The following is a 57671-nucleotide window of genomic DNA, read 5'->3' as shown; positions in this document are numbered from 1 at the left end:
ACTTAATCGCTAAATCAACAACTCTACGATCAATATCTTTGATTAAACCAAAAGATATTATCCGACCTTCATCATCGGAAAACACACGACCAAAATTGCTCAATACGCTAAACCGAGTAACATTTCCAACGAGGTACTCAGTAATAGTTAATTCATCGCGAGTCGTTACATAATTCAGAGTTGACTTATTTAATTCCATTACATCGCTAACTCTCGGTCTACCAATAAATATTCTTACATTTTCATCACTATTTATAGACTTGTGCATTAATTGCATCGGAGCCTCAAGAGCGTCTGAAATTTCATCAATATGTACGTCATGATTTTTTGCGAAAGATCGAACATAAGGTGTTGTTGGCTCCCACTCTCCACCTACAGCTCCAGTCCAAACCCACGTTAAGTAATCCCAAAATGCGTTCGCAATTACAGACGAACCCACACGATTAATTACTCTATCATCAAACTGAATAGCAATTTGCTCTTCAAAACATCCTTTAATGGACGATTGAATAACTGTTTTGGAACCAGTAGCAGTCTTATTTTTCTTTCTAATTTCACCATTGTTCGCAAATGAGTGAGTTACCATATTTACACTTCTAGCTAAACCATAAATAGTATTCGCTGCATCATATATATCCAACACACCTTCATCGGCTAATCCACCTTCAACTCGAAGTGTAAGTTTTATATCCTTATTTGACACTTATATTCCTATCCCTGATTTTTAATTATTTTTGGTTGAGCTATATTTAATATTTATATAAATTTTCTACTTCAAATCAGTTTCATGTTTTTTAACAAGATTAGGAATTACCCTTTCACTTGATCCGGCCATTAAACTAAAAGCTAATAATGTGGCAAGTGAACTCCCTGATGTTTTTAATGCATAAAAGGCGACTCCCCCCTTAGTGAGCAATACGATTAAAGCACCAGCGAATAGTCCCGTTATAATTCTAGCCAAACCTTCAGTAACATGAATTGTTATCCCTGCTCTAGCATCTAAAGAAATTTTAGTGGAGCGACTTGCAATGGATAAAAATGCACCCAGTCCGCCTACCATTGCACATATTGCAACCGTGAAAGCTATGATGCCAAAAAATTGTCGCAAATCAATTCTGAATATCCAAAAAATAATTAAAATTATCAGCGAAATTAATGCTGGAATCCCAGAGCCAAGAAAGTACCACAGCCAAGATGTCTCCAAATTTCTAAGTGAAATTTCTTTTTCAATAAGTTTGAACATCTCATTGGAAAGCTCCTTATGGCCCTCAAGAGCACGCACTAAACCCTCCGCTATTTGCTGGCGGATAGGCTTAAGAATTTTTTCTTCTGTTATAAAATGTGAACAAGACTCGAGTTTAGATAACTTATTTAAAGCAGTACTAATATCTTTGTCATCGGAAATTCGTCCATACCATTGAGTACACAGAGCCTCATCTAAATATACGTTATAATTTTCATGAGTAACGATTAGTACGCGTACTTTTTTACCGAGAAATGGATCTAGATCGCCCTCTTTAAGAGAGGGGAGCCCCTCTTTCTCCGGCAATTTATCGTTTTTGAATTGTGCAATCTTATTATCCATATTCACATCCCCTCTATCTAAAATAAGCATCAATTACCCTCCCCAAATAAAAAATCCGCTGTGCAAGTTACGCACAGCGGCTTTAATATTGTGGGCCTTAGGTGAGTCGAGCATGGCATCAACGGATTATGCTTACCAAGTTTTTCTTTTGCCAACTCTTTCGGATTTGTGATCTGGACTGTCTCTTGTTTTTACGATCTATCCGTACAATCTCTATACGTTCTCTCGAAACGGTCCGCTCGGGATTGCCACGCGGCCAAATCAACAGAGGTTTCCCGGAATTTGAGCAGTTCTACCAAGGGGCAGAGTGAACTTACCCCAGGCAGCCCAATAAATTTTCTCTGTCCTCATACGAGTCATAGGAGAAAATTTGTTAAGTCCGCTGCTCTAAGCAAGCATGCGCTAGAGCTTGGAAACAATGATTCTATGGCCTTTGCCACCTCTGAAATCAGGTGATTCGTAGCTTTTACTAATCTTACTACCTTTGCCACATTTCTAAGCAACTGATTTTATTTAATTTATTAAAATCAACAAAACGTTTATGAGGCTGCGCATGCAACATAGTTGATGCCCCGATCATTGGCCTAGCGTAGCCTGGAATTCATTGCAAACTAAAGGACAAAAAATCCTTTCGTCTAACGGAGTAGCACGTTTTATGGACCTCTTAAACCTTGGTTAGCGCTGGTCGATCCAAGAAAATTTGAGTGGACCAGCCGAATTCCATCATCAACCTTAAAAAATCGAATAATTCCGTAGCTTAACTTATCAAAAAATTGATCCGATTAATCACGGGAAACCAATTAATCCTCTATTCCAAAATAATAGAAAATTTTAGTCTTATCACTTACTTTCGTAATGCATATCAACTTGGATACCAAGTAGTTTTCCAGCGTGAGAGTCATCACGGAGCTCCAAGACAGTGTTGTCAACAATAAGCCGTTGAAATTCGTCACTTGTAAATTCCTCTGACATGCCGCTAATGAAATCAGGGTTTAGAGTAGCTATGTATTGAGCGCCTAAGTTACCGACTACTTTGTCAGCCAGGGTAAACACTTTGGCACGCTGACGCACATCCATGTTGGCAAAGAGTCGCCCATCATGAAAAATAAAATCAATCTTATGATTTTGCCTTAACGCCAATAAGGTCAAGTCATAGCAAAATATTCTTACCTCATTGATACCATCAGAGCTATCATTTTCGACCTTAATGTCAAAATCAAATCGTTTCTGATTGTTGCCCTCATTGTTATGAAATGAGATGCCCGCAGGAGAATTTGGATAAAATTCAGAAACAAAAGACTTAAAAACTGAAAAATTTCTCTCTCTAAAGCTCTTTGTATCCTCTAGGTAGCTGTTAGTTTTTTTAACCTCTTCACCTAGCTCAACATCTAAATCTGCTGCACGATTGCTGTATTCAAAATCAATAGCTTTGTAGTCTCTGACTTTCTGTGCTTGCGCACTCCGGTCAGAGATTTCTGAAACCAAAGCCGTGTATTGATCAAGAGCTTGCGAATGACTTAAGGTTCGCAACTCGCTGTCTAAGTCCGTTTGTTTTTTTCGTAATGCTAGTTCTGCCTTGCGGATTGAATCAATAAGACGCAGCTTTTCACTACTTAAACGTGCAATCCGATTTTCAAGCATGCGTTTATGAAAATCCGTGACCTCATCTAACCGTTTTAAGGTAGTTTCCTTAAAATTGTTCAAGAGATCGCCATACAAATCATTCACACGTGTCAATGATAGGTCGGGCTGTTCTTTCATGCTTGCAGAAATATTATCGACAGCAGAGCGCCACAAGAAAATTAGATTTTTGTCTTGTTCTATTGATGCGGCAAGAATATCCGCATTCTTTTGTAGATCGTAAAAGTTATCTGCTACAACAAAGTCATCTTTCTTTTTACCAAGTTCTTGGACTTTTTGTTCAATGTAGGAAAGCAAAATATCTGCGTCTCGCCCACCTGAATAAAATTCTTTTAGGAGAGGGTCATCTCTGAAATTTTGACGCAAGTTTTTAAGCTTTGTTATTTCGCTCCGTATAGCAGCTTTTTTTGAAATTAATTCAACATCAATGCCCAACAAAAAGGCGTTCCTAACAAGCATTTCGTATTCCGAAAAATCGCTTGTATCTCTTGGATCAACATACTGTTTAAGACCACGCCGTAAAAACTTTGGCATGAGAGATCTATACGTAAGACCAGGTATGCCGTCAGGAATAGAAAATAGTCGAGCCTCAAACCAAGAATTTAAAGTAGCAAGTTTGATCTGGACATGGTCAAGATGGACAACGCTTTGCGTGCTCGTGTTTCGTGAGACAACATGCCGTTCATTGTCTATAGTAAATTCGAGCGAAAATTCCCATTGAGGTATTTTTTTCTCAAACTCATTGTTTTTATTTGAACCTAGACAGAAATGCAGCAATTCAACAATCAAAGACTTACCAACACCGTTGTAGGTAGAGCCTTGATTAGTTTTTGACCCAATGATGAGCGTTAAACCAGTCTCATTGAAATTGACGGTGTTGAACGTTTCATGGTTAGAGTAAAGTTTTATTAAACGCATTTTTCCAATGCTCCATCACTTTTTAACTTGACCGCCCCAACGGCAAACAGAAAATCAACAGCAAACACAACACTCTCAAAGGAATGCTGAGACGGATACTCTTTGCCCATTACAGCCTTGGCAAAGAGCCGCCACAGTTCATCAATCGTCTTAGGTGTTGCAAGGAGCTCAAGTAAAAAGCTACCTAATCCGTAAAACGACTCTGACAGCTTGATATGTTTATCTGGCATTAGCATTCCGGTGGCTCCTCGAAAATATCACAAGCTTCGAAAAAATAGGCCATAACAACAAGTGCTGCATCATGCAATTCTTTTTCAACACGCCTGTCGACAACGCCATGTGATTTTGGCGTTACCTGAGTAAGAATATGGGCCAACAATTGATCTTGCGCCGATGCTTGACTCGATGTATCTGAAAAGCTTATCGCTTTACCAGCCTCGTAGATAGCTTTCAACTTGTCGCGGACAGTTTGCCTACAGAACGAACCATTCATCTCAAAGAATTGCTCTACTGTAGCTCTCCTATAGTCGGCATCGCGGAGCCAGTTTGCAGTAATACTTAGACTGTTGAAAGCAATCTTTTTTTCAAAGTCGGGGTCGGTGAAAGATTGATCTAAAGATCGAATTATTGGATTTTTGATGATGTGGCCGACAACCTCAGACACCAAGTCAATCTTTAAGACCCTGATTTCAGCAGGATTAGGAATGAAACCAACAACGGAAACTATTTGGTCATCGTCAAGCCCAAACAACACTTGCTCAAGGTCTTTGGTCAAGAAAGGCTTACATACTTGCAAGTCGTGTGCTGTCTTTAATGTAGCCAATGCTGCATAAGTTGTTGGGTAAGCGCCAGGAGTAACGCGGTTGCCGTCATTGATTACAAAATAAAATTCTTGGATGCCTGTCGGATAGACTTGAGAGCCACCCCATTTCAGCGCCAATCCGTCAAAGTCCTCTTTCAGCTTTCTGATAGCCTCGGACTCTGTATATGTCTCAGGAGAATAGACTTGGTAGTACCTACCGTAAGTAGGCATATGACCATCATTTTTCCAATCGCCCTCGTTGCCTTGTGGTTTGACCGGTGAAAAGTCAGGGTCGGCCAAACTCATTATTCTTGAGAATTCATTCTGGAACCCCATGCCGATCAAACCGGACATGCGTGATCTAAACAAAATCCTTGCCAATGCCTTTTCCGTAGTATTCACTAGCACCTCTTGAGTTTGATCATGACCAGAACAAGCTTAGGTAATTATGTACAGAAAAGCCGCAGCCTGTTTCCAAGCTGCGGCTTTGTTGTTTGGTGGGCCTCCCCAGAGTCGAACTGGGCACCAACGGATTATGCTTACCAACTATGGCTTTCGCCACCCCTTTCAGGTTTGTGGTCTGGACTGTCTCTTGTCTTTACGACCTACCCGTACAGTCTCTACACGTTCTCTCTAATGAGAGCTTCGCTCGGGATTGCCACGCTGCCAAAGCAACAGAGGTTTCCCCGAATTTGAGCAGTTCTACCAAGGGACAGAGTGAACTTACCCCAAGGCAACCCAATCAATTTTCTCCGTCCTCTTACGAGTCGTAGGAGAGAATTTGTTAAGTCCGCTGCTCTAACCAAGCATGAGCTAGAGGCCCTGAAACTATTTTTACTGCTTTTGCCCAATGTTGAAAAAGAACAATTTGTAGCCTATGTGTAGCCTTAACCGATTTTACCACTTTTGTTACGCTCTAAGTCTTTGATTTTATTCAAAAAATTAGAATTCACTAAACCCTTATGAGTCCGCTGCTCTAACCAAGCATGAGCTAGGGGGCCGATTTCCTACTTAAACTATTATTGCTGCCGGTATTCGCTGGCACTATTGTTTTATAAGCGGATCAGCATTGTAGAAGAATTTAGCTCTTGATAGCAACTATTGTTGAAGATTGCTACGCAAGAATATCAATGCAAGAACCGCTTAATGTTTTTAGTTGCCTTCGAGGAAGCTCTTCAGCTTGTCGGAACGCGAAGGATGACGCAGTTTGCGTAATGCCTTGGCTTCTATTTGACGGATACGCTCACGTGTAACGTCAAATTGTTTGCCGACTTCTTCTAGCGTGTGATCTGTCGACATTTCAATGCCGAAACGCATGCGCAGCACTTTGGCTTCGCGTGGTGTCAGTGAATCGAGAATGTCTTTGACCACGCCGCGCATTGATGCATGCAATGCAGCGTCGGCTGGTGCCAGCGTATTGTTATCTTCGATGAAATCGCCCAGATGTGAATCATCGTCATCGCCGATCGGTGTTTCCATCGAAATCGGCTCTTTGGCGATCTTCATGATCTTGCGGATCTTGTCCTCTGGCATTTCCATCTTGATCGCTAATGTTGCCGGATCTGGCTCAGCGCCGGTTTCCTGCAAAATTTGACGAGAAATACGGTTCATTTTGTTGATCGTTTCGATCATGTGAACCGGAATTCGGATGGTACGTGCCTGGTCGGCGATCGAGCGAGTGATCGCTTGACGGATCCACCAGGTTGCATATGTCGAGAATTTATAACCGCGACGGTATTCAAATTTGTCGACGGCCTTCATCAGTCCGATGTTGCCTTCCTGGATCAGATCCAGAAACTGCAAACCACGGTTGGTATATTTCTTTGCAATCGAAATCACGAGGCGCAAGTTAGCCTCAGTCATTTCGCGCTTAGCCATACGCGCTTTTTTCTCGCCAGCGCCCATCTTTTTGTTGATGCCGCGCAGATCCGGCAGTGGCAACACGACGCGCGCTTGCAGGTCTATCAGGCGTTGTTGTAATTCTTTGACTGCTGGGACGTTGCGGCTCAATACAACGCTGTATGGATGATTGCCGTTGACTTCACCATCAACCCAGTCCAGATTGGTTTCGTTGCCTGGAAATACTTTGATGAAGTGTAGGCGCGGCATGTCGCATTTGTTGACTGCGACGTCCAGAATTTGACGCTCAATCTTGCGAACTTCATCCACCTGACCACGCAACGTATCGCACAGTTTTTCTACAACTTTGGCCGTAAAACGAATCCCAAGAAGCTCGTGCGAGATGATCTCTTGCGCTTTGGTGTATGGTTTTGAGTTGTAGCCATCTTTTTCGAAGGCTTTACGCATTTTGTCGAATTGGGTCGAGATGGTTTCGAACTTGGCCAGCGCATCGCGCTTTAACTGCTCAAGTTGTTCTGCCGAGAATCCTGCAGCACCGGAGTTGCTGTTGGCTTCTTCCTCTTCCGCTTCTTCTTCGTCTTCTTCTTCGTCTTCTTCTTCGTTTTCGTCGTCAGCAGTTACGGCGGCGGCGGTAGTGACCGCTTCGTCTGTTGCGTTCAGGTCAACAAGTCCGTCAACGATTTCATCGATCTTTATTTCGTCTTTTGAAATTCTGTCAGCAGCAAGAATGATTTCCGCGATCGTGGTTGGGCACGCCGAAATTGCCTGAATCATATCTTTCAGGCCGTCTTCGATACGTTTGGCGATTTCGATTTCGCCTTCGCGCGTCAGCAATTCAACCGAACCCATTTCCCGCATGTACATGCGGACCGGGTCGGTAGTACGACCGAAGTCTGAGTCCACGGTTGAAAGTGCTGCTTCTGCTGCTGCTTCTGCTTCATCATCGCTGGTAACGGTTGCGACGTTATCGGACAAAAGCAGGGTTTCGGCGTCTGGAGCGTGCTCCGAAACCGCAATACCCATGTCGCTGAACGTGCCAATGATGCCTTCAATCGCTTCCGGATCAATGATGTTTTCAGGCAAATGATCGTTGATTTCTGAATAAGTCAGGAAGCCACGTTCCTTACCCATTTTAATCAGCGTCTTGAGCTTTTGACGACGTGCTTCGAGTTCTTCTTCAGAGGCTTCAGTGTCTGAGGAGAAAGCGTCTTTCAGGAGCGCTTTTTCTTTGGCTTTCCGATCCTTCGCTTTGGCCTTGTCGACAGCTTTAAGTTCGGCGCGCTCGACCGCATTCAGCGCGGCGATTTCGTCGTTCTCTGGCTGAAATTCTTTCGGCTTGCGACCACGACGACCCGGCACTTTAACCGAAGGTAAAATGTAGCTGGACGTGTCAATCGCGGCAAGAGTCGCGGCATCGGTAGTCTGACTGACGCCCGATCCGATCATTACGCTCATGTCCTTCGGGACAACTACTACGACTACTTCAGCGGCAGCAATGTTTTTAGGCGACTTGACGACTTTGAGTAAGGGTTTCTTGTTTGGCACAGGGGCTTTCGATTTCACAGATACTGGCTTCGCAACAGTACTTGATGCACTTTTTTTCGTGGGCGTTGCAGCCGCCTTGGAAACTGCCTTTGGAGCAGCTTTGACGGCTACTTTAGGCGCTAGTTTTTTGGTATCAGGGCCAGCAACTTTCTGACCCGGCGATTTTCCTGCCGTTTTACTAAGCGACTTGATAGCGGTCGTTTCGGTGGGTTTTACAATTGAAGAATGCGCGGCTGATTTTTTTGCCGTCGGCTTCACTATCTTGGTTGAAATTGTCTGGGTTTTCGCGGGTTTCTTCATTGCGTTCGCCATGGAATCATTTACCAAACTGGTTACACTAATTTGCGCGATGCTTTGTGATACTTTGCTTAGGCCTAGTCAATCTTTTAACTTACACGCATTATTGACTTTACATAAATCGCCAATTATTAACTATTGCGTATTTGCGCACCAATCTTCAACTTTATTATTAACACTTCAAAACATTCCATCTCTATAATTCTTTGTCTGCGCTTATTGCATGATGTATTGCACGTTAAGACAGTGAATCCAAAGCCTTCTATTATAACATATGGAGGGACACTTCTCCAATTCAAGAGCATCGCTATATGATCTATAATTTGATGACTTATCGCGGTTAACGTTCCATTCGCCTGTTTGCGGATGTTGTTTTTAAAGCTGTATGTTAACGCTGTGCCAGTTCGGCTTCGGCTTTGCGACGCAAATGCTCTTTCTTTAAAGTTAACTCTTGATAACGTTTCCGCTCGTCATCTGTTCCTTGCCACGTTGCTGCTAATTGATTAAGTTCTTCTGTAATAGTCTTCATTTTGGTCTGATGAATGGCGTCGGTTAATTCCATCCGGGCTGTTTCAATTTCAGATTCCGCTTGAGCTGCTATTTCGGCAATCAGGGATTCGAATTCCGCACCGCCTTCACGTAAATGTTCGGCAAGCGAGGCAAAATTTGCTTGTGCGCCCATTGTGCGGCTGGCTTCAATCAGTTGCGCTAACATTTCTGCACGGTCTGGCGCAAAGTTTGCCACTGCTTCCAATGCCGATTCGTCTAACTCAGATGTCAATGACGGATGCGCCACCATCAATCGAATTATCTGTCTTTCAATTCCTACCGGTGCAGGGCGATTGCCGCGCGGTGGTGCCTGGCGCGCACGGGCAATCGGTTTTACCAATTCGAATAACGATTCGATTTCGGCTGCGGTTGACTGCGTTAACTGTGCTAACCCACGAACAATCTGCAATCTGAGGGAAGAGGGCGGCATAATTTGCAGCAGCGGCTTGGCATCAAACTGCGCACGCGCACGCCCCTCAGAAGTAGTCAAGTCCGCTTCAGCGGTGACTTCATTGAGTAAGAATTGCGACAAAGGCATGGCGTCATGGATTTGTCGCTCAAACGCTTCAGCACCTAATTCACGTACGTAGCTGTCTGGATCATGTTCTTTTGGTAAAAATAAGAACTTAATAATCTTGTTGTCGCTGGCGTGCGGCAAGCAGGCGTCGAGCGCCCGCCGTGCGGCACGGCGTCCGGCACCATCTCCATCAAAACTGAAAATAACCTGATCGGTCTGCCTTAATAGCTTGTGGACATGTGTAGGCGTGCAAGCAGTTCCTAGGGTGGCCACTGCTTGCGGAAAACCTAATTGCGCCAACGCAACTACGTCCATATAACCTTCCGTCACTAATACATAACCAGCATCGCGAATGGCTTGTCGTGCCTCAAATAAGCCGTATAACTCATTACCCTTCTGAAATAGGGGTGTTTCCGGCGAATTCAAGTATTTCGGCTCTCCGTTACCCATGACGCGACCACCAAAGCCGATGACCTGACCTTTGGTGTTGCGAATTGGAAACATGATGCGATCACGAAAGCGATCATAACGTTTGCGGTTATTGCCTTCTTCGTCGGTTCGGTCGATAACCAATCCGGATTCGACGAGGGCGGTGACTTCGTAATCAGGGAAAACGGTGCGCAAGCTATCCCAGTTGTCTATTGAGTAACCCAATCCAAACTTGGCAGCAATTTCGCCGGTTAATCCACGGCCTTTTAAATAGGCAACGGCGTTTGGAGCCGTGCGCAAATTTTGTCGATAGAAGTCGCAGGCAATCGTCATGGCTTCAGATAAGGCCAGACTTTGGGCCTGATAAGCCGCACGTTGCGCCGGTGGAATCTTGTCGTCGCTTTCTGGCACGACCATGCCGACATTTTGGGCTAAATCCTTTACTGCTTCGACAAATCCAAGGCCGGAATACTCGATCAGAAACCCAATCGCCGTGCCATGTGCGCCACAGCCAAAGCAGTGATAAAACTGTTTGGTAGGGCTAACAGTAAAGCTCGGGGATTTTTCGTTGTGAAAAGGACACAAACCCATGAAGTTTGCGCCACCTTTCTTGAGCTGCACATAGCGACCCACCACGTCGACAATATCAACGCGGGTAAGTAGATCCTGAATAAAGGATTGTGGAATCACTGCGGCTAATCTTTTCCGAGTTGGTCGAGTTTTGGTCGAGTGCTAGTGTGGATCAAAATTAAGCTTTGGGAGATAACGCGACCTTCACGAGCGCGGACACTGCGGTAAGGTCAGCGCGACCGGCTAATTTTGGCTTTAAGATGGCCATCACTTTACCCATGTCTTGCGGTCCGGCAGCACCGCTGGCGCTAACGGCTGCGGCAACTTCGGCGTGAATTTCTGCGTCGGATAATCCTGCTGGCATATAGGCGACAAGGATAATGAGCTCCGCTTTTTCTATATCAGCTAAATCCTGACGATTTCCCGCTTCAAACTGGGTTATCGAGTCCTTGCGCTGCTTGATCATTTTTTCAATGATGGCGAGAACTTGTGTGTCGGTAACGGTAATCCGTTCATCGACTTCTTTTTGCTTTATGGCGGCAGTGATCAGGCGAATAGTGTTAAGTTTCGCTGCTTCTTTGGCGCGCATTGCGCCCTTCATGTCTTCGGTAATTTGTTCTTTAAGACCCATGTGATTCTCCAAGGTGAAATCAATAGACTTTTTCTGAACCTGCTGCGCTTGGCAGTGGTGACAATCCTCATTTACCCAGGCAACTAAACTATCGTTAGGCAGGATTCCGTGCGCATCGTTTTCACGAGGCTTTCTACGGTCCGGCAAGAAGTCTAATTAACAAGTCTAAAACAAGCCTAGTTAAATTAGGCTAAATAAGTAAGTCTGATAAATGGGAAAACCCGCTGCGGAACAACACCGGAGCGGGTTTGTAATTCTTGTCTTGCCACCGCAATAAACGCGGTGAAGAATCAGTACAGCTTTTTCGGCAATTGCTGGCTGCGGATGCGTTTGTAATGACGCTTCACTGCAGCTGCTAGCTTACGCTTACGTTCAGCTGTCGGCTTCTCGTAAAACTCGCGCGCGCGCAACTCGGTCAATAGACCTGTTTTTTCGATGGTGCGCTTGAAGCGACGCATTGCGACTTCGAACGGCTCGTTTTCTTTAAGACGAATTGTGGTCATGTAAATTCAAACCATGGTTAAATTGGGAAGAGGGCGATTATAGCAGGGGAAATCAATAAAGGGAAGCGCTCTGATATTCCCTAATCGAAGGTAAGTGCAAATGCGCCACAATTAGTGGCAATTCAGAACTAACTTTCGCTATTCTATATTTTTTTCGCCATATAGACATTGAAATTGGAGGGCAGTCCGAAATTAAAAAGACATTCCTGCCGCCGTTGCCGAAGCCCATGCCCATTGAAAGTTATAACCACCGAGCCAGCCCGTGACGTCTACCGCCTCGCCAATAAAGTGGAGTCCGGGTACTTTATTGACCATCATGCTTTGTTGCGACAATTCGCGCGTGTCTACGCCGCCAAGCGTGACTTCAGCTTTACGGTAGCCCTCCGAGCCGTTGGGAGTGATCTCCCAGCGATTGATGGCGTCGCTCAGTGTGCGCAGCATACGGTCTGGAGTGTCGGCAATCCGCGCTGTCGGATCAATACCATTGGCCTCTAAAAGCCCTACGGCCAGACGATTCGGTAGCCATTGGGAAAGTAAATTACTAAAATTCTTCTTGATAGACGTTTTGCCAGCGATCAAGGTCTCGGCAATATCAATTTCAGGTAACAAATTCAGGTTGAGTGGTTGCCCCGGTTGCCAAAAACTTGAAATTTGTAAAATGGCAGGCCCGGATAAGCCGCGATGCGTGAAAAGCAGGTCTTCTTTAAAGAAACCACGGGATTTTTTGTCGCCGGCTTCGACTTCAACTGGCAACGCTATTCCTGCGAGTGGCAAAAACGGTTGCCAACCAGCAGCATCAAATGTCAGTGGAACAAGGCCGGGACGCGGCGGAATCATTTTTAGGCCGAACTGTTGCGCGATACGATATGCAAAATCAGTCGCGCCAATCTTGGGAATTGATAACCCTCCAGTGGCGATGACGACATTCGCTGCGAGTATTTCTCCGATACCGGTATCGAGCCGAAATAAATCACCTTCTTTACCAATACTGGCAACACTGCAAGGCATGCGCCAACTAACGTTGCCGAGTTCACATTCGGCTTTCAGCATGGCAATAATTTGCTCTGCCGAGTCGTCGCAAAATAGTTGTCCCTTATGCTTTTCGTGATAGCCAATACGATAGCGTTTTACCAGGTTAATGAAATCCTGCGGGCTATATCGGGATAATGCACTTTTGCAAAAGTGTGGATTTTGTGAAAGGTAATGCTGTGGTGCGGCAGCGGCGTTGGTGAAGTTGCAGCGACCACCACCAGAAATGCGGATTTTTTCCGCCAACTTTGGAGCGTGGTCAATCAGGACTACTTTTTTCCCTCGCTGACCTGCTACAGCGGCACACATCATGCCTGCAGCACCGGCGCCAATTACGGCGACATCGAATTGTTTTGCCATTACTTTTTGGTATTTTTGTTGTGTGTATGTTGCGTATTTTCAATATTTTTTGATTATTGAAAGTACGGTGGAGGCGTTAGACCCATCCATAATTCTGAGGACAGTCGCATCATGTCATTTAATGAGCCGCGTTGGGCAAACGTTTTGCGCAACCAGCCAGCATCGCTAAGGCGCTCATTGGCCATATTGGCTAAACGTTTGAGTGATGATCGCTCGGCTTCGTTTTGAGTGTAACGGTCAAGATCTTTTAAATGTGTCAGCAAATGGGCGTGAATAGATTGTTTGGTAGATGTGGCTAATGTCTCTCCATGGATCGCGTAGGAACCATTTAGCCCGTAGCGACTGGCTTCAAAGCGGTTGAATTCATAGAGAAGATAAAAGTCGTTACGTATCACAAAAGGTCGCTCGGTCAATATCCAGCGCGCTAGTAGTTGTGCATAGCAACCCAGATGGGCGGCATGTTCGATGGTGAGTGGCGTGTCGCAAACGCGAATTTCAACCGTGCCGTATTCTGGTTTTGGTCGGATATCCCAGTAAAAATCTTTCATACTGCCGATGATGCCCATTTGGAGCAACTCGTTGTAATACCGTTCAAATTCTGTCCACCGATGCATGACTGGCGCGGTACCCGATAGTGGAAACGCACGGACTACATTGCTACGCGACGATTCGAATTGCGTGTCTGCGCCTTGATAGTATGGGGAGGCGGCAGAGAGGGCAATAAAATGGGGGACAAATCGCGAGAAGGCATGGGTTAAATAGAGGGCGTCGTCGCCATTCGGTACACCGATGTGAATATGTTGACCGAATACAGTGAAAGATTTGGCGAGATAACCATATTTTTCATACAAGTGATTAAATCGTTCACTTGGCGTAATACGTTGTTCGTTCCAGTGTTGAAATGGATGAGCGCCACCGCCGGAGACATCGATATTGAGGTACTGTGCGCCTTTGTTGAGGGCCGCGCGCAGTACTTTTAGTTCTTCTATCAAAGAGTCTACGCTGGTGTGGATGTCGGAATTGAGCTCGATCATGCCCTGGGTTACTTCCAGTTTGATTTGCTTTTGCAAATCGCGTGGCTCAATCCAGGTCAGCAAATCTACCGCGTCGCTAGCGAGATTGTAATTACGTCGATTGACAAGTTGCAACTCCAGCTCGATTCCCATCGTATATGGGGTCGAGGAGGTAAATGGTAATATTTCCGGGTTTGCCGGAGCGTTTAGATCGTCGGATTCAACCATGTTTTTTCTCCGTTGTCCTTATACCGGCCAACAATTGTGTAACCTGAATTGGGTAGTTGGATAGGTCTGAGTGTGCATTTTTTAGATAAAACGCAGGGTCAATTGCCGAATTCAGGTTTAACCTTCGCGTCCACTTTCGCCAGATTTGATCAGGGCAAATTGTGTCGCTATGGGACCAAATAGTTCCAGCACGATCAGGCAACCTGCTAGCAGCGGAAGGACGTCCGCAGTCGTATGCGGATAAAGATAAGAAATAGTTTGCATCAAGCCAAGGCCCGCCTCTGTCATTGGTAACGTTGCGAGTGTTATCAATCCTGCTTGTTTCCATTTCATTCTGGCGAAATGCGCAAAAGTGAATACGCCGCAAGCCATTGCGAGGAAGCGGGCGCCAATTAATACCATCACCGATGTGCCGACCATCGATAGATCGGTCAGGCGAATCGATGCGCCGATAGAGACAAATAACATGACGATAAATAACTCGTTGGCGATGCCAAATTCCAACTCCATCAAATCGTATTGATGATCGAGGTTTTTTGACATAATCGCGAAGACGAGCATCGTCAGCAATACAGGTAGTTGTAAGGCATGTGCGGCACCGATCGCCAGCGAGATAACGGCAATGACGAGTACGAACTGACGACTTGGTTGGCGACCTAGTAAGCGTGCCAGCGGAATCATCAGCCGGTAGGTGGCATACGCCAGCAGCAACGATCCAACGAGTGAATAAGCGGTGTGCGCTGCTAAGGTTAAGAAGGGCGTGCCTTCATGCGCGATGATTGGCAGTAGGGCGTAGGCAATGAGAATGGCGACAAAATTATTCAGTGCGGTCATTGCTGCCAGGCGCCGTGTCACCTGACCTTCTGCTTTAAGGTCTCTTAAGACGACGATAATAACGGCCGGTGCGGTGGCGATGGCGAGGACGCCACCCAGCATTGCGACGACTTTTGACGTGCCGACCCAGATTAGCGCGCTGCTGACGAAGCCAAAGCAGAGTGCTGAACTTAATAAGACTGTGGCAGTTAGCCATTTTTCGCGCCGCAGCCAGCCAATGTCTACGTAACGGCCAAGTTGATAGACGACCAGTGCAACTGCAATATCGGCAAAAATATTTGCTAATTTTAGTACATCGCCAGAAAGCAGATTAAGACCACCAACGCCAAGAATAAATCCGACGACCAGATAGCCCGTAATTCGTGGAACCCAAGGGGTTTTTGTTGCTATATAGCCGCCCAGCAATCCGAATAACAGCAAGCTGCCAAATAGCAGTAGTGCATTCCACTGTATCGGGTCTGCTAAGGCAAGGGACGGAAGAGCCCAATCCATAGATACTCCCGGAGGTTAGTTTTGCTGATCTTATGCCAATCGCAATCTTTAAAGTTAGCGATAAAGTGTGGCGCAAGAAGCTGATTATGGAGAACAAACGATTAACTGCATTGCTGCAGAATTAACGCAGAATTTAATCTAGATTGAAAGAATCTGAACTATGCGAAATACCTGAGGAAAACCAAGTCTTAGCAGCGGGGTGATGGTTTTTTGATTACATCTATTATAATAAGTACGTCGCATTGGCTTGCTCCTGAAATCATGGAAGGACATTTCTGGACTTTACCCTCGTGAATAAAATATTCGTGCGTTAAATCATTAACGATTTGTCAGTTTTTATCTGAGTTGGTTCCATATTTGCACTATTTTGGTACGCTTGTAGTGCGACTTAAGGCAAAAATGGTAGTGAAGTTTGCCTGAGTTTAAGTATTTTGCAAACCTCTTTGCAATGCGAGACCTGTTCCAGGATCGGTTTTGGTATTGCAATTCGACCATCTAACGCGTCGTTTATCCAGAGCGCTGTCACACTTGCATCGCGTTCTACGGGTAGGGCAGGGATTTCTTCAGCAACGTTTTGTTTTTCTACCAACGTGCTTTGTCTGCCAAGGTGAAACCATTCTATTTGCTGTGCTCTTTTTGCATTGGCGACCGTTTCGCCCTCGGTACCACGCATGAGAAAAACATCGCCTCGTTCTGCTGCTGCGGTAGTTTTAAAATAGGTACTCAGCATGGCCAGATATTCTGGGTGCGTGTAAGAAGTCAGGCGCAAGGCCGGCGCGCTGAATGGTTGCATAATTTTTACTAACGTGTGTGTCGAGTTGCGTACACCCAAAACACGGCGCATTTCTAGCAAACGCGACATTTTTGGTGCTAGGGCGGCGATTGGCATAAAAGCGGGTTGAAGCCGTGCAAAACGTTGCGTTGCTTCATCGATGCTGGTGGCGTGCGTTTGTCCAAGTGCGGTAAAAATTTCTGCTGTGGTGATTCTTCCCGGGTCGGTGAGTACGCCATGCACCAGGACGGGAATACCTTCGCGGGCTAGCAATAACGCCAGTAAGGGCGTGAGATTGGCCATATGACGGGCGCCGTTGTAACTGGGAATGACCACCGGCGCGTAAATTGATGATCCGGTTACACCTTCAGTTTCGGGAGCGGTCGGTAACGTCGGAAAGGAAGCTTCAGCGGCGTCGAGAAAACCGGCAATTTCATCTACTGATTCGCCCTTGATGCGCATTGCCAGCAAAATACCGCCCATTTCCAGATCAGAGACACGACCATCCAACATGGCAGTATAGAGATCGTAGGCATCCGAGCGAGAAAGGCTGCGCGCACCGTCTTTTCCACGTCCGATTTCCTTGATGAAGCGGGCTGCTTTGAATGGCTCTTGTAATGTTGTGTTTTGCATATGGCAATGTGACAATGTCAGTAAAGAAGGGTTGAATAATGCGCAAATAATGTGTAAAGCGACTGACGGTATTGCAAAGTAATTAACTATTAAAACGAATGAATTTGTCGACTAATTTTGATGACAAGGCGCTATCGGTTGCATCACAGTCAGGTAAAATCAGGCTTCTAATTGATCAATCTCGTCGATGTTGTCGATCAAGCGTTTGAATACGTTGTGTGTACAAATGCTTATTTGTAGACATCATAGCGTCATTCGTGAGGTCGTTTATATGTCTTCGCATGGTCTTTGTGCCATGACTGTGTGCTATCAGTCACTCTTTTTTTGGATCAAACATGGCAATTGACCCCCGCGATCTAGAGGCTCTGCGCTCACCGTTGTTAAGATTTGCGCAACTTCAGTTACGCAACACCAGTTTGGCAGAAGACGCTGTCTCGGAAACCATCGTCGCGGTGATGGAACATCCTGATCGATTTCAGCAGCAATCTTCCCTCAAAACCTATGTTATCGGTATTCTGAAACACAAATTGATTGATCAGTTGCGACGTGGCAAGCGCGAGATCCAACTTACTGATGATCCTTATGATGATCGCAGTGATGCAGATATGGTGGATGCATTGTTCAACAGCCGAGATCACGCAATTGAAGCAATGCCCGATTGGGGAAATCCAGATCAGACACTGGAGCGCAAGGAATTTTTTGATATTTTGCAGTTGTGTATAGACAAGTTGCCAGCCAAAACAGGGCGTATTTTTATGATGCGCGAATGGTTGGAGTTGGACACCGACGCGATCTGCAAGGAACTGGATATTACTACTGCCAACGCGTGGGTGCTGTTGTACCGGGCACGTACGCGCTTGCGTGAATGTCTGCAAATTAATTGGTTTGGTATTCATCCCGCGTAGCGATCGGATAATAGTGTAGTGCCATAAAGTATGGTGTTGTAGTGTGATGTGTTATTTGTTGTTATTAGTACATGTATTTAATCGACAGATATTGCAATTAGATGTAATTTTCGCGGCGTTTCCACGACTACAATTTATGCGTTCTTGTCTTCATGTGTACTTGATGCGTTTTTTTACTGACCTTTATTCCAATAAATAAAATATGCCCCGTCAACGTCTATTTCCTACTTGCCGCGAAACGCAAAGCCTTTTGTCAGAAGCGCAGGATCGAACGCTTTCACCCATCCATCGCGTTCGCGTCAGGGTGCATTTGTGGACTTGTACTGCGTGTACCCGTTTCTCCCGCCATATTCATTTCTTGCGTGATGCAATGCAACGCTTGGGGAAAGATTAAGGACGCACAGCGTTTAAAAAGGTGTTTTGATGCTGCTGCAACACAAAATTTCTCCATAGTTAAGCCCATATGCAGAGAGTTATCTAGCCAGCGTGCGCATTCCATTACAATGCGAGATTGTAAAAATTACCTATTACCATGATTGTTCTCGGCGTTGAATCATCCTGTGATGAAACCGGCATTGCGTTATACGACACACAGCGCGGTTTGCTTTCTCACGCACTTTATTCACAAGTGGCGATGCACGAACAATACGGTGGCGTTGTACCAGAATTGGCGTCCCGGGATCATATTCGCCGCGCAATCCCGTTATTACAACAAGTATTGACTGAGGGAAACACGCATCTTGACGATATAGATGCCATCGCTTATACACAAGGGCCCGGATTAGCTGGTGCTTTGTTGGTCGGTGCGTCAGTTGCCTGCGGTCTCGGTCTGGCTTTAGATAAGCCAATGCTGGGCGTGCATCATCTGGAAGGGCATCTTTTGTCCCCGTTGCTGGCGAGTATTCCACCGAAATTTCCGTTTGTGGCGTTATTGGTGTCGGGTGGACATACGCAATTGATGCGTGTGGATGGCGTAGGGCAATACACTTTGCTTGGTGAAACGTTAGATGACGCTGCGGGCGAAGCTTTTGATAAATCGGCCAAATTGCTGGGTCTTGGTTATCCCGGTGGACCAGCAATATCGCGTCTGGCAGAGTTTGGAGACCCAACAGCGTATCAATTGCCGAGACCAATGTTGCATTCAAAAAATCTGAATTTCAGTTTTTCTGGCTTGAAAACAGCGGTACTGACCTTGGTGAAGAAGCAAACGATCAATATTTGCGAGCAGGATAAAGCTAACATCGCGCGCGCTTTTGTGGATGCTTTGGTGGAAGTTCTGGTGGTCAAATGCATTGCTGCCTTAAAACAGACAGGGCTTAACCGCTTGGTAATCGCCGGGGGCGTCGGCGCTAACCTGCAATTGCGCGACGCGTTAAATGCGGCTGCGGTGAAGCGGCGTTTCAAGGTGTTTTATCCTGAACTTGAGTTCTGTACCGATAATGGCGCAATGATTGCTTTTGCCGGTGCAATGCGTTTGCAAATCAGTCCGGATGCTGCGCAGCGCGATTATGCATTTAATGTGCGACCGCGCTGGCCGTTAGATCAGATAGGGATATGAACAGAAATGAAGAAAATTGGCGGCTAGGCGTATAATGCTGGACTAAATGCTGGACTGTAATGCAAAAGTGTGCTGATCGTACGACAGTTACACACCCCTATCGATTCAACTTGAAACTAGTCGGACGTTGCTGTTAGCGCCTTTGACATGATGTAAAAGTTGACACGAAATCACGAATTCTTTGAAAGCAATAGTGCCTTTAGGCGAATGAAAATTCGTTAATGCCACGTCTATATACATGAATGATATAGCGTGAAAGGCCGCCAATTACTATGCCTGACACTCAGTCTGAAAAGCAACAAGAAATTATCATAGCGTCCGATGCGGAAGCATTAGAGGCATCCATTAAATTTACAGATTTTGGGTTGTCTCCAGACATCTTGCGGGCGCTGAGCGATCAAGGATATGTCAACCCGACGCCTATTCAGGCCCAAGCCATTCCGATCGTTTTACAAGGTCGGGATGTGATGGGCGCGGCCCAAACCGGCACCGGTAAAACGGCAGGATTTGCGCTCCCGATTATTCAGTTGTTGCTGGCGCACGCCAACACCAGCGCCTCACCAGCACGGCATCCGGTCCGCGCCTTGATTTTGACGCCAACCCGTGAACTGGCGGATCAGGTTGCCGAAAATGTTAAAGCCTATTGCCGTCATACGGCATTGCGTGCAACGGTGGTGTTTGGTGGTATTGATATGGCCCCACAAACTGCGGCACTGCGTTCAGGTATCGAAATTGTGATTGCAACGCCGGGTCGTTTGCTGGATCACGTTCAACAAAAAACCATCAGCTTGTCGCAAACGCAAATTTTGGTGATGGACGAGGCTGACCGCATGCTTGATATGGGCTTTCTGCCCGACTTGCAACGGATTATTAATCTGCTCCCGAAAGAGCGTCAGAGTCTGATGTTCTCAGCTACGTTTTCTGCTGAAATCAAAAAACTCGCAGGTAGCTTCCTCAAAAATCCGGTCACCATTGAAGTCGCACGCAGTAATGCGACGGCTGACAATGTCACACAAACGATGTATCGGATTGATGATCAGGCAAAGCTGGACGCGGTGTCTTTTATTATCCGCGAACGCAATCTTAAGCAGGTCATCGTGTTTTCGAATACGAAAATCGGCGCATCACGTCTGGCCAAGCATCTGGAAAGCGAAGGCGTTAATGCTTCTGCGATCCATGGTGATAAAAGCCAGAACGAGCGGATGGCAGCGCTGGAAGCTTTCAAGCAAGGTGCGATTGAAGTGTTGGTCGCGACCGATGTTGCCGCTCGCGGTCTCGACATCGCTGAGCTACCATGCGTGATTAACTTCGATTTGCCTTATAACGCGGAAGATTACGTCCATCGTATCGGCCGTACCGGTCGTGCTGGGGCGTCGGGCGATGCCATTTCGCTGTGTACTGATAAAGATGAGCGGTTGTTGGTAGATATTGAAAAAATGATCAAGCACAAGTTTGTTCGTGCTGAGTTGGTGGGCTTTGTGGCGAAGGCACGCGTGGTTGAGCGTGAGCGTTCGCCGCGTCGTGATGACGGTGATTCGCGTGGCAATGCTCGCTCAGATTCACGTTCAGATTCACGTTCGGACGCTCGCTCGGACAGCAGAACCGACTCACGTTCAGGATCCTCGGATCGTAGCAGCCAGCATACGCGTAGCGCCTATACATCGTTGCCGCGCAAAGAGAAAATTGATCCGTGGTTCTTGAAACCGTACGAACCTACGCTTTCGTCAGTTGAGAGCGCGCAAAATAGTCAGTCAGGTCTTCCGGTCAAGCCTAAAGGAAAGCTTGCCGCGCTATTAGGCGGAATGCCTAAGCGCTAAGCCAGGTTATCCACAAGGTGAAATAAGTGTGCCAGTAAAATGCCCAGGCAAATTACTGGCTTTTATGTGCCACCGCCTAAAAAAATGCCATCGCAGTATGAGAGACATAGAACGTTTTGCTTCGAATCTGCTACCGTTTTAGTTGATGTTACGGCGCTCTACGCGCTGACTAGCCCAGGCTGCAATGGCAACGGCCCAGAATGTTTCAACTGAGGCAACGTGGCCAATTTCCAATCCTAGAAACCATGCGGCCTTGACCAGCGTTTGAAGTGGTTGGCTCAAATCCAGCGGTTGTGCGTCGTATTGTTTGGATAATTTTTCACCGTTGGCGTTGGTGATAACCGGCACATGCAAATAGCTTGGTGTTGTCAATCCCAGTTGCCGTTGCAAATAAATTTGTCGGGCGGTGGAATCAAGAAGATCCGCACCACGCACAACATGTGTCACACCCTGATCTGCATCGTCGACGACCACGGCAAGTTGGTAGGTCCAAAATCCATCTGCACGTTTCAGCACAAAATCGCCGACCTCTATTGCAAGATGCTGTTGCATTAACCCTTGCCATCTGTCCTCAAACCTGATCAGTTCAGCCGGGTGACCGGCATCGGGTACCAGCAATCGATAGGATCGGGTCGGCTTGCCAACTGGCAGTCCTTCCCTGCAAGTGCCAGGATAAACTGCGGCACCATCGGACGCGACACCAATTTGTGAGTCGACGATTTCACGGCGCGTACAGCCGCATGGATAGGCTAGTCGTCCTAGTTTGTCAAATGCCGCCTGGTACAAATTTGTGCGACAGCTTTGAAATACTACCGGCCCATCCCAAGCCATCTGTAGTGTCGATAACGCTTTTAAAATCGCATCGGCTGCGCCGGACGCAGTGCGTGCTTCATCAACGTTTTCCATCCGCACCAGCCATTGACCCTGATGCGCTTTGGCATCGAGATAACTCGCCATAGCGGCAACCAGCGAACCATCATGCAATAGCCCGGTCGGGGAGGGAGCGAAACGTCCAATGTATGGGCTTGCGTTGAGCATTGTTAAGTAATTAGAAAAAAATAAGGATCTGTATTTGGCATTGACTAAGGCCACTCAATAAAATTCTGCACGGTTCCAGGATCGCTCAATTGATTAATAAACCATTTAAGAGATTTTCCTAAGACCGGCGTTCGCCATGCGATTTGCGATTTGACGCCCGGTTTTGCCTCCAGTGTTTCTTTTTCAATCAAAGCGCCCGATAAAAAATAAGGAGCAGCCAGACGACGCGGCAAATGGCCGCATCCCAATCCGTTCAGTTGTGCTTGCAATTTTGTCGACATCGTCGGTACGGTTAAGATATCTTGGCCGATTAACAGTCCGGAGGTAATGCTGGGTAAAACGCGTCCCGTGTCGCCGACTGCAACCGCCCTGTACTGTTGGATCGTATTAGCGGTCAAGGGTTCCGGTGCACACGCCAAAGGATGGTGCGGCGCAACCGCGAAGGCCCAGTCGGTGAGGCCTAATTGGCGTGTCTGGAAATCTCCGCTCATGCGCACGTAGTCGGGTCCGTCATGTGGCGCGCCAATGGCCAGATCGGCGCGATCATTGATCAGGGCTTCCCACACACCGGAAAGGGCCTCATGAAAAATGCGCAAGCGCGTTCCTGCATTTTCACGATCAAAAGCGGCGATCACTGGCATGAGTGTCTCGAACGGCACAATACTATCCAATACGATCCGCAGTTCAACCTCCCAGCCAGTCGCGGTACGTTTTACGCGCCGCTCCAGTTCTTGCGCTGCCTGGAGTAAGTGACGTCCTTCGGTCAATAGTTCGAGACCGGCAACTGTGAGTTTGGCGCGATGACCGGTTCGGTCAAACAATAAAACATCCAGATCTTCTTCTAACTTGCGGATACTATAAGTGAGCGCTGACGGCACCCGATTGAGTGCTATGGCGGCGGCGCCAAAGCTTCCTTTGCGGTCAATGGTATCGATGATCTGCAATGCTTCGAGCGTCAAATTCATGGTTCGCTTAGCGCCGTGATAGTAAAGTTTATCGATTTACCGCATTATGGAATAAATGAATGATATAGCTAAAATTTGAGGTGCCCATCAAAGGATGGTTAAATTAACTCTTATTTATTGCTGCCGTCGATCTCCACCCCGTTCTGCGTGATGTGTGATCTGTATACAGATTAGAAAAAAGCCCATCCGAATCAATGATGAGCTTTTATGTCTGTCAACGTGCGTAGTGGCTATGTCGTTTATGGAGTCGACGTGATTTCTGGCACTGTTGTGTCTTGTGCCGACATTTTTTTCATTCGATTGGTGGCGCAATGCGGGCAAGAGACGCCGATGATGTATTCCGGCGATAGTTGTTCGCGGGGGGTCACGACAGTGCGGCAGATGAAGCATTGCGAAGCCGCTGTTTCTTGAAGCTGAGGATTGAGCGCTGTTCGGTAGTCGAACACAAAGCAATCACCGTTATAGTGCGCGCCGCCGCATTCCTCGAAATACTTAAGAATGCCGCCATCTAGTTGATAGACGCTGTCAAAGCCAATCTCCTGCATATGAATAGCGGCTTTTTCGCAGCGGATACCACCGGTGCAAAAGGTAACAACAGTTTTGTCGATCAATGCTTCTTTGTGGGCAGAAATGACTTCCGGAAATTCACTAAACTTGTCAATGCGATAATCGACCGTGTTTTCGAAAGTGCCGACATCCACCTCGAAACCGTTACGCGTATCGACCATGACCACAGGACGACCATTGTCATCGTGGCCTTGGTCCAGCCAGCGCTTGAGTGTTTTCGGCGCAACAGAGGGCGCACGCCCTAACTCCGGTTTAATCAAAGGGTGTTTCATCGTAATGATTTCCGCCTTTAACTTCACCAGCATGCGTGTAAATGGCTGATTTTCTGAATAACTTTCTTTTACTTCGACATCAGCGAAGCGCGGGTCTGACCGTAGCCAGACTAAAAACTGATCAATTTGTTCGCGGAAGCCCGCCAAAAACATATTGATGCCCTCAGGACTCAGCAGAATGGTCCCTCTTAGCTGAAGTTGAGTACAGGTTGCCAGAAATTCCGCGCGCTTCTCTGCGGTATCATCGAAAGTGATAAATTTGTACGCTGCAATGTTGACGTAAGTAGGTGTGGACGACATAAGCTTGATTCTCTGAGGTTCTTTGAAGTTTCTGTAAGTCATTGATTTAACAGTATTATAAACGCGGCGCGACTTTTCAACGTGATTTGCTGTGCGAAAGCCGATTCAGAGCGGGTGGCGGGGTAAAATACGGGCTATGACGACACCGCAATTTACCCATCTCCGCCTGCATTCCGAATATTCAATCGTCGATGGCTTAGTCCGCATCGATGACGTAATTAAAGCCGCTGCAGACGATCAGCAAGCCGCATTAGGAATCTCCGATCTCGCCAACCTGTTTGGCATGGTCAAGTTTTATAAGGCTGCGCGCAGCAAAGGCGTTAAGCCGATCATTGGCTGCGACGTCTGGATCACCAACAACGAGGCACGCGATAAACCATCACGTTTACTGTTGCTGGTGAAGAGTCGTGTCGGTTATTTACAGTTATGTGAATTGCTGTCCAAGGCATGGATAGAAAATCTACACCGCGGCCGCGCCGAAATTCGCTCCGAGTGGCTGGAAGACCTTCAGCACCAATCGGGTGGCAACGGCCTGATCGCACTTTCCGGAGCGCATTTTGGTGATGTCGGTATCGCCATTGATAACGGTAATCTGGCAGCGGCTAAACGTTGTGTCCAGCACTGGATGGGTATTTTTCCCGATAGTTTTTATATCGAAGTGCAGCGTGCTGATCAGCCGAATATGGAGGCGAACGTGCGCCACGCGGTTGCGCTGGCATCCGAACTGCAACTGCCGGTGGTAGCAACGCATCCGATTCAATTTCTTGATAAAGAAGAATTCATTGCGCACGAGGCACGCACTTGTATTTCTGAGGGCGAAATGCTGGCAAATGCGCGGCGCGTGCGACGTTTCAATGATCAGCAATGCTTTAAAACCCAGGCCGAAATGGCGGCGTTATTTGCTGACATGCCGGCCGCATTGCAAAACTCAGTAGAGATCGCCAAGCGTTGTAACTTGTCGCTGCAACTGGGCAAGCCGCAACTCCCGGATTTTCCGACGCCCGAAGGTATGTCGATTGGTGACTTCCTTGATGAGCAGTCAAAAGATGGGCTCGCGATGCGCATGGTGCATCTGTATCCAGACCCTGAAAAGCGTGAAGAGAATCGTCAGCGTTATGAAGATCGGTTGAAGTTTGAGATCGATACCATCGTCAAGATGGGATTTCCCGGCTATTTTCTGATCGTTGCCGAATTCATTCGCTGGGCTAAAGAGAATGGTGTGCCGGTTGGGCCGGGCCGGGGTTCTGGCGCTGGTTCACTGGTGGCGTACTCACTTCAAATTACCGATCTTGATCCGTTGCGATATAACTTGCTGTTCGAACGGTTTCTGAATCCGGAACGGGTTTCTATGCCCGATTTCGATATCGACTTTTGCCAGGAAGGCCGTGACCGGGTTATCCAGCACGTTAAGGATTTGTACGGTAAGGATGCTGTCTCCCAAATTGCGACTTTCGGAACGATGGCCGCAAAGGGTGCGATTCGCGACGTTGGCCGTGTTCTTGATTTTGGCTACAATTTCTGTGACGGTATTTCCAAACTGATCCCGTTCAAGCCGGGTAAGCACGTGACGATTGCGGACGCTATTAAAGAAGAGCCGATGCTGGCCGAGCGTCTGGAAAATGAAGAAGAGGTCAAGCAGCTATTGAGTCTGGCGCAGCAGGTTGAGGGCATTGCCCGCAACATCGGCATGCATGCGGGTGGCGTACTGATTGCGCCGGGCAAGTTGACCGATTTCTGCCCGCTCTACACGCAAGGTGGTGATGCCGGTGTGGTGTCGCAATACGACAAGGACGACGTGGAAGCGGTCGGACTGGTTAAGTTCGACTTTTTGGGTTTGACCACGCTGACGATTCTTGATCGTGCAGTGCGCTACATCAAACAGCTTGATCCAGCGATGGCTGACTTTAGTCTGGAAAAATTGCCGCTGAATGACCGTGCTTCTTATCAGTTGCTGACGGCCGCCAAAACCGTCGCCGTATTCCAGCTCGAAAGCCGCGGTATGCAAGGGATGCTGAAAGATGCGCGACCGGATCGATTCGAAGACATTATTGCGCTGGTGGCACTCTATCGTCCCGGTCCAATGGATCTGATTCCTGATTTCTGCAAACGTAAGCATGGCGAACGTTTTGATTATCCTGATCCACGCACCGAAGGAATTTTGTCGGAAACCTACGGCATCATGGTGTATCAGGAGCAGGTTATGCAGATGGCGCAGGTCGTCGGCGGTTATTCGCTCGGCGGTGCGGATTTGCTGCGGCGCGCAATGGGTAAGAAAAAAGCTGAAGAGATGGCCGAGCATCGTCAAATCTTCCGCGACGGTGCCGCTAAGGATGGTTTGAGCGAAGCCAAAGCCGACGAAATTTTCGATTTGATGGAAAAATTTGCGGGGTATGGTTTTAACAAATCACATGCCGCTGCGTACGCGTTATTGTCTTATCACACCGCTTATTTAAAAGCGCATCATCCGGCAGCTTTCATGGCGGCTAACTTGTCGCTGGCGATGGATGACACCGAAAAAGTAAAAATTCTGGTGGCGGACGCGCTTGATATCTGCAAATTGACTTTACTGCCACCGGACATTAATTTATCGGAATATCGCTTTACGCCCGAAGCTGAGGCAGGTAAAAAAGCGGCGTTTATTCGTTACGGTTTAGGTGCGGTTAAAGGTTCTGGTCAAAACGCGATTGAGGCGATTGTCGCAGCGCGAAACGTCAAACCTTTTGTGGATTTGTTCGATTTTTGTGTGCGGGTCGATAAACGTCAGATTAACCGACGCACGATAGAATCCCTGATTCGTGCTGGCGCATTCGATTGCTTTAAAGTGGATCGTGGCATTTTGTTGGCATCGGTGCCGCTGGCGATGGAGGCGGCTGATCAAAAACTTGCAGCGGCAAACCAGGTCAGTTTATTCGGTGGCGATGATAGTGATCTTGAACAACCGCCAGAGTATGTCAAAGCGATGCCTTGGACTGATAGGCAAAAACTCACTGAAGAAAAGTTGGCACTTGGCTTCTATTTATCAGGCCATTTATTTGATATTTATGCGCCAGAAGCCCGCCGCTTTGCGCGCACGCCTTTAGGTAATCTGGAGCCGTCACGCGATCCACGGACGCTGGCTGGCATTATTTCCGGCTTACGAACACAAATGACTCAGCGCGGAAAAATGGTTATCGTGACATTAGATGATGGCAGCGCATCGGTCGATGTAACCATCTACAACGAGCAATTCGAACCGAATAAAGCCTTCTTCAAGGAGGATGAGTTTTTGGTCGTACAAGGTAAAGTCTCGGAAGATCGCTTTAATGGTGGCTTACGCGTATCCGCAGAAAAAGTAATGGATATCGCGAATGCACGGATTCATTATGGTCGGCAGTTTGTTTTGTCGTTGACGGCATCCAAACAACAGATCGACGTCAGCGAACTGAAAACAATGTTGTCCTCGTATCGCTCTGAAGCTGGCTTGCCGTTGACTGTCCGCTATACCGGCGGCGGGGTCGGCTGCGAGATATTGTTTGGGGATGGATGGCGGGTCTCGCCTAGCGATGGTTTGCAAAGCTCTCTGGCTGAGAAGTTGGGACGGGAATCGGTATTGGTCGAATACTAAATAGTTACAATTAATGATTAATGACCGATGATTGATGACTATTTAATAATAGTCATCAATTTTTTAATTTTATCAATAATTAGCCCGACTTCGGGCGTGCGACTCGGAAGTTAAGTAACGCAACAAAAAAATATTCGGAGAAGAACTTTGTCTTATTTGAAATGGCCGGTAATTCTCGTTATTACGTTTTTTCCTGCGCTCTCGATTGTTTTGCATAATGCAGGTAACGCCGGTTTATATTTGCTTTTCTTGTCCAGCATTGTTGCTTTGATTTGCCGGTTCAAGCCGATGGGGGCAAGTTTCAGTCAATTGCTAAAGCAATACTGGCCGCTTCATCTTGCTATGGCTTCGCTGTTCTGTGCTGTACTTATCAATCAACTCGTCTCAGGAAGTTTTCAGTTTAAGCAGTATGACCGGGCGATCAGGCTCGCCGTATTTGCTCCTATTTTCTGGGTGATACTGAGTGTGCCACTTCGCTATCTCAAGAATGTGCAGTGGGCTTTTGTTGTCGGTGTGGTAGCGGCGATGATAAAAGCGTATATGTTAACTGACGCCGGCGTAAATCGCTTCGGAAATATTGGGTTTTTATCAACCATTGCATTTTCTAACATCGCACTCTTGTTAGGAAGTATGGCGTTAATTTCCTTCGGCTGGAATGATCGTCGTGACAAAGTTATATTTGCCTTAAAAGTATTGGCGTGTTGTCTTGGCTTATATGTGACCTGGTTAGCGCAAACTAGGGGAAGCTGGATCGCGATACCCTTTTTTCTAGTGGTCGCATTCATGTTTTTTAACAACATTCAACTGCGGAATAAACTGGCGATTGCGGTAATCGCACTGGGCATATTAGTTGGCATAGTGACGTTTAGTAGTAGCGTCCAAAACAGACTGGAAGATGTGAAAGAGGATGTCACTCTTTACACGGACGGCCAAAACGCTGACACTTCCGTAGGCATTCGCCTGCAACTATGGAATGCAGCATGGATCTTATTTAAAGAGCATCCGATCGTTGGCACAGGACGTGAGAATTACAGTAGCAATGTCAATGAGTTGGTATCCCGTAAAATAGTGAGCCCGGCGGCGGCGGCTTTTGCGCACTCGCACAATGAAATTTTGTTTAATATGGCGATTCTGGGCGTATTTGGATTGCTGGCGAGCATCTCGATTTATTGCGTGCCTGCCTACTATTTTTTGCGCGAAATCCGTCATTCTGATGAAGATATAAAGACTGCAGCAGCGTTGGGAGTGACGCTTTGCCTCGGATTTTTTATATACGGCCTTACCGATCTGATGTTCTTTTGGACCGTCCTCGGTGGATTTTACACAATGAGTGTGGCGACATTTCTTGCCTGTATCATTAAACGAAAAAAAGAACTTGAATTGACTCAACCATGACTGCACCATCGTATTCAACGTATTTCAAGCGACTGGCAACATTCCATCGTCCTTACAAAAAACGGTTGGCGTTGGCCTTCCTCGGAATGGTTGTCACCGCCGCGACCGAGCCGCTGGTGGCGTATATCTTTAAGGTTTTACTCGATCATGGGTTTGTCGAAAAGCCTTCGTTCCCGTTGTGGATGGTGCCGGTGGCGGTGGTCGGTGCGTTTGTTGCACGCGGAGCCTCCACATTCTTAACGACCTACATGACTAACTGGGTGTCTACGCGCGTGCTTAATACGTTACGGCGTCAAATGTTCAGTCGTTTGCTCAATGTACCGATTGATTTTCATGCCACGTATACCGTGGGACGCGTGATCAATTCGATTATGTTTGAAGTACAGCAGATCATTGACATGATTAGCAAACTATTTACGTCTATCGTGCGTTGTATTTTGACAGTTATCGGCTTACTGGCGTACATGTTGTATATCAGCTGGAGTCTGACGATTGTCGCGCTGGTGTTGATGCCGTTGATGATGGTTGTGGTGCGAACCACTGGAAAGCGCCTCAAGAAACTGAATAAAGATGCCCTGAACGTTAACGCGCAACTGACCCAAGTAATTGAAGAAACGACGCGAGCACAACAAGTCATCAAGATTTTCGGCGGACAGGATTATGAAAAAAAACGTTTCGAAGCGAGTGCTGATCATCTTCGACAATTCAGTATGCGGCTGACAACGACCTTTGCGGCGACTGTTCCGGTTACCCAAATCATGACCGCTTGCGCGATGTCCGTCATGATCATGATGGCATTGGTGCAATCCAGCCATAACCAGATCACGGTGGGTGGATTCATCTCATTTTTCACCGCGATGATTGCATTGTTAGCGCCGCTCAAACAACTGGCAGAAGTGAATGGGCCGTTGCAACGTGGGATGGCGGCTGCAGAAGCGGTATTTACGCTCATCGATAGTCAGGTGGAGCGCTCCGATGGCAAGCAACTTGATCAGCGTGCGCGTGGCAGGATCGATCTGGTCGATGTGAGTTTTTCCTATCCTGGCCAAGAGGCGCGGGCTTTGGATGGCATTAATCTGAGTGTTGAACCGGGCGAAACGATTGCATTTGTTGGGATGTCGGGTGGTGGCAAATCTACCCTTGTGAATTTAATACCCGGCTTTTATGCGCTGACCGGAGGCCAAATTTTGCTGGATGGCGAACCGATCGAAGATATTGCGCTGACGAGTTTGCGCGAGCAAATCGCGATGGTAAGCCAAAATGTTATCTTGTTCGACGACACGATTGCCGCAAATATTGCCTATGGCGACAGTACGCCGGATCGCGGTCGTATTGAGGCTGCAGCAAAGGCCGCTTACTTGACCGATATGATCGCGAGCCTGCCTGATGGACTGGAAACACAGGTTGGAGATAACGGTTCACGCTTATCAGGCGGCCAACGCCAGCGGCTGGCAATGGCGCGGGCAATCTATAAAGATGCGCCAATCCTGATTTTGGATGAGGCGACGTCGGCGCTGGATAGTGAGTCCGAGCGCGCTGTACAAGCTGCATTAGATAAATTGATGGAAGGCAGAACCACGTTTGTGATTGCCCATCGTCTCTCCACTATTGAGCGTGCCAGCCGCATTGTGGTGCTTTCTTCGGGGCGGATTGTTGAAGTTGGCACGCATGACGAATTGCTGGAAAAGCAGGGTGCTTACGCTAACCTGTATCGCCTGCAGTTCTCCAATGAAGTGGTGAATGTCGAGGTATAAATGCCGACAGTTAGGCGACCTGGTTTTGATCGATCATCGATCGCGCTAACGTACTTGAATCCTTTTACTTGAGTTCAAAATTTTATGGTTACACAGCTGGTTCCAAGCGATGTATTAAAAAAAGCGGATAAAATTTTGTTCATTGCTCATCTTGCTTTGGGCGATTTCACTTACTTGCAAAACTGTTTTCAGTCCTTTGCAGAAGCCTATCCGCACATCAAGATTCATATATGGATTGATGAAGTTCGCCGGACTAATCGACCTGAGAGTTGGGTGTTTTTAAAAAAGTATGCGTTGTACGATTGGGTCGCCGCATGTCCGTTTGTGACCAAGCTCTATAACCAGACTTATAGTCCGCCGTTGTTTCAGCAGTCCATAAAAGAAGCCCAGCAAGAAGCTTATCCGGTAGTCGTGTCGCTTTCAACGTTACGGCCGCCGATGTATGCGTCACTTGCCCGTGAAATCAGTCCACAAGGTTTTGTCGTGGGCATGAAAAAGTCGGCGAGTCTGTTTGCTGTACATAAACATTTGGCGTATCGAAAATTGGATGCGGCCCTTAATCCAGACGAGGCATCGGCACCAGGATTGCACATCAGCGATATTTACGCGGGCTGGTTCAAGCGCTTGTTTGGTATTGATACCTCCGCGTCCTCGCGATTGCCTTTTGTTCAGATTCCAGAGCGTTGGACCGATTACGCAAAGCAACAATTACGCGACTGGGGATTTGTGCGTGAGAGCGGCCAGACCGAAATCGAACCGAAGCTGGTATTCATCAATCCGTATGCAAAGACCAAGAAACGTTGTTGGCCCTTAGAGCGCGTAGTTGAACTGGCCCTGGCAATAAGAGCGCAGGACAGCTGGCGTAACACTGATCTTGTGGTGAACGTCGTACCCGAGGAAATGAGCGCTGCCAAAGCATTTTTTGCACAGCAAAAACTAGAGCGGTTTCAGCTTTTTAGTGCGCAGGAAAATTTCTTCCAGTTACCAGCAATATTACAAGAGTGCGATTTAATTATCTCGGTCGAAACCGCTGTGATGCATTTGGCCAATGCAGTGCACGTGCCGGTGATTGCGCTGATGCGCCAAAAAAATCCTGAGTGGGCGCCGGTTGATAAGGCAAATAGCATCGTCGTCAACGCACCCAATCGTAGGGATTGGGTGAGAGCGATTACCGTTGATCAGGTGATCGCTGTTTTGCCGCCCAATACCTGATTGATTTGACTGTCAGGCAGTGACCGGGATCGCTTCCTTGTGCCATTCCAGGACTATCTTTGCGACGGCACCAGGAGAGATTTTTAGCATACAAGCACATTCGGCCGCGTCAATATCTTTACATCCGGCACAATTGGTTGGGATGCACAAACTTTGGGCGTGCGTCCCTACCGGTGCCCATCTTCCTGGATGCATCGGTCGGATCGGTGGAAATAAACCGAGCGTGCGCTGCCCAATAGCTGCAGAGATATGCAGCGGGCCTGTGCCGCTGGCAATCAAACCATCTGCCGCTTTGATGAAAGAGGTGAAGACATCAAGTGTGAACCTGCCGCAAACATTACTCACATTGGGTAATCTCAATAATTCTCCCGCATTTTCTGCGAGCCACTGTCCTTCTGTGGCGCTGCCGGTTAGCCATAACTGGATATCTTTGTACGCGCTAAGTTGCTTGGCAAGCGTCACATAATGTGCGATTGGCCATTCACGACCATGTCCGTTAGATTTTGTATGAATAATCAGGTTGAACGGATGCTGCGCCAATAGACCGTTAACCTCTTCGTTCTCGGGAATGTCGAAGTCATAAAGTGCCGCAATCTCAGCAATTTCGGGAATGGTCTTAAGACCAAACGGGCGCAGAAATTCAAAGTTGAATTGCGCTTCATGATGTTCTGAATTACCTTTTTTGAACCGCACCCGACGATTGCAATATAACAGTTGGTACAACTTTTGACGGGCATTGCCAATACGATTTTTAATTCTTGCTTTGAATGCTAGTTGTGCTAATTGCTTGACCGGTTGTGCAATGATGACGGTATCGATACCAGCACGTGCAAAATACCCGGATGGATCGGATAAGAAGTCCTCCAGTTCGACTACCTCGTCAACACTGCGGCAATGCCTGACGACCGGGGCTGCATAAGCTCGACAAAGGAAACTTATTTTGATCGAAGGATGTTGTTGCTTCAGACGCGCCGCAATGGGTAGCGTTAGCATGACATCACCGATGTTGTCGGTGCGGCATATTAAAATGTGTGCGCTTGTTATTGCCATTTGTAATCGATTAAAAACGTCATGTGGAAACTGATATCAGTATCAGCGATAAAAGTCAGAAGCGACCCCGCGATTCTGACTTTTACAGAGTCTGATTATTTGCCTATTATCTTGGATCAGGTATGTACTATTTAAGTACAAGTTGAGTGGCACATTTATGTTCTGGTTTTGTTTCTTTCTTCTCTTTTTTTCAACGCGCTGAAAGATATTTCATATACCACTTGAAGCTATTAAAGACCTCACCGCGCTTCATTAGGAAACGCGAAAACATGCGCATCTCTTTATAATTTCGCGGCTCGGGATCAAGGGCTATATCGGCCCAGGGTGATAGCTTGTGGTACTTGATAAACAGGTCGGTCGATGCATGCAAACACCAATCGTTCCAGGGTTTGACTGCGCCGGCAAAATGAATGAAACCGATCTCGCCAATGTCACGCATTTGTCTTTTGTCTTTTTCCAGGTCGTGAATCAAGTCGTATAGAAAATTCCATTTTCTTTCGATAAACGTAATTTTTCCTTCAAGTACAACATTGAGCGCATCTTGATCCGGGAAGCGGTAATTTTTTCCATTTTCTAAAATCGAAAGAATTGTTTTCTCGGTGATCTGTTGTGACATCCAGACATCGACATTCATGTACATTACGCCGGAGTTAAAATAGCGCTGCGATGAAAGCTGTAAAGCAGCACAGCGTCTGCGCGTAGTTTCATCCGCGTCAGGAACCACGATCGCTGCGCTATCTCCGAAATCCATTTGAATCAGTTCAGCGATACTTCCCAGGCATAAAATATCCGCATCCAAATAAAGGACTTTATCCGTGATTCCTTGCAACGTGGAAGGGATCAGCAGACGTGTAAAGATGGTTGGAGAATAATATGAAAATTGCGAGATATGTGCAAACGGTTTAAAGATCACCGGATCAATAATATGAATGTGCGTCGCGACTCCGTACTTGGTCGTTAGCTGATTGAAACGTTGCCGGTTATCTTCGGAAATCGCAAATGCAAAAACGTGAAACGTGAAGTCAACGCCCGGATTATTATCAATGATCGACGTGATTGTTGCGCCCATGCTGCGGCAATAATGGTCGTCGACACAGAACGCAATATGAAAGGAGCGCGATGGATTTTTTTCAGATGACTGAGAAATAGCGTTTAAAGATGCATGCATTGGACTGTCCTGGAAGCCTACATCAAAATAATGTCGTACTGCTCTTGCGGATAAACCGTTTCGACTTGCAATGAAATCGGTTTAGAGATGAAATCGCCGAGCATGGCGAGATGTTGTGACTCCTCCTCTAAGAACATGTCAACTACCGCTTGCGATGCCAGAATGCGAAATTCACGCGGGTTGAATTGTTTTGCTTCGCGCAACACCTCTCGCAAAATTTCGTAACACAGCGTGCGGGCGGTTTTGACTTGTCCTTTGCCATTACATACCGAGCAGGTTTCGCACAGAATATGTGCCAACGATTCACGCGTGCGTTTGCGCGTCATCTCGACTAAGCCCAGCGCCGAAAAATCGGATACCGATTTCTTGGTCCGATCACGCAATAAGGCTTTGTTGAGTTCGGACAATACTGCTATCTTATGCTCGACATTTTCCATGTCGATAAAGTCGAGGATGATGATGCCACCAAGGTTACGCAACCTGAGCTGGCGGGCGATGGCGTGGGCGGCTTCCAGATTGGTTTTAAAAATGGTGTCGTCAAAATTGCGACCATTGACGAAGCTGCCAGTATTGACATCAATCGTGGTCATTGCCTCGGTCTGATCGACGATCAGGTAACCACCAGATTTAAGCGGCACACGACGACTCAATGCATTCAGAATCTCTTCTTCAACACCGTACAAGTCAAATAATGGTCTTTCGCCTGTGTAGTGGATTAAGCGCGCATTGACGGACGGCGTGTAGGTACTGGCAAATTCTTGCAGCTTGATAAAATTCTCGCGCGAGTCGACCTGAATACTGGTCGTTTTATCGTCGACAAAGTCACGCAGCACGCGTTGCGCCAGACTTAAATCTTGATGCAGTAGCGTCGGTGCCGGACGGCTTTTTGCCAGCTGTGTGATCGAAGACCAGGTTTTACGCAGGTATTCAATATCCATTTGCAGATCGGTGTCGGACGCATCTTCAGCCATGGTGCGAATGATGAAGCCGCCTTTCTCCTCGGGTGGAAGCAACTGTTGTACTTTAGTACGCAACAATTCGCGTTCTGCTTCGTTTTCGATGCGCTGAGAAATACCAATGTGATTATCTTGCGGCAGATACACCAGCATGCGGCCAGCGATGGAAATTTGGGTGGATAATCGTGCGCCCTTGGTCCCGATAGGGTCTTTAACAACCTGTACCATCAACGGTTGTCCGTCGAATAACAGCTTTTCAATCGGCATCGGTATCGTTGGCTGTCCATCGGCTGCTGGTACTCCACGCACGCGGGCTTCCCATATATCGGCCACATGCAAAAAGGCCGCTCGCTCCAATCCAATATCGATGAATGCGGATTGCATGCCGGGTAAAACGCGGACGACTTTGCCAAGATAGACATTTCCGGCCAATCCGCGGGATAAGGTGCGTTCGATATGTAATTCTTGCACAGCGCCTTGAAAAATCAGCGCGACACGCGTTTCTTGCGGGGTAATGTTAACCAGTATGTCTTCGCTCATAAAATATCGATTCCTGCCTGTTGTAATAGTTGAGCGGTTTCAAAAAGGGGTAAACCCATAATGCCGGAATGACTACCATTGATACGTTTGATGAACATGGCAGCAAATCCCTGGATACCATAGGCCCCGGCTTTGTCGTAAGGTTCTGCCGTCGCGCAGTAGCTTCGGATTATTTCATCGCTAAGGGTTTGAAAAACCACTTCAGATGTTTGTGTTATTTGCCAGGATTGCAGCTGATACACCACAACAACGCTGGTCAATACCTGGTGCGTTCGGCCTGACAATTGTCGCAACATATTTACTGCTTCTGCGTTATCGGCCGGTTTGCCCAATATTTTATTATCAATGGTGACTGTCGTATCTGCGGCGAGGAGCGGCCTCATTGGCAACTTACGCTGCTGCATGGTGTGGAAAGCAAATGCGGCCTTTTCCAGGGTAACGCGTTCTACATAAGCGGTTGGCTGCTCATTTGAAAGGACTTCCTCACTGACATCTGGTCCGCGTGGGGTGTTTTCGCGTAATAAGAGTAGCTCAAAATCCACACCAATTTGACGTAAAAGTTCACGTCTTCGGGGACTTTTTGATGCAAGATAAATTTTTTGGTTCCAGATTTTCATTATTTGGGCAGTAGCATTCTTCCTAAATAACCTGTTAATTCAGGTAACCTAATTTACCTCATTTTTGGTCGAACTCATACTCGCCGGATTGATATCCGTGATATCCGGCGCACTAAATCCTGTGATAAGGATGATTTTGGGTAATTGACCAGGCCCGATAAAGCTGTTCCGCCAAAAGCACCCGTACCATGCCATGCGGTAGCGTTAAACTGGAGATACGCAGCAGCGTGTCCGCCTTTGCTTTAAAAGCAGGATCAAGACCGTCGGCGCCGCCGATAATAAATGCGACGTCGCGGCCATCTTGTTGCCATTGGACCAAATGCTGCGATAGTTGCACCGAGGTCAGGTCTTTGCCGTGCTCATCCAGAGCGACGATGCGAACACCTTTGGGCAAGACAGCTTCTATGCGAGCACGCTCAAGCGCCATGGCAGTTTCCGCCGTCTTGCTGCTGGAGCGATCAACCGGTTTGATTTCTTTCAGGACGATCCGGCAATCCGGCGGCATGCGCTTTGCATACTCGCCGAATCCGGTCTCAATCCAGGTCGGCATTTTGTGGCCGACCGCAGCGATGATGAGCTGCACGTTAACCTACACTCAGGCTTCGTCTTTTGGTTTAGCTGGCGCACGCGCTGTCGTCGGCGCTTTTCTTACTGGCGCTTTCCTTGGCGCAGTGGCGGCTTTATGCGCAGCATTTTTGGTAGTGACGCTTTTCGATGACTTTACTTTGATGGTTTTGCCGACCGCTTGTTTAGGATCGCTTTTTACCGGTTTTTTGCGTGCAGGTGCTTTTTTCGGTGCATCGACTTCTGGTGCCAACGCTTGTGACGTGGTCAGATGACGCGACACTTTCTTCGCGGCAGCACCTTCTTCAGCGTCCGGTGCCGTGCGTTGAGAAACACGTTTGGCAGCGCCCATTTTGACTTCTTTTTCGCCCCAGATTTCTTCCAGACGATAATAAGCGCGAATCGCCGGTTGCATGATATGCACGACCATATCACCCAAATCGACCAATACCCATTCTCCGGTACCTTCGCCTTCGACGCTTAAAATATTGCCGCCGTTTTCTTTGACCTTGTCGCGGACCGATGCAGCAAGTGCTTTGGTCTGACGATTGGAGGTGCCGGACGCGACCACGATGCGATCAAACAAGCTGGTCAGATGGGATGTATCAAATACGCGGATTTCTTGCGCTTTGACGTCTTCTAGAGCGTCAATGACGAGGCCTTGCAGTTTTTTGATTTCCATTTAATTCTTATAAAGATGGTGTTGTTCAATATAGTCTAGCACTACCGCCGGGATCAGCGAGTCTGGTCTTTTTCCAGAGTGCAATGCAGCACGAATTTTTGTTGCTGATATGTCTACAAATAGGTTTTCCGCCAGATAAGTCAACCCGTGCGGACTCTGGCGAATCTGCTCGGGGGTCGCTGCGCGGCGCGTAAATTCGCGCGTGACCTCGGGCGGTACCTGTGATGCATCCAGCGCAAAGCCGGGCCGGGACGCTACTCCCAGATGCGCATAATTGAACAGTTTGTCCCAACCCTGCCAAGTATTCAGATGTTGTAACTGGTCAGCACCCATTAAAAAGATAATGGACGCCTCCGGACCCAGTTCAGCCCGTAACGATTGCAGCGTATCAATAGTGAAAGTCGCCGTTTGGCGCTCGATTTCCTGCTGATCGATGACGACCTTGACGGCCTGGTCGCTAAAAGCGCGTCGTACCATTTCTACCCGATCCGCGGCACTTGCTTCCAAACCGTGCTTTTGCCAGGGATTACCTGTTGGAATCACGCGCAAGAGATCTGGTGATAGCAAGGTGACAAAGTAACGGGCCAGAGCCACGTGACCGTCATGAACCGGATCAAAACTACCGCCTAAAACAGCGACGCAACAACGTGGATGTTGATCAGCACGCATGTCAGAGCCAGTCTCGATGAATCAGGAAATCCGAATATAGCCGTGCTTCCGGGCTTCCTGCGGTTGGTTGCCAGTTATAGCGCCATTTGACCACTGGTGGCATCGACATCAGGATCGACTCGGTACGACCACCGGATTGCAAGCCGAACAAAGTGCCGCGATCATACACTAGATTGAATTCAACATACCGTCCACGACGATATGCTTGAAAATCGCGTTGTTGTTCGGTAAATGGTATTTCTTTGTTATTACTCAAAATCGCACCATACGCGGGGATGAAGGCATTGCCGACACTTTGCATCATGGCGAAGCTTTGGTCGAAGCCAAGCTGATTGAAATCGTCAAAGAAAATGCCGCCCACGCCGCGCGGCTCCTGACGATGTTTCAAATAAAAATACTCATCGCACCATTTCTTGAAGCGGGGATATAAAGCCTGATCGGTATTTTTATCTGCATCAGTATCGAATGGCGTCAATGCGTCACGGCAAGTACGATGAAAGTGGCGGGTGTCCTCTTCCGAGCCATAATACGGCGTCAAGTCCAGGCCGCCACCAAACCACCAGATCGGCTCTTTGCCTTCTGCTGTAGCGGTAAAAAATCGTACATTCATATGCACGGTTGGTGCATGGGGATTACGCGGATGCATGACTAGTGACACGCCCATCGCTTCCCATTGACGTCCAGCAAGTTCAGGTCGACTGGCAGAGGCAGATGGTGGGAGGGTTTTCCCCATCACATGGGAAAAGCCGACGCCGCCGCGCTCAAACACATTACCTTCTTCGATAATGCGTGAAATACCGCCGCCGCCTTCCGGGCGATCCCAACTATCGATACCGAAGGGTTGTCCGTCGATATGCTCCATGGCAGCCACAATGCGCGTCTGCAGATCCAGCAAGTAGGATTTGACCGCCGTTGCGGACGGGATATTTGATGTCATTACGTTAACGGACAAAGAATGCACAAATTGCAAAAAAATCGCGCATCAGTGTGCGCGGATCATATAAATCACGGGATAGCAGGGATTGTACCTTGCCGAGGCGGTCCTTGATAGCGGAATGGCAAAGGACGGTTGATTACCAACTTTTAATTAATGTGGATTTGGGTTAGTAATACACATTATTAATAGCCCTCAGTATTGATTCTGGCGAAATCGCCGCTTTGCCGTTTTAAGGTACAACGAATCATTATTACCTAGGAAACATTTAGTTGCTTTTGATACCTCGGTTTGGCGTTCATTGCGGGGAACATTGTAAAAGCATCTAGTTATCGTTTATTGATAGCAAGATTTTTAACGCAAATTGACGCAGCCAAGGCGACTTATCCAGGCCGTTTTATCGCACGCCAGCCAATGTCACGACGAAATTGCGCACCGCTAAAATGAATGATGTCGACGATGTTATAAGCGTGCTTTTGCGCTACTTTGACGCTGTCGCCTAGGCCAACAACGCATAGGACGCGTCCGCCGGAGGTGGTTAGTCGCGTCCCGTTCAGTGTCGTGCCAGCATGAAAAGTGATGGCGTCCGCAGTCTCAGGGGGAATACCAGAAATCAGATCGTCGTTGCGCGGCGCGTCAGGATAACCAGCGGCAGCCATAACGACACCTAACGCGGTGCGGCGGTCCCATTCCAGTTCGATGGTATCGAGCGTGTTGTTGACGGCGTGTTCCATCACCATCAGCAAATCGGTTTTCAGGCGCGCCATAATCGGTTGCGTCTCGGGATCGCCCATACGGCAATTGAATTCGATGGTCTTTGGGTTGCCCTTGTCGTCAATCATCAAGCCAGCGTATAGAAAGCCGGTAAAAGGATTGCCTTCTTTCGCCATGCCTTGGATGGTCGGTGTAATGATGTCGCGCATGACGCGCGCATGCACCGCGGGGGTGACGATCGGTGCAGGGGAATAAGCGCCCATGCCGCCGGTGTTCGGTCCCTGATCGTCATCTTTTAAGCGTTTGTGATCCTGGCTAGTGGCAAGGGCAAGAATATTTCTGCCATCGACCATGACGATGAAACTGGCTTCTTCGCCGGTCAGAAAGTCTTCGATGACAACGCTTGATCCGGCGGTACCGAATTTGTTGTCAGCCAGCATCATATCTACTGCCGCATGCGCTTCCTCTGGTGTCATCGCAACGACCACGCCTTTACCTGCAGCAAGTCCGTCAGCCTTGATGACAATTGGCGCACCCTTTTGGTCAAGATAGCGATGCGCGGCTTCGACGTCGGTGAACGTTTGATAATCTGCTGTGGGGATCTTGTGGCGCTGCATGAAGGCTTTAGCAAAATCCTTGGAACTTTCCAGTTGCGCCGCTTCTTTGGTCGGGCCAAAAATTTTGAGGCCACGGTCCCGGAATACGTTCACGATTCCGCCAGCTAACGGTGTTTCAGGGCCAACGACGGTGAGGGCGATGCGCTCTTTTTCAACAAAGTCTGCCAGTGCTGAATAATCGGTAATGTCGACGTTTTGCAGGCGTGAATCGAGTGCAGTACCCCCGTTACCGGGCGCAATAAAGACGGTTTGGATACGGGGCGATTGGGCGATTTTCCACGCTAGTGCATGTTCACGGCCACCAGAGCCAACGACGAGAATTTTCATAAGATGTCCGGTTTTACGCATTTGTTGCTGACTATGCCGCCGATAAGAGCGCGGTCAGATGCCTGCAAATAGTGCTATCAATAGTTGCCAAAAAGAGATGGCAGAAAGGTTTATGAAAATAAGTTGATTTAAATAAATAAATAAATAAATAAATAAATAAATAAATAAATAAATAAATAAATAAATAAATTTAATTTCATTAAATTTCATTAAATTTAAATCAACTTGATGCCATTTAATTACATAAGCCTAAGCACCTAAGCATGCTATCAATGATCTTCAATAATGGCGTTGCTGAAAACTTCCTGAACGTCGTCCAGATTTTCCAGCGCATCCAGCAATTTTTGCATTTTGACTGCATCTTCACCCGCGAACATTGTTTCAGTCGCTGGCTTCATGATGATTTCGGCCATTTCTGCTTTAAAGCCTGCTTTTTCAAGCGCCGACTTCACTACCGAGAACTCAAACGGTGCGCACAATACTTCGATTCCGCCTTCTTCATCGGTAATAACGTCGTCAGCGCCCGCTTCCAGAGCGGCCTCCATCAACGCATCTTCGTTGGTACCGGGCGCAAATAGGAATTGACCGCAATGTTTAAACATAAAGGCGACTGAGCCTTCAGTGCCCATATTGCCACCGTTTTTCAAGAACGCATGACGGACTTCAGCCACGGTGCGAATTTTGTTGTCAGTCATGCACTCTACGATGATGGCGGCGCCATTAATGCCATAGCCTTCATAGCGGACTTCTTCGTAGTTGACACCATCCAGTTCACCCGCACCGCGCTGAGTTGCGCGGACTACGTTATCCTTGGGCATATTGGCGTCGCCTGCTTTGTCGACTGCGAGGCGTAATCGCGGATTGGTGTCTGGGTCGCTACCGCCCATCCGGGCTGCGACGGTGATCTCTTTGATCAAGCGGGTCCACACTTTGCCGCGTTTGGCATCGGTGGCTGCCTTTTTATGCTTGATATTGGCCCATTTACTGTGTCCCGCCATGATGGTTCTTTCTTGCTGTAGTTAGCTATAATCAAAGCAGCATTTTATCATAGTGCACCCTCTCAAAAATCGACTTTACCGTCGCTCAGACCAAACAAAATTATGCTCAATCCCCTTCTGATTGCTAAAAATACCCAGCACGAACTTGCTTTGCTACCTGCTCTGGTGAATCGCCATGGCTGCATCACAGGCGCTACCGGCACGGGCAAGACGGTGACGCTGCAGGTGTTCGCGCAGGCGTTATCGGATATCGGAGTGCCGGTTTTTATGGCTGACGTCAAAGGTGACTTGTCTGGAATCGCCAAAGCAGGGACGCAATCGGCAAAATTGAAGGAACGTTTGGCAACACTTGGCATGGATGAACCGCAATGGGCCGCTGCCCCGGTGACGTTTTGGGATGTCTTCGGAGAGCAAGGTCATCCGATCCGGGCCACTATTTCCGATCTTGGGCCACTTTTGTTAGCCCGCATGCTCAATCTTAACGACACTCAGCAAGGTGTCTTGCAACTGGTATTTAAGATTGCCGATGACAATGGCCTGTTATTGCTCGATACGAAGGATTTGCGGGCGATGTTGCGGTATGTCGGTGACAACGCGCCTGATTTTAAAACCGAATACGGCAATATCTCGGCGGCCAGTATCGGTGCCATTCAGCGCGGATTGATTGGTATTGAAGAGCAGGGCGGAGATAATTTCTTCGGTGAACCGATGCTGAATATCGACGATTTGTTGCAGACTAACGGCGATGGCAAAGGGATCGTGAATATTTTAGCTGCTGATAAACTCATGCAATCGCCGCGTCTGTATTCAACTTTTTTGTTGTGGCTGCTTTCAGAATTGTACGAGCAACTTCCTGAAGTGGGCGATCTGGATAAGCCAAAGTTGGTGTTTTTCTTTGATGAGGCACATTTACTGTTTGCCGAAGCGCCTAAACCATTGCTACAGAAAATTGAACAAGTGGTGCGTTTGATTCGCTCAAAAGGAGTGGGTGTCTACTTTGTGACACAAAATCCTCTGGATATACCGGATACGGTGCTCGGTCAATTAGGTAATCGTGTACAGCATGCCTTACGCGCTTATACGCCGCGGGATCAAAAAGCGGTGCAAGCCGCAGCGGACACATTCCGCGCTAACCCCAGTTTAAATACGTCGCAGGTCATTAGTGAACTTGGTGTTGGCGAGGCGTTAGTTTCTTTCCTGGACGAAAAAGGCCGACCGACCATTGTTGAGCGTGCGTATATTCTGCCGCCAGCATCGCAAATCGGGCCAATTTCGCAAGAGGAGCGTCAGCAGTTGATTGCCGGATCAATCGTCGCTGGTGTGTACGACACCGCGGTTGATCGGGAGTCTGCATATGAAAAATTGAAAGGTCGTACCGCAGCGACTTCAACGGGTGGCGCTGACGTCACTGTGCCTTCAACTATTCCCACTACTGGCGGTTCGTGGACTGACGCATTAGGCGGTATGTTGGGTGGCAAAACCGGTTCTGGTAGCCGGGATACGTTGGTCGAAACCGTTGTGAAATCGGCTGCTAGAACAATGGGTTCGCAGTTAGGGCGGCAAATTATTCGTGGCGTTCTCGGATCGATTTTTAAAGGAAAGTAATCGATCGCATTCTGTGCTGGCCGGAGACTACTGCCTCGCAGAAATTGACAGTTTTTGCTCGCAGGCGATAAATTAAATATTCGCTCCACGCTCCTTCTGTGTCGCTTGGGCCGAAGATAGCATTGATCGCGTGGTTATTTGTGTTGTAGCTATTGATCTGCGTCGTCAATAGCTCCGTTTCAATCGAACAGGAATGCGGGCCTGACATGGGGCCTTTACCTTCCGTCGATACCTGCTTTGTGTAGACGACTCTGCTTAAATCACGCTATCAAAACGCAATTTTTTTATACCATTTACAATCCTAATATGACATCTTTACCGTTGCAGTCAGTCGACCGCAAGATTTACCTTAGTGGCTTGGCAATTGGCATTATCGGGGCTGTTCTTTTTTCTGCCAAAGCGATCGTGGCAAAGTTGATTTATCGGTACGATGTTGACGCCGTGACGTTAATTATGTTTCGTATGCTATTCGCGTTTCCTTTGTTTGCAGTGGTTGCAATATGGAAAACCCGGTCCGCGCCACCGCTGGCAAATATTGACCGTATTCGTATCGTGATATTGGGTCTAGTGGGATATTACTTGTCGAGTTTTCTCGATTTTATGGGTCTGCAATATATATCAGCGGGGTTGGAGCGGTTGATTTTGTTTTTGACGCCGTCGTTTGTTTTATTGCTGTCGTTTTTCTTTTACCAGCGACGCGTTACGTTGCTTGAATGGGGAGCTTTAGGGCTTTCTTATTTGGGCACCGTTTTGGTATTTATACATGACGTGCGACTGGGCGGGCCTGATATCGGATTGGGCAGTTCACTAGTGCTAGGCGCAGCGATTACGTATTCGTTCTATCTTTTATTGTCGGGTGAATTGGTGAGCCGTGTCGGTGCGTTGCGATTGGTGGCGTATGCAATGTGTATTTCTTGTGTCGCTTGCGTAGTGCAATTTTTTCTTTTGCGTCCGGCTTACATGATCGTGCAACCGACAGCTGTGTATGGCTTATCTTTGATTAATGCGGTTTTTTGTACAGTATTACCGGTATTTTTAACGATGATTGCGGTGGCACGGATTGGTGCCGCGACTTCGGCGCAAGCCGGCATGGTCGGGCCGGTTTCAACCTTGTTTTTGGGCGCGCTCATATTGGATGAACCGATTACGGGTATTCAGCTGGCAGGAACCGGATTGGTGTTAACGGGTATTTATCTGATTTCAAAGAAGAAAGTTTAAAAATGGATCTTGGAATTCGTGGCAAGCAAGCCTTGGTCTGCGGTGCCAGCAAAGGATTAGGACGCGGATGTGCTGAAGCATTAGCGGGCGATGGCGTCAATTTAACATTGGTAGCACGGACAGCGGAAACGCTGGAGCAAACGGCGCAGCAGTTGCGCGATGCCTACGGCGTTGAGGTAATTGCTGTTGTCTGTGATATCACCACAGCGGAGGGGCGAGCGCTGGTGTTGGCTGCTTGTCCGCAACCGGATATTTTGGTGACTAATGCTGGCGGTCCACCGATGGGTGATTTTCGTGATTGGCAGCGGGACGACTGGATCAAGGCGCTTGACGCCAATATGTTGACGCCGATTGAACTGATTAAGGCCACTGTGGATGGCATGATCGCCCGTGGTTTTGGTCGTATCGTGAATATCACATCAAGCTCGGTGAAAGCGCCGATTGACGTACTCGGTTTATCGAACGGTGCGCGTTCTGGTCTTACCGGATTTGTTGCAGGTATTGCTCGCAAGACAGTCGCACACAACGTAACGATCAATAATTTATTGCCGGGTGCGTTTGATACTGATCGTTTGCGTTCGATGCAGGCCGCATCTGCTTCAGCTAACGGTACGACCATTGAGCAAGTACAGCAAGCAAGAGCTGGGCAAATACCAGCAAAACGATTTGGAAATGCCGCCGAATTTGGTGCGATGTGTGCATTTATGTGTAGCGCACATGCCGGTTACCTGACGGGGCAAAATATTTTGCTCGACGGCGGCGCTTATCCGGGCACCTTTTAAAAATAAATTAAAAATTGCCTGTTGGTTGAATGTTTCTTGCAGTCTCGGCGGCCTCGACTCTCGGCACCTCGTACTGTTTTGTCAGAGGGTAATAAGCAGTGAGTTACCCGAACAAATTTGTGTCAGACTCATCGTTTAGGTTGGCCTTGTAAATAACAGAGCATTTTTTTATTTAGAATCGAGAAAATAATGGTTAAAGCAATCGTAATTCGCAAGACAGGTGGTCCTGAGGTGATGGAGTACGTCGATGTTGAAGTTGGCGAGCCTGGGCCGGGCGAAGTCAGAATTCGGAATGTTGCATGCGGGGTAAATTTTATCGATGTCTATTTCCGAATCGGCTTGTATCCGCAACCGCTGCCCGGTGGTGTGGGGCAAGAGGGCGCTGGCGTAATCGAGGCTGTCGGGTTGGGTGTTCTTGGTTTTAAACCGGGTGATCGCGTCGCCTATGCAGGGCGGCCAAATGGCTCCTATTCCGAAGTCCGCCTGATGCCTGTGGCGATGCTGGTTAAATTACCAGACGAGATTTCGTTTGATGTCGCAGCCGCTTCCCTGTTACAAGGGCTGACGGTTCAATATTTGTTCAGACGGACCTTTCCCGTAAAAGAGGGCGACACCATACTATTTCACGCGGCCGCTGGCGGGGTAGGGCTGATTGCCGCGCAGTGGGCGCGTTCGCTCGGTGTGAAGATGATCGGCACGGTCGGCTCAGACGAGAAAAAAGCGTTGGCGCTTGCCGCAGGTTGCACCCATGTGATCAATTCGAAGACCGAAAATATCGTTGAGCGGATGAAGGAGTTCACCAATGGCAAAGGCGTGCCCGTGGTGTTCGATTCGATTGGCAAGGATACCTTCATCGACTCATTGGATTGTCTCTCGCCGCTCGGAACGATGGTCAGCTTTGGTAGTTCTTCCGGACCGGTGCCACCGTTTAGCTTGAATGAACTGGTTTCGCGCGGTTCGTTATCCATTACACGACCATCGCTGTCACACTACATCTCGACGCGTGCCGAGCTTGATGCGGCCGCTGCTGATTTGTTTCAAATGATCGGTAGTAAAAAAATCGTGATCGATATCAATCAACGTTATGCTCTAAAAGATGCTGCGCAGGCGCACATCGATCTGGAAGGGCGTAAAACAACTGGCTCGACGATTCTGATTCCTTAATTTTTTTATTATAAAGTAAGCCATGAGCGACAAAATCGAACACCAGGAAACGGTCCATGAAAATAATCCAATGGGCCATCCAGAAGAGCAGCCGACCGGTACGGATGGTACGCCGAAATTTGGTCGCTTGCTAATAGTGCTGATATTAATGGTGATCTTGATTGGCTTTATTACGTTTGCCAGCGAGTGGTTTTATACCTGATTGTTTCAACATTAGTCTCAATTGGCTAATAAATTCCGCCACAAACGATGAAACCTGCGCCTGTCGTAAAGACATGGTGCAGGTTTCCATCGAACTATTCCTTGAGCATAGCAGCTACCCGATTTGGTGGGTCACTATTTGCTGTCTTCAACTTTTAGCTTTACCTGCCGTGGAACACCGCTTTGCCCAGGGAAGTCGCTAAATGCGCTACGGATTAAATAAGGCATTACCTTTGGCAATGCGCTGACTCGTCCCTCGCTGACAACGGTCACGTCATACAATTTTTTGGCGTCGCTGATGCGGGAAATGCCAACATTTGCACGGCGTGTGAATACCTGAAAATTCAGCTCGCGCTGGGTCACTACCGGTGTGCCGTACCAAAATGGATCATTGAATGGGCCGTAGAATCCGCGGTATCCCCATCCTGGACCATAGAACGGAGACCCATAAAAACCAGGATCAATCACCACTGGTTCCACAACGTGCACGTCGCGCGCGGTGACACCGTATGTTAACGCTACAGTTAGCGCGGCTTGCGCGCGGTTTGCCGGTTCGGTAAAGCCAAGCCGTTGAAGCTGCTGGCGCACCAGGTTCTCGTAGTTGCGGTATTCAAGATCATTATCTTGCTCGGTTGAGTGGGTAAAGGTGAATGACTTGTTGGTCAGATCAGCGGGCCACTCGTTGAACGCCGTGACGTCACTACGGATGAAAGAGGCGCAACCAGCCAGTAGCAAACACATCGCAGCCATACAAAGAACTAAAAACCGTTTCATAATTTTCCTCGGTAGAGCGAAATAAAAAAATTCTCGTCTGTTGGGTGGACCGTATTCTTGGAGTGAAATATTGCCGTAGAGTTCATCCCTGATAACTCGACGTGAAATAACGCTAACGTCGGCGATCCGTCGTTATCGCGAGCACTTCTTCTTATAGGGGATTGTACGCGTCCGTCTGTGATTCTGTTTGTCATGGACTAGTGACGCTTGTTCGTGGTCTGAATGGCTGGGGTTGTGCTCAAACAATGTAATAACAATACGCCTTTACATCTCATGCCCGGACCAAGCGTTACAGCCAAATTGCATGAACATTCGGCGGTTGCTTGGTAGAATCGTGTTTTCTACGAATTTCTCATCACTAGATCCTATGCGTAACGATACGGCAGCAACACCATCTACGATTTATCGTAAAGATTACACCGCTCCTTCTTACTGGGTTGATACGGTAGATATGGGTTTCGATCTTGATCCCGCTTCGACTCGGGTTGCTACCCGCATTGTGATGCGCCGTAATCCGGCAAGCCTTGACAAAGGAATCGTACTGGTGGGTGAGGAGCTGGAACTGATCAGCTTGCGTCTGAACGGCAAGCAGTTAAAGTCAGGCCAGTATCAGTTGCAGGGCGGCACGTTGCGAATCCCGCTTGCGCCAGCCAAAGTTACTCTTGAAATTGAAACGCTGACCCAACCAGAAAAAAATACGTCGTTAATGGGTTTGTATGTGTCGAATGGTAATTTTTTCACACAGTGTGAAGCGGAAGGTTTCCGCAAGATTACGTATTTCCCGGATCGCCCGGACGTGATGGCGAAGTACACCGTCATGCTGCGCGCTAATAAGAAAAAATATCCAGTGCTGTTATCAAATGGCAATCTGATCGAAAAGGGTGATTTGGGTGATGGTCGCCATTATGCAAAATGGGAAGACCCGTTCAAAAAGCCTTCGTATTTATTTGCGCTGGTTGCGGGCAAGCTGGTTTGTCAGCAAGAAAAATATACGCTGAAATCAGGTCGTAAAGTATTGCTGCAAGTATGGGTCGAAAAAGGAAATCTCGACAAAACGCAACATGCGATGGATTCGCTCAAAAATAGTATTCGTTGGGACGAAGAGCGCTTTGGATTGGAGTTGGATCTGGATCGCTTCATGATCGTGGCGGTCGGTGATTTCAATATGGGCGCGATGGAAAATAAGGGTTTGAATATATTCAATACCAAATTTGTCCTCGCCAATCCGCATCTGGCAACCGATGTCGATTACGCCAATATCGAAGCGGTAGTCGGTCATGAATATTTTCATAACTGGACCGGAAACCGTGTCACCTGCCGTGACTGGTTTCAATTGTCGCTTAAAGAAGGATTGACTGTTTTCCGTGATCAGGAATTTTCTGCTGACATGGTCGGTACCGATAGTGGTCGTGCGGTGAAGCGTATCGATGATGTGCGCGTATTACGCCAGGCGCAGTTTCCAGAAGACGCGGGCCCGATGGCGCATTCAGTGCGTCCGGACGCGTATGTTGAAATCAACAATTTCTACACCGTTACCATTTACGAAAAAGGTGCCGAAGTTGTCCGTATGTATCAAACTTTGCTTGGGCGCGACGGATTCAGAAAGGGCATGGATCTGTACTTCAAGCGTCATGATGGTCAAGCCGTAGCCTGCGATGATTTTCGCGCTGCCATGGTGGATGCCAACGGTCGCGACTTGACGCAGTTTGAACGCTGGTACAGCCAGGCGGGAACCCCGCGTGTGCATGCTAAAACACATTACGATCCGATTAAAAAAACCTTCGACGTGACACTGACGCAAACGTGTCTGCCTACACCGGGTCAAAAGAAGAAATTACCGTTCCATATTCCTGTGGCGATTGGTTTGGTTGGCAAAAATGGTAGCGATTTGCCGTTGCGCCTGAAAGGAGAAAGCGCAGTTGATCACAAAGACTTACCGACTGAAATTACCCGCGTTCTTGAGCTGACTAAAGCACAGCAAACCTTCCGTTTCATTGACGTGGCGGAACAGCCTGTGCCATCCATCCTGCGCAATTTTTCAGCGCCGGTTGTACTGGATGTTACGTATACAGATGCTGAACTGGCCTTCTTGCTGGCACATGACAGCGATCCATTCAATCGTTGGGAAGCGGGTCAACGGTTGGCCACCCGCAGCTTGCTTACGTTGACAATGACGGCTGCCGCAGCCGCAATGTCCGCCACCCCGAACGAAGCGTCATTGGAGGCTATGCTGAGCGCTGCGGGAGCGAATAGCGATGCGCTTGGCGAGGCTATGCGCATTATTTTGAACGATGCAACGCTGAATGAGGCTTTCCGGGAGTTGGCGATTACCTTGCCGTCTGAATCAGTACTGGCTGAGCAAACCGAGGTGATCGATCCGCAGGCAATTCATGCAGCGCGCCAATTTTTGCGCTCCAGCCTTGCGAAGACATTGCGTACTGACTTGTTGGCCGCATACCACGCCAATCAAACTCCCGGCGCTTATAGCGCAGATGCACTTTCTGCTGGTAAACGAGCGCTGAAAAATGTAGCGCTGTCGTATTTGATGGAAGGCGACGACGATGAGATACATACACTGGCACAGCAACAGTACAACGATGCCACTAACATGACTGATCGCTTTGCTGCTTTGCTGGCTCTGACGAATAGCAGTGCGCCAGGAAAAATTGCTGCGTTATCGCAGTTTTATACCGATTTCGCGCAGGAGGCATTGGTGATCGATAAGTGGTTCGCGTTGCAAGCCATGGCACGCACCAGCGACGTAAATGCGGTCAGGGATTTGCTTAAGCATCCGGCCTTTACTTTCAGCAATCCAAATCGCGCGCGGAGTTTGATTTTCAGTTTCTGTAATAGCAATCCAGCCAATTTTCACGCTGTTGATGGCAGCGGTTATGCATTCTGGGCAGACCAGGTGATTGCTCTCAATAGCGTAAATCCGCAAGTTGCCGCTCGGCTGGCCCGTACGCTGGATCGCTGGAGAAAATATGCGCCGACGGTGCAAGAAAAAATGCGCGGCGCTTTAGAGCGCATCGCCGCAACACCGGATTTGTCCAAAGACGTGCTGGAAGTTATTTCCAAAGCACTTGCTCATTAATATTTTAGGAAAAATTCACATGAAACGTGTAAGCCTCACACAACATCTTATCGAACAACAGCGTCTACACAATAGTATTCCTTCCGAATTACGTTTGCTGATCGAGGTCGTCGGGCGCGCCTGTAAAACGATTAGCCATGCCGTCGGTAAGGGTGCGTTGGGCGAAGTACTGGGAAGCGCTGAAAGCGAAAACGTACAGGGCGAAGTGCAAAAGAAACTGGATATCATTTCTAATGAAATTCTGCTTGAGGCGAACGAGTGGGGCGGTCATCTGGCAGCGATGGCATCGGAGGAAATGGAAACTATTCATCCGATTCCCAATCGCTATCCGCAGGGCGAATATCTATTGTTGTTCGATCCACTTGATGGCTCCAGTAATATTGACGTCAATGTCTCGATCGGTACCATCTTTTCAGTCCTCAAAGCGCCGGATGGCATGCAAGCGCCTACCGAGCAAGATTTTTTGCAATCAGGTCGCCAGCAAGTCGCCGCCGGTTATGCGGTCTACGGTCCACAAACGATGCTGGTATTGACTACCGGAAATGGTGTGCATTGCTTTACTCTGGACCGGGAAATGGGCGCATGGGTGCTGACGCAACGTGATATTCAGATACCAACTGAAACCAAGGAATTCGCCATCAATGCATCGAACACCCGGCATTGGTTTCCACCGGTCACGCGTTACGTCAATGAGATGCTGGAAGGCAGCGCCGGACCGTTGAAGAAAGATTTCAACATGCGCTGGGTTGCCTCTATGGTGGCAGACGTACACCGTATTCTTAGCCGTGGTGGCATCTTTATGTATCCAGCCGATTCACGCGATCCTGATATGCCAGGAAAATTGCGCTTGATGTATGAAGCCAATCCGATGGCAATGCTGGTAGAGCAGGCGGGCGGTGTGGCGACGGATGGAAAACAGGCAATCCTGGATATCGTCCCGCACAAACTACATCAACGTGTGCCGGTGTTTTTGGGATCTAAAACGGAAGTAGAGCGCGTTACCCGCTATCACAACGAATAAAGAGTTCAGTAGGAATGGGTTGGGTGAGATGCTACTTGGTGGAAAATTGGTACACATCCATTCCTTCTAATTCTCAATAAACGTTTAACGCTCTATATAGAGTGATACACCTGCATTTGGCCGCAATGGATAACCGTCTTCGAAGCGCACTTTCGAAGACGGTGCGGTGATAATCCGAGTCTACATTGATGGCCTGCATACAGCGTCGCAAGACTCCTAAGTAACAAGTCATATTCTTGAAATTATCCGCAGGTAAAATAGTGGAGTAATAAAAAAATAATCTGACCGCAGCTTTCAAGGCTTGGTGGTGGAATCAGCGAAGGTCAATGATGTTATTTAAAAAAATGCACGCATTAAGTGCACCTGCGCTATTGATGTTTTTGCAATCAGCGTTTGCGGCCCATCCGCTCGTCACTGACGACACCAGCACGCAGGATGTCGGAAACCGACAACTGGAAGTGAATACCGACTGGTACAAAAAACAAGGTGATTTCAGCCATGTTGCTGACGTTACTTTTACCTATGGCGTGCTATCAAATGTTGATCTTATTAGCGATGTTCCCTCGACATTATCGTCACCGCGCGGAGTGAATGATGGCTCGCTTGGGATTAAATGGCGGTTTTATGAGCAAGGTCCGATCAGTTTGGCTATCAAACCCATTTTGGTTCTGCCGACCGGTAATCAAAACAGGAGTTTGGGGACCGGTCGCAGCAGCGGAGCGCTGACCTTGATTGGGACCGTCGATATGTCTCCATGGATGTTTCACGGAAATATCGGGGTTAATGTTAATCGCTATGCGTTAGCATCAGATCGACAAAGCAATCGCGACGCTCTTTGGCGCGCATCTGCTGCGGTGTCTTACAGCCTTACCCCAAAATGCAGTGTAGTTGGAGATATCGGAATTACCCGTAACTCCGATGTCATGAGCACGATCAATCCTGCCTTTATGCTCACGGGGCTGATTTACTCTCCTAATAAAGATGTTGATCTTGATGCTGGTATAAAATTTGGTCTGAATAGCGCGGAAGTCAGCCATCAGCTTGGTGTCGGCTTGACCTGGCGCTTTTGATGTTAGCTGAAAAATAAATTACGCCAGGCAGATAGTCGACGTTTAAAATCTTCCGTGGTACCAACCGTTTAACAATCCGGTAGTCCGGCAATCCGAAGTTGCGGCGCCTTGCTTTCCGACGGGCGAATGCCACGACGATATTCTGTTGGTGATGGCCACATCTGCTTGCGGAAAAGTTTTGCGACATTCGCGCCACTGAACAGTCCACAACGACGGGCAATCTTATCGACTGGTAAATCGGTCTCGGTTAATTGCTGACGTACCGCTTCCAGTCGCAAGTTTGTGAGAAAGTCGTGTGGCGTTTGACCAGTTTCTCGTTTGAACTGGCGAACGAAGTTACGCTCACTCATGTAGACATAGTTGGCGGCATCAATCACTGAAACAGGATCGCTAAGGTGTTCAACGAACCAGAGAGAAGCCTTGTGGATTTTGCTATTAATCATCGATTCGACGGGACGCGCCGGGTTATTGATAGGTGAGGTGTCTCGGCGTCGTTGGCACACTACGAGGTTTTGCGCTACACGTTGCGCAACGGCGGGTCCCAAATCGTTTTCCAATAGACGTAAAGCGAGATCGGTAGCCATGCCAACATCGCATGATGTGAAAATATTATTGTCGTCCACGATCTGGGCTTCCCTATCAATGTTGATTTTAGGAAATTCACGCGCGAGTTTGTCTGCCAGTGCCCAATGTGTGGTGGCGCGGCGATTGTTCAGAAAACCTGCTGCCCCAATGACAAATACGCCGGTGCAGATTGCGGCAAGGCGGCGAACCTGGCTGCGCTTTTTTTGTAGCCATGTAATGAGCACTGGATCGCGATACGCGTCAAAGTTACCCGTGCCGCTGGCAATGAGAAGGGTATCAAAATCCTGATTATCGAATTGTGTAATCGGTGCTGTCAGAATTTGCACTGCGGCCGAGGACGTTACCATGCCGCCAGAAATCGACATAATCGATACCTGATAGCGCGTAGTGCCGGGAAATGCGGTTGAAATGAGTTTGTCTCCGATTCCGAATACATCCGCCGCACCCACTACATCGGCCAGTATTACGCCATCGAAAACCATAATGCCAATATGCTTGACGGCGGAAATATCGTCCGTCGCCCCGACTGTGTTTAAGCCCCCAATATTCATGAAGCTTCCCCCTAACGGCAAGTTTTAGTATTGTTATTTAGTAATTTATTGTTGCCAAATAATCATCTTTAATACTCCTATAATTGCAGATAATTTCCTTGACATATATCAAAAAAACTTAAAAATGGTCAAATTTAGATGTAAAAAAGACAACATTTATTTCTGCTTTATTTACATCAATTAGTTTCTTTTCAGGAACTTTCATACCAAATTGATGGTTTGTTTGCATGAGGAAAGAGCGTCTTGTTAGTCGTGATAGGGTTAATTACCTACACTTCTTTCCAATGTTTTTGCGTCGCTTCACAACTCATAACCTCGCGTTATAGTTCCTAAGCCCAGTCTACAACGCCAACTTTAACGTTGGTTTTGACCGATTTAGCCTAGACCGAAATAGCGTCGAGATCGCGTTTGAATCAGCATGTTATCAATGACTGAGATGCTTGTTTTCCAATGCATCCTCAAGGCGCGAGTTTTCAAGGGTTAGCTCAGCTACAATTTGTTTCAGCTTAACGTTCTCCTCCTCCAGGCATTTCAATCGCTGGGGGTAATCCTGTAAGCCACCGTATTGCTTTTTCCAGCTCTGAAAAGTACGCTCGGTTATCCCGGCTTGTCGAATTACGTCAGCTACCGGCATACCGAGCTCCTCCTGCTTAAGAGCCTCAGCAATCCGATCGCGGGAAAGTGGCGTGCGCTTCATGGCATGTCCTTCGCCTTCTATTGATTCACTCATAGCTATGGTTAGACTATGACTATTTGGTAGTAGTTTCATCTTGTAGTGGTTCCAGGCCGAGGCGACGGCGTACGAATGGATCGCGATATTCGGTATTATCGGGATCACTGACGCTACTAGCGGTTACTGTACTAGGAACAGCAGCTGGGGCAGCCACGGGAGCAGGTGTCGGTGCAGCAGGAGCCGCTACATCGTTACGAGATATCTGTGCTAGTGCTGGTGCTGTATTTGCTGCCGCGACTGCTGGTCTTGCCATACCTGGACAATCATGACCGGTTGCCTCTACAGCTTTTCGATTGGCATCGCTTTGGCATAAGAGTGCTAGCGCCACATCGTTGAGACCCATTGCACGGAATTCCCTTGAGTCAAGGCGACGTACGCAGGCTTGATCCACCATGGTCGAGGCGGCGGTAGCGCCGAATCCAGTCAGTGATAAGCCAAATGATACTGAGCCCATGCAAGTATCGGACAGCGTTGTGGTCAGTGATGGTGCGGTAATTGAAGGTGCACTTTTCACTGTATAAGTACCGCCATATTCGACTTTTGCGGTCGTAGTGTTTGGATCAGTCGCTGCTGTTGTGGCAGCTGTGGTCCCCGTCGTACCGGTTGTACCTGATCCTGTACCAGAGGTTCCGCTGCCTGACCCAGTGCCGGAGCCCGACCCAGAGCTGGAGTCACTGGAGGATCTGCTTGGCAAGGTCACCGAAACGCTCACGGTCGACGTATTACCGTTGGCTGTAGTACCTGAAACGGTATTTGATGCCGCTCCGCCGGTAGCGCTGCCGCCGGTAGCTGCTCCGCCAGTGGCAGAACCACCATTGGCTGATCCACCTGCTCCACCTGCTCCACCACTCGCGGTTGATGTTGATGTCGATGCGGAGGTAGGCGACACTGGAGTCGAACTGTTCGCTTCCGCGACTACTGGTACTGTGAATATTGAGGCTACCAGAATACCTAGAAGTTTGTGTTTCATGGCTTCTCCGTTATTTTTCTGTATGTTCCAGGAGAGAGGGAAAGTACTCTTTCCCTCTTCCCCTTCCCTTTACGCGAAAAACTTTATAAAGTTATAGGTTACCCGAGGCTGCAGCTGCAGTTGCGCCGCCACCGTTACCGCCGTCACCGCCGATTGCTGGACCGCTCTTTGCGCTTCCCCCAATTGTTAAGGAGTATGCAGAACCAGCGGTATTGCTGTTACCGTTCACCGAGCTATCTGCGATACCAGTTTTGGAGCTAGCACCACCACCAACTGCCAAAGAATTACCGTTTGCGGTTTGTGACGAACCCTTAGTTAGGGTGCCAGCGCTGCCGCCTGTGGCCCCACCACCGGTAGCGCCAGAGCCACCACCGTTGCCGCCAGTAGTGTTGCCAGTTGCAGATGCATTTGCTGTAGATGAAGTAGAACCACCGCTGCTAGGCATTTTTTTCCAGCCGCTTGAGCTTCCAGCGCCAGCAGCGCCAGTCGCTGCAGAATCTGCACTGGCAGAGTTGCCTTTTGCATTGCCGGCAGGACCCCCAATCGACGAAGCAGGGCCGCCAGTAGCAGCACCTGCGGTAGCAGGAGCGCCGCTAGTATTGCCGGCTGTGGTATTGCCACCTTGTGAGCTGGCTCCGCCGCCGCCAGTGCTATTGTTGCCGCTGTTAGCGTTGCCGCTCATGTTGGTTTGGGTTGCATCGCCTGCAGTCACAGCACCGCCGGATGTCGGGCCGCTTGTTACGGAGCCACTAGTGGCGCCGCCACCAGCTCCGCCAGCGCCTGCAGTTGCACTGGCGCTGGAAGAGTTTTTGACAGTTAACGTTGTCGTTGTTGTCGTTGTTTTTGATCCTGATGATGGAGCCGAATGATGTGCGTTAGCATATCCCCCAACTAAGAAAAGGGAAGCGATGGATGCGGCAATAATTTGCTTTTTCATTTTTATTTCTCCTGAGTGTAGGGCGTTAATTGCAAGGGGTCTCGTCTATATACGCCCAAAATTAACAGACAAGATTTCGTTATAAATCAAAGCTGCCACGAGGCTTTTCAGGCGGTCGGTGTTGTGAGAAAAAATCATAATCCCGACATTTTTGACAGAAAAATTGCTGCACAAAACTGCCTGTTTTTTCAAAAACATCGCTTCTCCTGCACTAACCAATCACAGCCAAAAATATTGACTGGTCCCATCCATTCATACGTTGGCAAGAGATATGTGCGTCGCGATGTATTGATCATAGGACCGTCGACAAAAGTGTTTACGACAAAACTTTGTCGAGTTAGGACAGCATAGATGGCTGATTTGGACGCCTTTCCATGGAGCACCAGAAGGTGGTGTGATGCGATTTACGTCACCTTGCTGAGGCGTATATATCGATTTTTGAAGATGGGAATAATAGATGGGTATTCTGGCCGATCGTGACCACCGATTCTGGTCTATCGTGACCGACCATTCTGGCGCATCGTGACCGCTCATT

Annotated in this window: 47 protein-coding genes (1 of these 47 running past the window's edge); 16 read left to right on the top strand and 31 right to left on the bottom strand. The window is 48.0% G+C overall.

Features of this window, described 5'->3' with window-relative positions:
• The 13 genes from QN379_RS00235 to ybiB form a co-directional block, all read right to left on the bottom strand.
• Nucleotides 1-703 carry the 5' portion of a hypothetical protein gene (locus QN379_RS00235; RefSeq protein WP_323505713.1) on the bottom strand. It extends 119 nt beyond the left edge of the window, so the window shows 703 of its 822 coding nt (coding positions 1-703); it begins with the start codon at nucleotides 701-703; its stop codon lies off the left edge, out of view.
• A gap of 66 nt (nucleotides 704-769) precedes the next feature.
• A complete protein-coding gene (locus QN379_RS00230) occupies nucleotides 770-1615 on the bottom strand; it encodes a hypothetical protein (RefSeq protein WP_323505712.1) in 846 nt (281 codons plus the stop codon).
• 810 nt (nucleotides 1616-2425) lie between these two features.
• On the bottom strand, nucleotides 2426-4144 hold the full coding sequence (locus tag QN379_RS00225; RefSeq protein WP_323505711.1) for a DUF2326 domain-containing protein: 1719 nt from the start codon (nucleotides 4142-4144) through the stop codon (nucleotides 2426-2428).
• A complete protein-coding gene (locus QN379_RS00220; RefSeq protein WP_323505710.1) occupies nucleotides 4135-4374 on the bottom strand; it encodes an ABC-three component system middle component 6 in 240 nt (79 codons plus the stop codon). The genes QN379_RS00225 and QN379_RS00220 overlap by 10 nt, the downstream gene beginning before the upstream one ends.
• Nucleotides 4374-5348, bottom strand: coding sequence for an ABC-three component system protein (locus QN379_RS00215; RefSeq protein WP_323505709.1), 975 nt, complete (start codon nucleotides 5346-5348; stop codon nucleotides 4374-4376). Before QN379_RS00215 ends, QN379_RS00220 begins: the two co-directional genes overlap by 1 nt.
• Nucleotides 5349-6098: 750 nt before the next feature.
• Nucleotides 6099-8663 carry an RNA polymerase sigma factor RpoD gene (gene rpoD / locus QN379_RS00210; RefSeq protein ID WP_416186810.1) on the bottom strand — a complete coding sequence of 855 codons (2565 nt, stop codon included), beginning with the start codon at nucleotides 8661-8663 and terminating at the stop codon, nucleotides 6099-6101.
• 373 nt (nucleotides 8664-9036) lie between these two features.
• Nucleotides 9037-10833 carry a DNA primase gene (dnaG, locus tag QN379_RS00205; RefSeq protein ID WP_322236083.1) on the bottom strand — a complete coding sequence of 599 codons (1797 nt, stop codon included), beginning with the start codon at nucleotides 10831-10833 and terminating at the stop codon, nucleotides 9037-9039.
• 58 nt (nucleotides 10834-10891) lie between these two features.
• The gene (locus tag QN379_RS00200) at nucleotides 10892-11344 is read right to left on the bottom strand and encodes a GatB/YqeY domain-containing protein (RefSeq protein ID WP_323505708.1); all 453 of its coding nucleotides are present in this window, start codon (nucleotides 11342-11344) and stop codon (nucleotides 10892-10894) included.
• A 290-nt stretch (nucleotides 11345-11634) separates the two neighbouring features.
• Complete coding sequence (gene rpsU, locus QN379_RS00195; protein WP_005665410.1) at nucleotides 11635-11847, bottom strand: 30S ribosomal protein S21; 213 nt, start codon at nucleotides 11845-11847, stop codon at nucleotides 11635-11637.
• A 192-nt stretch (nucleotides 11848-12039) separates the two neighbouring features.
• Nucleotides 12040-13236 carry an NAD(P)/FAD-dependent oxidoreductase gene (locus QN379_RS00190; RefSeq protein ID WP_323505707.1) on the bottom strand — a complete coding sequence of 399 codons (1197 nt, stop codon included), beginning with the start codon at nucleotides 13234-13236 and terminating at the stop codon, nucleotides 12040-12042.
• A gap of 53 nt (nucleotides 13237-13289) precedes the next feature.
• Nucleotides 13290-14477 carry a YbdK family carboxylate-amine ligase gene (locus QN379_RS00185; protein WP_322236127.1) on the bottom strand — a complete coding sequence of 396 codons (1188 nt, stop codon included), beginning with the start codon at nucleotides 14475-14477 and terminating at the stop codon, nucleotides 13290-13292.
• A 117-nt stretch (nucleotides 14478-14594) separates the two neighbouring features.
• Nucleotides 14595-15803 (bottom strand): cation:proton antiporter, encoded by a 1209-nt coding sequence (locus tag QN379_RS00180; RefSeq protein WP_323505706.1) that lies wholly within the window; start codon nucleotides 15801-15803, stop codon nucleotides 14595-14597.
• 388 nt (nucleotides 15804-16191) lie between these two features.
• On the bottom strand, nucleotides 16192-17208 hold the full coding sequence (gene ybiB / locus QN379_RS00175) for a DNA-binding protein YbiB (protein ID WP_323505705.1): 1017 nt from the start codon (nucleotides 17206-17208) through the stop codon (nucleotides 16192-16194).
• 335 nt (nucleotides 17209-17543) lie between these two features.
• On the opposite strand from ybiB, the gene QN379_RS00170 reads away from it, so the two are divergent.
• From QN379_RS00170 to QN379_RS00155, 4 genes are all read left to right on the top strand, one after another.
• The gene (locus QN379_RS00170; protein ID WP_323505704.1) at nucleotides 17544-18113 is read left to right on the top strand and encodes a sigma-70 family RNA polymerase sigma factor; all 570 of its coding nucleotides are present in this window, start codon (nucleotides 17544-17546) and stop codon (nucleotides 18111-18113) included.
• A gap of 202 nt (nucleotides 18114-18315) precedes the next feature.
• Nucleotides 18316-18507 carry a zf-HC2 domain-containing protein gene (locus QN379_RS00165; RefSeq protein WP_322236131.1) on the top strand — a complete coding sequence of 64 codons (192 nt, stop codon included), beginning with the start codon at nucleotides 18316-18318 and terminating at the stop codon, nucleotides 18505-18507.
• 138 nt (nucleotides 18508-18645) lie between these two features.
• The gene (gene tsaD, locus QN379_RS00160) at nucleotides 18646-19671 is read left to right on the top strand and encodes a tRNA (adenosine(37)-N6)-threonylcarbamoyltransferase complex transferase subunit TsaD (protein WP_323505703.1); all 1026 of its coding nucleotides are present in this window, start codon (nucleotides 18646-18648) and stop codon (nucleotides 19669-19671) included.
• Between the two features lie 272 nt (nucleotides 19672-19943).
• Entirely contained in the window at nucleotides 19944-21488 is a 1545-nt protein-coding gene (locus QN379_RS00155; RefSeq protein ID WP_322236133.1) for a DEAD/DEAH box helicase, read from the top strand.
• Nucleotides 21489-21626: 138 nt separating this feature from the next.
• Here the strand turns inward: QN379_RS00155 and gluQRS are convergent, their stop codons facing one another.
• The 3 genes from gluQRS to QN379_RS00140 all read right to left on the bottom strand — a co-directional run bounded on the left by gluQRS (nucleotide 21627) and on the right by QN379_RS00140 (nucleotide 24630).
• The gene (gene gluQRS / locus QN379_RS00150; protein WP_322236134.1) at nucleotides 21627-22526 is read right to left on the bottom strand and encodes a tRNA glutamyl-Q(34) synthetase GluQRS; all 900 of its coding nucleotides are present in this window, start codon (nucleotides 22524-22526) and stop codon (nucleotides 21627-21629) included.
• A 44-nt stretch (nucleotides 22527-22570) separates the two neighbouring features.
• Nucleotides 22571-23491 (bottom strand): LysR family transcriptional regulator, encoded by a 921-nt coding sequence (locus QN379_RS00145; protein ID WP_323505702.1) that lies wholly within the window; start codon nucleotides 23489-23491, stop codon nucleotides 22571-22573.
• Between the two features lie 239 nt (nucleotides 23492-23730).
• Entirely contained in the window at nucleotides 23731-24630 is a 900-nt protein-coding gene (locus QN379_RS00140; RefSeq protein WP_323505701.1) for a sulfurtransferase, read from the bottom strand.
• Between the two features lie 136 nt (nucleotides 24631-24766).
• Here QN379_RS00140 and dnaE point away from each other — a divergent pair, with 136 nt between their 5' ends.
• The 4 genes from dnaE to QN379_RS00120 all read left to right on the top strand — a co-directional run bounded on the left by dnaE (nucleotide 24767) and on the right by QN379_RS00120 (nucleotide 32595).
• Complete coding sequence (gene dnaE, locus QN379_RS00135; RefSeq protein WP_323505700.1) at nucleotides 24767-28234, top strand: DNA polymerase III subunit alpha; 3468 nt, start codon at nucleotides 24767-24769, stop codon at nucleotides 28232-28234.
• Between the two features lie 147 nt (nucleotides 28235-28381).
• Nucleotides 28382-29629: an O-antigen ligase family protein gene (locus tag QN379_RS00130; protein ID WP_322236138.1), complete on the top strand. Its 1248-nt coding sequence runs from the start codon at nucleotides 28382-28384 to the stop codon at nucleotides 29627-29629.
• Nucleotides 29626-31383, top strand: coding sequence for a lipid A export permease/ATP-binding protein MsbA (msbA, locus tag QN379_RS00125; protein WP_322236139.1), 1758 nt, complete (start codon nucleotides 29626-29628; stop codon nucleotides 31381-31383). Before QN379_RS00130 ends, msbA begins: the two co-directional genes overlap by 4 nt.
• Before the next feature lie 84 nt (nucleotides 31384-31467).
• Entirely contained in the window at nucleotides 31468-32595 is a 1128-nt protein-coding gene (locus QN379_RS00120) for a glycosyltransferase family 9 protein (protein WP_323505699.1), read from the top strand.
• A gap of 12 nt (nucleotides 32596-32607) precedes the next feature.
• On the opposite strand, the gene QN379_RS00115 is transcribed toward QN379_RS00120, so the two are convergent.
• The 10 genes from QN379_RS00115 to QN379_RS00070 all read right to left on the bottom strand — a co-directional run bounded on the left by QN379_RS00115 (nucleotide 32608) and on the right by QN379_RS00070 (nucleotide 42431).
• Nucleotides 32608-33645 (bottom strand): glycosyltransferase family 9 protein, encoded by a 1038-nt coding sequence (locus QN379_RS00115; RefSeq protein WP_323505698.1) that lies wholly within the window; start codon nucleotides 33643-33645, stop codon nucleotides 32608-32610.
• A 190-nt stretch (nucleotides 33646-33835) separates the two neighbouring features.
• Nucleotides 33836-34813 carry a glycosyltransferase family 8 protein gene (locus QN379_RS00110; protein WP_322236143.1) on the bottom strand — a complete coding sequence of 326 codons (978 nt, stop codon included), beginning with the start codon at nucleotides 34811-34813 and terminating at the stop codon, nucleotides 33836-33838.
• Between the two features lie 17 nt (nucleotides 34814-34830).
• Nucleotides 34831-36309 carry a ribonuclease G gene (rng, locus tag QN379_RS00105; RefSeq protein ID WP_322236146.1) on the bottom strand — a complete coding sequence of 493 codons (1479 nt, stop codon included), beginning with the start codon at nucleotides 36307-36309 and terminating at the stop codon, nucleotides 34831-34833.
• Nucleotides 36306-36926 carry a Maf family protein gene (locus QN379_RS00100; RefSeq protein ID WP_322236148.1) on the bottom strand — a complete coding sequence of 207 codons (621 nt, stop codon included), beginning with the start codon at nucleotides 36924-36926 and terminating at the stop codon, nucleotides 36306-36308. Before QN379_RS00100 ends, rng begins: the two co-directional genes overlap by 4 nt.
• Nucleotides 36927-37038: 112 nt before the next feature.
• Nucleotides 37039-37509: a 23S rRNA (pseudouridine(1915)-N(3))-methyltransferase RlmH gene (rlmH, locus tag QN379_RS00095; RefSeq protein ID WP_323505697.1), complete on the bottom strand. Its 471-nt coding sequence runs from the start codon at nucleotides 37507-37509 to the stop codon at nucleotides 37039-37041.
• A 12-nt stretch (nucleotides 37510-37521) separates the two neighbouring features.
• Nucleotides 37522-38172 (bottom strand): ribosome silencing factor, encoded by a 651-nt coding sequence (gene rsfS / locus QN379_RS00090; RefSeq protein ID WP_323505696.1) that lies wholly within the window; start codon nucleotides 38170-38172, stop codon nucleotides 37522-37524.
• The gene (locus QN379_RS00085) at nucleotides 38173-38841 is read right to left on the bottom strand and encodes a nicotinate-nucleotide adenylyltransferase (RefSeq protein ID WP_322236154.1); all 669 of its coding nucleotides are present in this window, start codon (nucleotides 38839-38841) and stop codon (nucleotides 38173-38175) included. It lies immediately after the preceding gene.
• A gap of 1 nt (nucleotide 38842) precedes the next feature.
• Nucleotides 38843-39778 carry an oxygen-dependent coproporphyrinogen oxidase gene (gene hemF / locus QN379_RS00080; RefSeq protein ID WP_322236156.1) on the bottom strand — a complete coding sequence of 312 codons (936 nt, stop codon included), beginning with the start codon at nucleotides 39776-39778 and terminating at the stop codon, nucleotides 38843-38845.
• 380 nt (nucleotides 39779-40158) lie between these two features.
• Complete coding sequence (gene purD / locus QN379_RS00075; RefSeq protein ID WP_322236158.1) at nucleotides 40159-41433, bottom strand: phosphoribosylamine--glycine ligase; 1275 nt, start codon at nucleotides 41431-41433, stop codon at nucleotides 40159-40161.
• Nucleotides 41434-41702: 269 nt separating this feature from the next.
• A complete protein-coding gene (locus QN379_RS00070) occupies nucleotides 41703-42431 on the bottom strand; it encodes a YebC/PmpR family DNA-binding transcriptional regulator (RefSeq protein ID WP_322236160.1) in 729 nt (242 codons plus the stop codon).
• A 102-nt stretch (nucleotides 42432-42533) separates the two neighbouring features.
• On the opposite strand from QN379_RS00070, the gene QN379_RS00065 reads away from it, so the two are divergent.
• From QN379_RS00065 to QN379_RS00045, 5 genes are all read left to right on the top strand, one after another.
• The gene (locus tag QN379_RS00065) at nucleotides 42534-44036 is read left to right on the top strand and encodes a DUF853 domain-containing protein (RefSeq protein WP_323505695.1); all 1503 of its coding nucleotides are present in this window, start codon (nucleotides 42534-42536) and stop codon (nucleotides 44034-44036) included.
• Between the two features lie 306 nt (nucleotides 44037-44342).
• Entirely contained in the window at nucleotides 44343-45254 is a 912-nt protein-coding gene (locus QN379_RS00060; RefSeq protein ID WP_323505694.1) for a DMT family transporter, read from the top strand.
• A 2-nt stretch (nucleotides 45255-45256) separates the two neighbouring features.
• On the top strand, nucleotides 45257-46036 hold the full coding sequence (locus QN379_RS00055; RefSeq protein ID WP_322236165.1) for an SDR family oxidoreductase: 780 nt from the start codon (nucleotides 45257-45259) through the stop codon (nucleotides 46034-46036).
• 189 nt (nucleotides 46037-46225) lie between these two features.
• Nucleotides 46226-47200: a quinone oxidoreductase gene (locus QN379_RS00050; RefSeq protein WP_323505693.1), complete on the top strand. Its 975-nt coding sequence runs from the start codon at nucleotides 46226-46228 to the stop codon at nucleotides 47198-47200.
• A gap of 22 nt (nucleotides 47201-47222) precedes the next feature.
• Nucleotides 47223-47402: a hypothetical protein gene (locus tag QN379_RS00045; protein WP_322236169.1), complete on the top strand. Its 180-nt coding sequence runs from the start codon at nucleotides 47223-47225 to the stop codon at nucleotides 47400-47402.
• A 134-nt stretch (nucleotides 47403-47536) separates the two neighbouring features.
• Here the strand turns inward: QN379_RS00045 and QN379_RS00040 are convergent, their stop codons facing one another.
• Complete coding sequence (locus tag QN379_RS00040; RefSeq protein ID WP_322236170.1) at nucleotides 47537-48175, bottom strand: DUF4136 domain-containing protein; 639 nt, start codon at nucleotides 48173-48175, stop codon at nucleotides 47537-47539.
• A gap of 367 nt (nucleotides 48176-48542) precedes the next feature.
• On the opposite strand from QN379_RS00040, the gene pepN reads away from it, so the two are divergent.
• The 3 genes from pepN to QN379_RS00025 all read left to right on the top strand — a co-directional run bounded on the left by pepN (nucleotide 48543) and on the right by QN379_RS00025 (nucleotide 53360).
• On the top strand, nucleotides 48543-51269 hold the full coding sequence (gene pepN, locus QN379_RS00035) for an aminopeptidase N (RefSeq protein WP_323505881.1): 2727 nt from the start codon (nucleotides 48543-48545) through the stop codon (nucleotides 51267-51269).
• A 19-nt stretch (nucleotides 51270-51288) separates the two neighbouring features.
• Complete coding sequence (locus tag QN379_RS00030) at nucleotides 51289-52290, top strand: class 1 fructose-bisphosphatase (protein ID WP_322236174.1); 1002 nt, start codon at nucleotides 51289-51291, stop codon at nucleotides 52288-52290.
• A gap of 326 nt (nucleotides 52291-52616) precedes the next feature.
• Nucleotides 52617-53360: a transporter gene (locus QN379_RS00025; RefSeq protein ID WP_322236176.1), complete on the top strand. Its 744-nt coding sequence runs from the start codon at nucleotides 52617-52619 to the stop codon at nucleotides 53358-53360.
• A 68-nt stretch (nucleotides 53361-53428) separates the two neighbouring features.
• Here QN379_RS00025 and QN379_RS00020 read toward each other — a convergent pair whose 3' ends face one another.
• The 4 genes from QN379_RS00020 to QN379_RS00005 all read right to left on the bottom strand — a co-directional run bounded on the left by QN379_RS00020 (nucleotide 53429) and on the right by QN379_RS00005 (nucleotide 57136).
• Nucleotides 53429-54496, bottom strand: a complete 1068-nt coding sequence (locus QN379_RS00020; protein WP_322236178.1) for a GlxA family transcriptional regulator — start codon at nucleotides 54494-54496, stop codon at nucleotides 53429-53431.
• 424 nt (nucleotides 54497-54920) lie between these two features.
• Entirely contained in the window at nucleotides 54921-55226 is a 306-nt protein-coding gene (locus tag QN379_RS00015) for a transposase (protein WP_322236179.1), read from the bottom strand.
• Nucleotides 55227-55245: 19 nt separating this feature from the next.
• Nucleotides 55246-56199: a hypothetical protein gene (locus tag QN379_RS00010; RefSeq protein ID WP_322236181.1), complete on the bottom strand. Its 954-nt coding sequence runs from the start codon at nucleotides 56197-56199 to the stop codon at nucleotides 55246-55248.
• Between the two features lie 91 nt (nucleotides 56200-56290).
• Nucleotides 56291-57136: a hypothetical protein gene (locus tag QN379_RS00005; protein ID WP_322236183.1), complete on the bottom strand. Its 846-nt coding sequence runs from the start codon at nucleotides 57134-57136 to the stop codon at nucleotides 56291-56293.
• Nucleotides 57137-57671 lie beyond the last annotated feature (535 nt).

Source organism: Glaciimonas sp. Gout2 (genome assembly GCF_035018905.1).
Taxonomy (GTDB): domain Bacteria; phylum Pseudomonadota; class Gammaproteobacteria; order Burkholderiales; family Burkholderiaceae_D; genus Glaciimonas.
Note: the sequence above shows the minus strand (reverse complement) of the source record. Positions and strands in the feature narration are given on the sequence as shown.

Excerpts from the sequence above, each read along its gene's own strand:
- QN379_RS00230 (WP_323505712.1), bottom strand. The coding sequence starts at position 1,615 with ATGCTTATTTTAGATAGAGGGGATGTGAATATGGATAATAAGATTGCA.
- QN379_RS00225 (WP_323505711.1), bottom strand. The coding sequence starts at position 4,144 with ATGCGTTTAATAAAACTTTACTCTAACCATGAAACGTTCAACACCGTC.
- QN379_RS00220 (WP_323505710.1), bottom strand. The coding sequence starts at position 4,374 with ATGCCAGATAAACATATCAAGCTGTCAGAGTCGTTTTACGGATTAGGT.
- rpoD (WP_416186810.1), bottom strand. The coding sequence starts at position 8,663 with ATGGCGAACGCAATGAAGAAACCCGCGAAAACCCAGACAATTTCAACC.
- QN379_RS00200 (WP_323505708.1), bottom strand. The coding sequence starts at position 11,344 with ATGGGTCTTAAAGAACAAATTACCGAAGACATGAAGGGCGCAATGCGC.
- rpsU (WP_005665410.1), bottom strand. The coding sequence starts at position 11,847 with ATGACCACAATTCGTCTTAAAGAAAACGAGCCGTTCGAAGTCGCAATG.
- QN379_RS00190 (WP_323505707.1), bottom strand. The coding sequence starts at position 13,236 with ATGGCAAAACAATTCGATGTCGCCGTAATTGGCGCCGGTGCTGCAGGC.
- QN379_RS00185 (WP_322236127.1), bottom strand. The coding sequence starts at position 14,477 with ATGGTTGAATCCGACGATCTAAACGCTCCGGCAAACCCGGAAATATTA.
- QN379_RS00180 (WP_323505706.1), bottom strand. The coding sequence starts at position 15,803 with ATGGATTGGGCTCTTCCGTCCCTTGCCTTAGCAGACCCGATACAGTGG.
- ybiB (WP_323505705.1), bottom strand. The coding sequence starts at position 17,208 with ATGCAAAACACAACATTACAAGAGCCATTCAAAGCAGCCCGCTTCATC.
- QN379_RS00170 (WP_323505704.1), top strand. The coding sequence starts at position 17,544 with ATGGCAATTGACCCCCGCGATCTAGAGGCTCTGCGCTCACCGTTGTTA.
- QN379_RS00165 (WP_322236131.1), top strand. The coding sequence starts at position 18,316 with ATGCCCCGTCAACGTCTATTTCCTACTTGCCGCGAAACGCAAAGCCTT.
- tsaD (WP_323505703.1), top strand. The coding sequence starts at position 18,646 with ATGATTGTTCTCGGCGTTGAATCATCCTGTGATGAAACCGGCATTGCG.
- QN379_RS00155 (WP_322236133.1), top strand. The coding sequence starts at position 19,944 with ATGCCTGACACTCAGTCTGAAAAGCAACAAGAAATTATCATAGCGTCC.
- gluQRS (WP_322236134.1), bottom strand. The coding sequence starts at position 22,526 with ATGCTCAACGCAAGCCCATACATTGGACGTTTCGCTCCCTCCCCGACC.
- QN379_RS00145 (WP_323505702.1), bottom strand. The coding sequence starts at position 23,491 with ATGAATTTGACGCTCGAAGCATTGCAGATCATCGATACCATTGACCGC.
- QN379_RS00140 (WP_323505701.1), bottom strand. The coding sequence starts at position 24,630 with ATGTCGTCCACACCTACTTACGTCAACATTGCAGCGTACAAATTTATC.
- dnaE (WP_323505700.1), top strand. The coding sequence starts at position 24,767 with ATGACGACACCGCAATTTACCCATCTCCGCCTGCATTCCGAATATTCA.
- msbA (WP_322236139.1), top strand. The coding sequence starts at position 29,626 with ATGACTGCACCATCGTATTCAACGTATTTCAAGCGACTGGCAACATTC.
- QN379_RS00120 (WP_323505699.1), top strand. The coding sequence starts at position 31,468 with ATGGTTACACAGCTGGTTCCAAGCGATGTATTAAAAAAAGCGGATAAA.
- QN379_RS00115 (WP_323505698.1), bottom strand. The coding sequence starts at position 33,645 with ATGGCAATAACAAGCGCACACATTTTAATATGCCGCACCGACAACATC.
- QN379_RS00110 (WP_322236143.1), bottom strand. The coding sequence starts at position 34,813 with ATGCATGCATCTTTAAACGCTATTTCTCAGTCATCTGAAAAAAATCCA.
- rng (WP_322236146.1), bottom strand. The coding sequence starts at position 36,309 with ATGAGCGAAGACATACTGGTTAACATTACCCCGCAAGAAACGCGTGTC.
- QN379_RS00100 (WP_322236148.1), bottom strand. The coding sequence starts at position 36,926 with ATGAAAATCTGGAACCAAAAAATTTATCTTGCATCAAAAAGTCCCCGA.
- rsfS (WP_323505696.1), bottom strand. The coding sequence starts at position 38,172 with ATGGAAATCAAAAAACTGCAAGGCCTCGTCATTGACGCTCTAGAAGAC.
- QN379_RS00085 (WP_322236154.1), bottom strand. The coding sequence starts at position 38,841 with ATGCGTGCTGATCAACATCCACGTTGTTGCGTCGCTGTTTTAGGCGGT.
- hemF (WP_322236156.1), bottom strand. The coding sequence starts at position 39,778 with ATGACATCAAATATCCCGTCCGCAACGGCGGTCAAATCCTACTTGCTG.
- purD (WP_322236158.1), bottom strand. The coding sequence starts at position 41,433 with ATGAAAATTCTCGTCGTTGGCTCTGGTGGCCGTGAACATGCACTAGCG.
- QN379_RS00070 (WP_322236160.1), bottom strand. The coding sequence starts at position 42,431 with ATGGCGGGACACAGTAAATGGGCCAATATCAAGCATAAAAAGGCAGCC.
- QN379_RS00065 (WP_323505695.1), top strand. The coding sequence starts at position 42,534 with ATGCTCAATCCCCTTCTGATTGCTAAAAATACCCAGCACGAACTTGCT.
- QN379_RS00060 (WP_323505694.1), top strand. The coding sequence starts at position 44,343 with ATGACATCTTTACCGTTGCAGTCAGTCGACCGCAAGATTTACCTTAGT.
- QN379_RS00055 (WP_322236165.1), top strand. The coding sequence starts at position 45,257 with ATGGATCTTGGAATTCGTGGCAAGCAAGCCTTGGTCTGCGGTGCCAGC.
- QN379_RS00050 (WP_323505693.1), top strand. The coding sequence starts at position 46,226 with ATGGTTAAAGCAATCGTAATTCGCAAGACAGGTGGTCCTGAGGTGATG.
- QN379_RS00045 (WP_322236169.1), top strand. The coding sequence starts at position 47,223 with ATGAGCGACAAAATCGAACACCAGGAAACGGTCCATGAAAATAATCCA.
- QN379_RS00040 (WP_322236170.1), bottom strand. The coding sequence starts at position 48,175 with ATGAAACGGTTTTTAGTTCTTTGTATGGCTGCGATGTGTTTGCTACTG.
- pepN (WP_323505881.1), top strand. The coding sequence starts at position 48,543 with ATGCGTAACGATACGGCAGCAACACCATCTACGATTTATCGTAAAGAT.
- QN379_RS00030 (WP_322236174.1), top strand. The coding sequence starts at position 51,289 with ATGAAACGTGTAAGCCTCACACAACATCTTATCGAACAACAGCGTCTA.
- QN379_RS00025 (WP_322236176.1), top strand. The coding sequence starts at position 52,617 with ATGATGTTATTTAAAAAAATGCACGCATTAAGTGCACCTGCGCTATTG.
- QN379_RS00020 (WP_322236178.1), bottom strand. The coding sequence starts at position 54,496 with ATGAATATTGGGGGCTTAAACACAGTCGGGGCGACGGACGATATTTCC.
- QN379_RS00015 (WP_322236179.1), bottom strand. The coding sequence starts at position 55,226 with ATGAGTGAATCAATAGAAGGCGAAGGACATGCCATGAAGCGCACGCCA.
- QN379_RS00010 (WP_322236181.1), bottom strand. The coding sequence starts at position 56,199 with ATGAAACACAAACTTCTAGGTATTCTGGTAGCCTCAATATTCACAGTA.
- QN379_RS00005 (WP_322236183.1), bottom strand. The coding sequence starts at position 57,136 with ATGAAAAAGCAAATTATTGCCGCATCCATCGCTTCCCTTTTCTTAGTT.